This is a genomic window from Allomuricauda sp. CAU 1633 (assembly GCF_017313225.1).
Lineage (GTDB): Bacteria > Bacteroidota > Bacteroidia > Flavobacteriales > Flavobacteriaceae > Flagellimonas.
Genome location: NZ_JAFLNE010000003.1, coordinates 57,672 through 114,396, shown reverse-complemented (window position 1 = coordinate 114,396; position 56,725 = coordinate 57,672). Strand labels below are relative to the sequence as shown.

Sequence of the window (56,725 nt, the reverse complement as noted above, 5' to 3'; positions counted from 1 at the left end):
CTGATAAAACCCAAAAGTATACCCAAAGCAAGGTTCCAGACCTTGATACGGCGGATGCGGCTACCATTAAGACCTTCTTGTTGCAGAATGGAGGCTGGCCTTTCATCAAGCAAAGACCCTATGATGTGATTGCGGATCCAGATGTGACTCCCAAGGCCATATTTGTATCAGCATATACCACTGCGCCTTTGGCAGCAAATGCAGACTATGTCCTCAGGGATAAGGAACAGGAATTGGGAGCTGCCGTGTTGGCATTGCAAAAATTGACTCCGGGTAAAATCCATGTAACCGTTGGTAAATCTGGAAGGTCACCTTTTATAGATGTAAAAGGGATTGAATTGCACCAAATATCGGGCCCACACCCAGCGGGATTGGTGGGAACCCAAATCAATAAAATTGACCCTGTCAACAAGGGGGAAACGGTTTGGACCATTTCCCCACAAGATATGGTACTCATTGGTGAATTGCTATTGACTGGAAAGTTCAATGCAGAACGTATTGTTGCATTGGCAGGTTCCATCATTAAAAGCCCACAATATTATACCACCAAAATTGGAGCTGAAATCTCAACGTTTCTATATGCCAGTGGCGTAAATGAAGATAGGTATCGGTTGATCAATGGTGATGTGCTTACGGGTGCCAGAACCAATACCGAAGGCCATTTGGGATACTATAACAATACCGTTACGGCAATTCCTGAAGGAGATGATTACGATTTCTTTGGGTGGAACAGACCCATTTTCAATAAAATTTCAACCACTAGGGCACTTACCTTTTCTTGGCTGCAACCGAAGAAAAAGTACAATTTGGATACCAATACCAATGGTGAACACCGAGCTTTTGTGGTTACAGGTCAGTATGAGCAAGTCTTTCCCATGGACATCTATCCACTTCAATTGTTGAAAGCCTGTATGGTTGGGGATTTGGATGAAATGGAACAATTGGGGCTTTACGAAGTGGCACCAGAAGACTTTTCACTCACAGAATTTATATGCATCTCAAAGCAACCGCACCAACAAATAATCAGGGAGGGGTTGGATTTGTTGCAAAAAGAACTAGGATAATATGGGAATGAAAGAAAAATTACATCAGCTGAAGTTAAAGTATCAGGGCAAAAAAATGGCTCCGGCCTTCAATGCGCTGCATACATTTCTATATACGCCCAATGAAACAACACATTCTGGTGGGCACATCCGTGGCGCGGATGATCTAAAACGAACTATGAACACGGTAATCATGGCCTTGGTGCCCTGTTTGCTGTTCGGAATGTTCAACGCAGGGTATCAACACTATTCCGCCATCAACGGTTTTCCAGCGAATTTTGACTTGTTCGAGCACTTTTTGACTTGGGAAAATTTCTTGGTGGGAATCACTACGGTATTGCCTTTGGTGATTGTTTCCTACGGGGTAGGTTTGGCCATCGAATTCTTGTTCGCGGTAATCAAAGGCCATGAAGTAGAAGAAGGCTACTTGGTAACCGGAATGTTGGTGCCATTGATTGTCCCTGTGGACACACCGCTTTGGATGTTGGCCGTGGCCGTTGTCTTTGGTGTTGTTATTGGCAAAGAAGTTTTTGGGGGAACTGGAATGAACATTTTGAATCCAGCGCTTACCATTCGTGCTTTCTTGTTCTTTGCCTATCCAACTTGGATGAGTGGGGACAAGGTTTGGGTACATGGCGCAAAAGACGGAATTACTCAAGCAGGTTCCACCGATGCTATTTCCGGTGAAACCGTTCTTGGATACTTGGCACAGGGCAATACAGATACTGGGTACTCCTTGGCGGATATGTTCTATGGGTTTATCCCCGGTTCTGTGGGAGAAACATCTACCTTACTGATTATATTGGGAGGTCTGTTCTTGATTTTCTCCAAAATTGCCTCATGGCGTATCATGTTGAGTGCCGTATTGGGCTCTTTGGCCATGGGATTGATTTTCAACGGCATTGTAGATGCAGGTTGGTTACCCGAATACAGTAAATTCTATACCCTAATGAGCTTCCCATACTGGCAGCATTTGTTGGTGGGTGGTCTCATTTTTGGTGTTGTTTTTATGGCCACAGATCCTGTAACAGGTTCCCAAACCAACAAAGGAAAATGGATTTATGGTTTCTTGATCGGATTTATGTCCGTTATGATTCGTGTATTCAACCCAGGGTACCCAGAGGGGGTGTTCTTGGCGATTTTGCTGATGAACGTATTTGCTCCTACCATTGATCACTATGTGGTTAAGGGCAACATTAAAAAGAGATTGAAACGATTGAAGACAGCAACCATTTATCCCAAAGTTTCGGATGAAGAAGTTGATGCATTAAAAACGGAAACAGCTTAATTATGGCAATTAATACAGAAAAGAATAGCTATACGGTAGTTTTTGCGGTCGTGATGGTAATCGTTGTAGGTTCCCTACTTGCCTTTTTGGCATCGGGACTAAAACCAAAGGTCGATGAAAACCAACGGTTTGAAAAGCAGCAGAACATCCTCTATGCCATGGGGGTCAATGACAATGAAGGAGAGAGCAGCGTGAGCTTTGTTCCTACCTCGGAAGTGGAAAGTGAGTTTTCCAAATACATCAAAGAACAATTGGTCATAGAAGGAACAGAAGCTAAAGAAAAGCAAGATGCCTATCTAATTGACATGAAGAAGCAACTCAGCACCATCAAAAGTGGGGGTAGTGCAGAACTACCGTTACTGATCGGTGAAAAGGATGGCAAGGAATTCTACATTATTCCTTTATATGGAAAAGGATTGTGGGATGCCATCTGGGGCTTTATGTCTGTGGATGAAAACATGGTGGTGCAAGGCGTTTTCTTTGATCATAAGGGAGAGACACCCGGACTTGGGGCTAACATCAATCAGCGCTTCTTTATGGATGATTTCGTGGGTGAGTCCATTATGGACGGTAACAGCTACGCTGGTATTGCTGTGGCCAAGGGCAACGGTGACCCGTTAAATGAGAACAAGGACGATAACGAAGTGGATGCGTTGGCAGGGGCTACCATCACAGGAAATGGTATTACAGCCATGATCAAAGATGCCCTTAAGCTTTACAAACCCTATTTAGAAACTATTAGAAAAAAATAATATGGCGCTACTATCAAAAAAAGATGCAAATCTGATATTAGATCCTTTGGCGGACAATAACCCCATTACCATTCAGGTATTGGGAATCTGTTCGGCCTTGGCAATTACCGCAGAATTGAAAGCTTCAGTGGTAATGGCAATCTCAGTGTTGTTTGTACTGGGTGTGGGTAACGTGGTCATTTCGCTGCTGCGTAATGTCATTCCGGCAAAAATTAGGATTATCGTACAATTGGTCGTTGTGGCCGCTTTGGTAATTATTGTAGATCAAGTGCTAAAAGCTTTTGCGTATGAATTGAGTAAAACATTGTCCGTATTTGTGGGGTTGATTATTACCAACTGTATCATCATGGGACGTTTTGAAGCCTTTGCTTTAGGTAACGGACCTTGGAAATCCTTTTTGGATGGTATAGGAAATGCCTTGGGATACGGAGTTATTTTGGTCATCGTTGGATTTTTTAGGGAGCTTTTGGGTTCAGGAACCTTATTTGGAATGAAGGTCTTGGGCGATCCTGTGGCCAAAACCGGATTGTATGCCTTGGGTTACGAGAACAACGGCTTTATGATTATCCCTCCAGCAGCATTGATTGTTGTGGGAATCATTATCTGGGTGCAACGTTCCAGAAATAGAGCATTGATAGAAGAAGCATAAACTAGGAAGACATGGAGCATTTAGAATTATTTTTTAAGTCGATTTTTATAGACAACATGGTGTTTTCGGTCTTTTTGGGGATGTGTTCCTATTTGGCCGTATCCAAAAAAGTATCCACCGCCGTTGGTTTGGGAGCTGCCGTAATTTTCGTTTTGGGGGTTACCGTTCCTTTGAACTGGTTGTTAGATCAATATTTATTGAAAGATGGGGCGTTGGCCTGGTTAGGTCCAGAATATGCCGATTATGATCTGGGATTCCTTTCCTTCATCCTATTTATTGCCACCATTGCCACCATGGTACAATTGGTAGAGATTGTGGTAGAGAAGTTTTCACCAGCACTTTATAATTCCTTGGGTATCTTTTTGCCGTTGATTGCGGTAAACTGTGCCATTTTGGGAGGTTCCCTGTTTATGCAGACCCGTGAGATTCCAAATATCGGATTGGCTTTCAATTATGGAATAAGTTCCGGAATTGGTTGGTTCTTGGCCATTTTGGCGATTGCGGCCATCCGTGAAAAAATAAGATACTCCAACGTTCCTGCTCCATTGCGTGGTTTGGGCATCACCTTCATCATCACAGGTTTGATGGGAATTGGATTTCAAAGTTTTGGCGGAATGTTGACCGGTGACAATGAACCACCAGAGGGGACAGAAACTACCACGGTCAAAGCAGAGAGCAAAGAGGAAAAAGAAATTAAAAAGGAGATTGAGGACAAGGAAAAAGCAGTCTCTTATAACGAAGTTATAAACAAATAAAGATGATATTAGCTGCAAGTACCGGAGGTACCATTTTAATTACCGTAGTAGCATTTCTTGTATTGTTGTTGTTATTGGTGGCCCTTTTGCTGTTCACCAAGGAAAAACTGTCTCCATCCGGTCCTGTGACCATTACCATCAATGGTGAGAAGCAGGTGGAAGTAGGTTCAGGAAGTTCCCTGCTATCCACATTGGGGAACCAAAAGATTTTCTTGCCTTCGGCCTGTGGTGGCGGTGGAACCTGTATTCAATGCGAATGCCATGTGCTTTCTGGTGGTGGAGAGGCACTTCCCACCGAAACCCCTCACTTTTCCAAAAAGGAATTGAGCGAAGGAGCCCGTTTGGCCTGTCAGGTAAAGGTGAAGCAAGACATGGAAATCACTATTCCTGAAGAAGTATTCGGTATCAAAAAATGGAACGCAACGGTGGTGCGTAACTATAATGTGGCGTCCTTCATCAAGGAATTTGTGGTTGAGATTCCAGAGGAAATGAACTACAAGGCGGGTGGATATATTCAAATTGAGATACCACCTTGTGAAGTAAAATATTCCGACATCGACATTACCGCCCACCCAGAAGAGCATGAAACGCCAGATAAGTTTCAGGCAGAGTGGGATAAATTCAACCTTTGGCCTTTGGTGATGAAGAATCCCGAGACAGTGGAGCGTGCCTATTCCATGGCTTCGTATCCTGCAGAAGGAAGAGAGATTATGTTGAATGTTCGTATTGCAACACCACCATGGGATCGTTCAAAGAACGGTTGGATGGACGTAAACCCGGGGATAGCTTCATCCTATATTTTTAATTTGAAAAAAGGTGACCCAGTAACCATTTCCGGGCCCTTCGGAGAATTCTTCATCAATGAATCTGATGCAGAAATGTTGTATGTAGGTGGTGGGGCTGGAATGGCACCAATGCGCTCGCACTTGTACCATCTGTTCAAAACGTTGAAAACGAATAGAAAAGTGACCTATTGGTATGGAGGTCGTTCTAAGCGCGAGCTATTCTACCTAGAGCACTTTAAGGAATTGGAGCGAAATTTTCCCAACTTTAAGTTCTATTTGGCACTTTCCGAACCTTTGGAAGAAGATAATTGGAAGGTTAAAAAAGACATCAATGACGAAGAAGGTGATGGTTTCGTTGGGTTTATCCATAACTGTGTTATTGATAACTATTTGAATCATCACGATGCTCCAGAAGACATTGAACTGTATTTCTGTGGTCCACCATTGATGAACAAGGCAGTTCAGAAGATGGGCGAAGACTTCGGTATTCCTGATGAGAATATCAGGTTCGATGACTTTGGAGGATAAATCAAAGTAAAAGCCACCTCGAGCACTACAGGTTGTCGAGAGGTAATCATAAAACCAACCGATGCCAACGCATCGGTTTTTTTATATGGGAAGAGAATTAACGGAACAGGAACTGCATAATCTGGCCATGAATATTGTGGGTCACGAGCTGGAAGCCGATGGTTTTGAGTTTATGGCCATCAATAGCAAGCTGAAGAAAAACCCACAGTATGTTTGTCTTAAGGAAAAGGTGCTTCATTTTATTGTGGTTCGGAATGTAGAATTTCCCCTGAATCCCAGAGAGTATGACGAGGAATTGATGGATACGGTGAAGGACCATGCCGATAAATTTGAGGCCAAAACCTTTTTTGCTGGGGTTGGACTATCCAATGCCACCAATCAAGAGTTACCGTTGTGTTTGGATGAAGAGTATATTGTGGATTATCAAGGATTGATTGAAATATAGATGTTGAAAAAAGTACTTCTTTTTACTGTTGTTGTGTTGCTATTGGGATGCAACTCCCGTGAATGGATCAAAAACCAAAATCAAGGGGGCGCTTTGGGCACTTCCTATTCCATTATTTATATTGCTGATGAATCCTTGGACTACCAGCGGGAAATTGACTCCGTTTTTCAGGTAATGAACCAGTCCATGTCCACTTATGTGCCCACTTCGGATATTTCTAAAATTAACGAGGGGGATTCTACCATAGTGGTGGATGAGATGTTCCGGGAAGTTTTTGATATCTCTACGCAAGTACACCAAGCGTCAAACGGCTATTTTGACCCTACAATTGGTGTTTTGGCCAATGCTTGGGGATTTGGTCCGGGAGAACAGATTCAGTTGGATAGCCTTAAAGTGGATAGTTTATTGAGCTATGTAGGATGGGATAAGGTACAGCTGAACAGCGATAATACCATTACGAAATCAAATCCTGCTATCCGCTTTGACTTTAACGCCGTCGCCAAAGGTTACGCTATAGACCGATTGGGAGCTTTATTGGATGCCAAGGGGATTAAAAATTATTTGGTGGAAGTTGGAGGAGAGGTTTTGGCCAAGGGAACCAACCTTGTTTCAGGAAAACAATGGACTGTGGGTATTGATGACCCGCAAGTGGAGACAGGTCGTCAGCTTAAATTAATTGTTGCCTTGGAGGATAGGGCCATGGCCTCCTCTGGGAACTACCGTAAGTTCAGAATTGACCCGGAAACTGGTGAAAAGTTTGTCCATACTATAAATCCTAAGACGGGCTACACTAAAAATTCCTATGTTTTGGCAAGCAGCGTAGTGGCAAATACTTGTGCAGTGGCTGACGCTTATGCCACCAGTTTTATGGCGATGGATTTGGAGGAATCCAAGAAAGTTTTGGAAGACCATGAAGAATTGGAGGCCTATATCATCTATTTGGATGAAAACGGTGAGACTAAAGAGTTCATGACAACTGGATTTCAAGCTTTTGTAAAACAATAATAGTTGAATACGTAAAAGCCGTCAATTCGAGTGGTTCAGCCTTGGCTGAAGTGTATCGAGAATTAGGTTTTGACATGTAAAGGTTCTCGACTGCGCTCGAACTGACACTTTACTTAAGGACAAGAGGTATGATCTCACCTTTGGCCAAGCGGTATTTTTCCACCTCTTCCTTTGGGAGTGTTTTAGTGTAGTCAACTTCATGCACCTTAAAGCCAATGCTGCGGAGTTTGTCAAAATAATCCCTGCCGTAAATACGCACATGGTCATATTGACCAAAGATTCGGGCACGTTCCTTCTTATCGGTAATGGAGTCATCTTCAAAGGTCTTTTCCCGCTTTAAATCTTGCGGAATTTGAAAGATGCCCCATCCGCCCGGCTTCATGACCCGAAAGAGTTCTTGCATGGCCTTGGTGTCATCTGGAATATGTTCCAATACGTGGTTGCAGAGGATTACGTCAAAACTGTTGTCTCCAAACGGAAGGTTACAGATATCAGCTTTCACCTCGGCCAAGGGTGAATTCAAATCGGTAGTGGTGTACTCAATGTTGCTTAACTTTTTGAATCGCTTATGAAAGGCCTGTTCGGGTGCAAAGTGAAGTACTTTGAGCGGTTTAGTGAAGAAATCCGTTTCATTCACAAGATAAAGCCAAAGCAATCGGTGTCTTTCCAAAGACAGCGTGGAAGGGGAGAGCACATTCTCCCGCGGATTTTCATATCCGTAGGGAAGAAACTTCCTGAAACTTTTCCCGTCAATAGGATCAGTGAAATTCTTTCCTTTTAAGGAAAAGGCAATCAAAGGACGTACCCAATAACTTAATCGTATGAGTAAAGGTCTTGGAATTAGGTTTAGGAAAAACTTAAATATATCTGACACGAATCACACTGATTGATGCTTAAAGTACTAACTTTTTGCTTCGGAATTCATCCTCCTCATCACTGTTGATGCCCAAAGCATCATATATATATTGATAGGTTGAAAGCAACTCTGGTTTACCATCCACTAAAGCCACATCATGCTCAAAATGGGCACTGGGTTTACCATCTGCGGTTAAAATGGTCCATCCGTCATTGAGTTGTTTAATACGTCGAGTTCCCATATTAATCATGGGTTCAATGGCCACAACCATACCATTGACAAATTTTTTCCCACGACCGCGCTTTCCATAATTGGGCATTTGGGGATCTTCGTGAAGTTCTCTCCCCAAACCGTGCCCCACCAACTCACGGACCACACCATACCCATGGTCTTCTGTGTATTTTTGGATGGCATAGCCTACATCACCCACACGATTTCCTTCTTTAAATTCCTTGATTCCTATATAAAGCGATTCTTTGGTGACCTTGAGTAATTTTTTGGTCTCTTCGGCAACTTCACCAACCTCAAAAGTATAGGCGTGGTCTCCGTAAAAACCATTTTTTAGCGCACCACAATCCACAGAAATAACATCACCTTCTTTAAGGGGTTCGTTGTTGGGAATGCCATGGACCACTTGTGCGTTGGGACTCCAATTAAGGGTGTTGGGGAAATCGTACATACCCAAAAAGCCCGGTTCTGCACCTTGTTCACGGATAAATTCCTCGGCCATTTTATCCAATTTCAAGGGAATGGCCCCTGGCCTGATTTCCTTGGCCAACATTCCCAAGGTACGTGAAACCACCAATGCACTCTCGCGCATCAATTCAATTTCCTCTGCTGTCTTTATGTGAATCATAGCTGCAAAGATAAATTGAATCTATGGATTTGACGAATCTTGCCTTAAACCAATGGTTTTTGGGTCATGAGTTTGGGTTGGGGTATGCCTATCATTTTTAGAATAGTAGGGGCAATATCACCCAAAACCCCGCCTTTGATTTCCTTGATATCCTTATCCACTAGAATCAGCGGAACTGGATTGGTGGTATGGGCGGTATTGGGACTTCCATCTGGATTGATCATGGTATCGCAATTACCATGGTCGGCAATAACAATGGTGGAGTAGCCATTTTCCAATCCTGCTGTGATGACATCTTTGGCGCATTCATCCACAGTTTCGCAGGCCTTGATGGCAGCTTCCATAACCCCGGTATGTCCTACCATATCCGGATTGGCAAAGTTGAGGCATACAAAATCAGCTTCTCCTTTTTTTAACTCAGGAATAATGGCATCCCGAATATCATAAGCACTCATTTCGGGTTGTAGATCGTAGGTGGCCACTTTTGGCGATGGGCATAGGATGCGTTTTTCACCTTCAAAAGGTTCTTCCCGTCCTCCGTTGAAGAAAAAGGTAACGTGCGGATATTTTTCGGTTTCCGCAATACGAATCTGTTTTTTTCCATTTTTAGCCAACACTTCGCCCAAGGTGTCCTTGATGTTTTCCTTGTCATAGACCACTTTTATGCCTTTAAACGAATCGTCATAATTGGTCATGGTAACGTAGTACAGATCCATTTTGTGCATGTTCTGCTCATGAAAATCCTGCTGACTCAGCGCTTGTGTCAGTTCTCGACCGCGATCGGTCCTAAAGTTGAAGAAGATAATCACATCACCTTCTGTTATTTTTGTCAGCGGTAGACCGTCGGCACCGGTTAAAACCAAAGGCTTTATAAATTCATCGGTGACACCCTCATCATAACTTTTTTGCATGGCATCACTAATGTCTTGAACGTTTTCTCCATCGGCATTTACCATGACATCATAGGCCAATTTTACGCGTTCCCAACGTTTATCCCGGTCCATGGCATAATATCTTCCCACCACAGTGGCCAATTTGGTGTTCTTGTCCGAACAGAAATGGGTAAGATCAATAAGAAAACCTTTCCCACTTTTGGGATCTACGTCACGTCCATCGGTAAAGGCATGGATAAAGGAATTTTTCACACCACTGTCATCCGCAGCTTTGATTAATGCCTTCAAATGATCAATATGACTGTGTACACCGCCATCACTGACCAAGCCCAAAAAATGTACAGCCTTGTTGTTGGTTTTGGCATATTCAAAGGCTTCTTTCAAGACTTTTTCTTCTTTTAGGGTATCTTCTTTGACCGCTTTGTTGATTTTGGCCAAATCTTGATAGACAATCCTGCCGGCACCCAAATTCATGTGTCCCACCTCACTGTTTCCCATTTGACCTTCCGGAAGACCAACATTCATTCCATCGGTGAGAAGATTGGCGTTGGGATATTGGGTATATAGTGAATCAACGAAGGGTGTGTTGGCCTGTGCAATGGCCGAAACTTTTGGGTCCGGGGATTTTCCCCAGCCATCCAAAATCATTAGGATTGTCTTTTTGTTCATAACGTAGAATTGTATGTCAAAAATAAAGTGATCTGATTGGATGCCCTAGCTTTTGGATGTTTTTATGGTTACGGATTTAATAATTATCAGGCACTTAAAATGAAGTCTTGTTAAAATTTAGTTATTTAACTGTTAATGCCGTAACATTTGCCCTGATGAGAAGTCTATTTTTGTAACAGTTTAATCTATAAACAAAAACAATTCATCATGAAAAAAACAATCCTAACAGTAGCTGCATTTTGCATGCTAGTAGCAACTGGCGTTTCTGCCAATGAACCTATCTCAGATGTAAATCTGAATGTATCCGCTCTGCCCGTAGAGGTCAATTCCTTTTGCAAGGCCATTATGCAAGGCGATGTAGAGACTGTTAAAAAGCTTATTGAGTTGGGTGAGGATGTCAATGAAAAATCCCTTGGGATGGCACCTGTACATTTTGCCGCTCGTTATAACCAAGCTGAAATCTTGAGTCTGCTCATTGAAAACGGTGCGAACTTTAAAAGACGTTCCGATCAAGGATATACTGCTAAGAAATATGCCGAAATGTCCAATGCAACTGAAGCACTGGCTGTTTTGGAAGATGCTATGAAAAAATAAGGAGTTTATTCATTCAAAGCAAAAAGCCCATCCAAAGGATGGGCTTTTTTTTCTCATTTACTTGTAGTGTCCTGTAAAAGAGTATATCATTGGCTTAGAACTCAAAGCCTGTAAAAGCTCTATATATAAACGCATAAAACGCCATCATCAACATGATGCCACAAAATACGGAATACCCTTTTAAAAAAAGTACAATAAAGCTCGGTTTGCAATCGTCAAATGCCTCTACGTAGAGGTTTTTAAAATGTACTAGTGTTCCCATGTGTTCTCGTTTTTGGATAGCACAAACGGGATAAGAAAACAATTGTAGGATTTGGGGGTACATCAAAGATAAGCAAATCTAAGCAAAGCTCTTTTTTTCTCGATAAACGTGCCGAATCTATCGACCTGAATATTTTTTGATGGCTTCTCTTATCTTTTCAATCCGGTTTTCGGGGTCTGGATGGGTACTTTGAAATTCGGGTACGCGGTCCGGTCCGGCAGCTGCCTTTAAAATCTCCATAACCTTAATCATCTCATAGGGGTCATACCCAGATTGAATCATAAACAAGACACCCAACTCATCACTTTCCAGTTCATCGCCCCTGCCATTTTTCAACAAGGTGTTCTGACCTATTCCTGCCACCACACTTCCCATATCACCACCCACAGATGCTCCCGTGGCCAAGGTCTGCCAAAAATTGCTTTCAGCAATACGTTCCGCAGAATGCCTGCCGATTACATGACCTATTTCGTGTCCCAATACTCCGGCCAGTTGGGCTTCATTGAGTTGGGAAAACAGTGCATAGGTGATAAAACACTGTCCTCCGGGTAGGGCAAAGGCATTAATGGTGCGGTCATCGGCCAAGAGGTGAAAGTCGTATTCATAGGGTGTTTCACGAGCAATGCTACTATTGACTAGCTTTTTGCCTACAGCATCCACCAAGGCCTGCATACGCTCATCAGGGTAGAGGCCACCATGCTGTTGTGCCATTTCCGTGGCACTTTGCAGCCCAATGGCAATCTCCTGCTCCGCGGTCATGTTTATATTTTGAACCCTTCCGGTATAGGGATTCTCTTCTTGGTTATTGCAGCGGCGGACAAAGGCAAATGCCACAATGGCCAGCCCGATTAGGATGCGGATTCTCCAACTTCCTCTTCTCATGGTGTTCGTGTTCTAGACCATTGAAGATACGAAAAAAAACACTACAGCAACGCTGGATTTATGTCCAGAATATTGTCTTGAATATAGGTTTTGATAAAGCCTGTGGTAAAGTGTTCAAAGCCATAAAACTCCTCTTTTTCCAGCAAGCGCAAAATGTTGAGTCTTCTGTAGGCCGTCAACATGGGAATGGAAATGGGGGCGTAGCTATAATGCCATGGCTCGTATTTGAATCCCCTTCGTTTGGGTTCGTTGGTATAGACGAGATGGTACCCAAATTTTTCTGAGTTTTCGTCCAACCACAATTTAAAGTTTTCAAAGGGGCCGCCCTTTTCAAATTTTTCTGGGACCAAAACATCGCCCGAAACTTTAGGATACCCATCAATAATGTCAATATCGGTGCCCCAATGATGCCTGCTGGTACCGGGAATGGTGGAATATTCAATGATCTTGTCTATGGCTTCAAGCGGTTCCAAACCTTCATCTTCGGTAAAAGCTAAATATTTTCGTTCCCAAATGCTTGCTTGATGGTAAAAATCCCTATAACTGGACACCATTTTAATATCAAAACCATCAGAATAGGCGGCTTTTTTCATTTCCAAGAAAGACTCATAGGCTTCTTTTCTGAGGTTGATGCCCTCACCAAAAAGATCTATAACAGCCTTGCCCATCAATTCGTCAGTAGAATATTCATCGGAAATAAAATGGGGAAAAACAGGTGGTAAGGAACAGGCCAAACCAGAAATGGATGCTGTTTTAACAAAAGTCCTTCTTTTCATGGAATTGATTTTTGTGCCAAGGTAAGAAGTATTTTTTTGTCAAGGAAGCTACACTATTTGCTTGTGATGGGTTGCGGCTATCGATCTAAAAACAGAAAACCAGTGTATTCCAGCCCTAGGTCATCCAGGGTCACCAGATAAAAATAGACACCTTCGGGCAGACCCATTTCGCGGTTGGTGTAAAGACTTCCCGCATTGGACATCCCATAGAACTCATTGACATAGTTGATTTTTTCATAGACTTTTTGCCCAAGTCGATTGTAGATGATCAAACTGTTGTTGGGCGATTCCTCCATACCATCAATCACCAGAAAGTCGTTGGTGCCATCCCCGTTGGGGCTTAAAAAATAGTTGCCCAATGTTGGGTTGTCCACCGCAAAAGTATCCGTGGGCAGTGGAATGGTGCCAAACGTAATGGCCGCAAAATCATTGGGAACAAAAGCATTGGAGGTTAAAAAACCTTCGGTAATATCACCGCTAACGGCCGCATTGCCAATAATGGTCCATTGGCTGGAAGCTTTGTTCCATCCTACTAACCGAACTGATTCCAAAGTCGCATTGGGAATAAGCCCCAGACCACTTCGCGCGTTCCAACTAATGGTGACCTGTGCCGATACATCACTTTGGACAATCCAAAACTCCTGATCGCTCACCGTACCAATGTCCCGTATCTTTTCATTGACATCAAAGCTTTGGGGAATGGATATGGGTGAGGAGGGATTCTCAAAAAAATAGGCACAAATGGCCAAAGGAGTCACGCCTTGCGAATCCAAGGTCAAGGACCGGAGTTGGTTTTCATCTCCAACGGGAAAACGAAAAACATCCCGATTGGTAATGGCGGCAAACCCGGTTACTTTTCTGGGGTTGGCCTCTTCGGTATAGGTACCTTGGTCCATAAAATTAAGATAGACCGATGGATCATTGAGGGTGGTAAGGATGTTGCCCTCAATAAAATTGAGGTTGTTCCGCACATTGACCGAATTCCGTAAAAAAATATTGTTGGGGACCATCACCTCCATATCCCAAAGGGTGGGGGGAATGTTCCCTGCTACCTGAATTACGTTGCTCTCATAAAAACCTACCAAGCCATCAGTTTGATCAAAGGCAGAATCGTTGATAAAACTGGTATGAAACCCCAAGTTGCCATGCACCTGCATATTGCCGGCATGGTACAGACCGGTTTGGGCTTGAACAATACAGCCCAATAACAAAATGGATATGTGGAGGAGGGGTTTCAAGGGTTAGAAGTCTGTTACGGTGAAATACCACTGAGCATCAACGGGAGTTGCAATCAATGCTCCAGCAAGATCTTGTTCGGAAAGTTGCGAAATTTGAACTGTAAAAGTGGTGGCTGTTGGGGTTCCTGATACTTCAATAGTGACATCTGGCCCTGCATTAAGTAATGTTAGTTGTACAATGTAGTCTGCATCTATCGTCACTCCAGCACCAAAGGTAACTGTGTAATTTCCAGCACTGTTTCGAACAACACCAGCACCATTAGAGTTGACAGTTAATGCATCTGCACTAACCTTCCCCATGGCGACAACGGCTGGAGCTTGCCAGACAACTGCTCCACCTACGGTGGTAAGCACATCACCATCTGTAGGGGAAGCTGAAGGTTCAATTTTAATTGGCGTAACATCACCGTTAGCGATTTTGTCGGTGGTTACGTTTGCATCCAATATCTTGTCTGTTGTGACGGCATCGTCCACGATTTCATCAGTGTCAATCGCATCGTTTGCCATTTTAACATTGGTAATGGCATCGTTTGCTATGGTGAGTTCCCCTAGGTTATTTATGGTTGCATCACCTCCCATGGTCACACCAACAGCATTGTTTGTGGCATCACCAACAAAAATGTCACCATCGTTCAGTGCAGAAGAGGTGAAATTTGTTCTGTTTTCCCATTGGGGGTCGCCGATTCCGTTTGTGGTTAGCACACTATTAGCATCGGCTGCCCCCAATGTTCCTATTTTATCAATATTGATGGCATTATCAGCAACTTTTGCATTGGTGATATTTCCATCAAGAATCTTTGGTGTTGTAATGGCATTGTCTACAATTTCATCAGTATTGACCGCATCATCGGCCATCATTGCATTGGTTACGGCATCATTTTGTATTGTCAAGAGCCCTGTGTTATCAATAGTGGCATCACCACTCATTGGCACACCTGTTGCGCTGTTCGCGACATTACCGACAAAGATGTTGCCGTCGTTGAGCGCTGAGGAGGCGAAGTTTGTTCTGTCTTCCCATTGGGGGTCGCCAGCCCCGTTTGTGGTTAGCACATTGTTGGCATCAGCTGCCCCCAATGTTCCTATTTTATCAATGTTAATGGCATTATCAGCAACTTTTGCATTGGTGATGTTTCCATCAAGAATCTTTGGTGTTGTAATGGCATTGTCTACAATTTCATTGGTGTTGACTGCATCATCCGCCATCTTTGCATTTGTGATGGCATCGTTTGCAATCTTTGCATTGGTAACATTTCCATCCAATATTTTTTGGGTTGTGACTGCATTGTCTGCCAAATCAAGTGGGCTGCCCACAAGTCCATCCCCGTTAATGGCCGCAGTGGTTTCTACGGCAGTTGGGCTGGTATCCTGCCAAGATGCGTTCCCGGCACCATCGGTGGTGAGCACCTGTCCGTTTGTTCCATCAGCATTGGTAATGGTATTTGCTCCAATGGTAACCAATCCGGAGGTTGTGAGGGTTCCTGTAATAGTGGCGTTACCTGAGGCAAGGGCTCCAGTGGTCACCACATCTTGATCTCCAAAGTCAGAATTGATTTTGGTCCCCAGAATGGCGGCGGTGTGTGATATATCTTCATTGACAATGGCGCCATTGGCAATTTTAGCTGAGGTTACCGCATCTGTGTTTAATTCTTCAGTGTCAATCCCATAAAGCGCTACGTCTAGGGTAAAGGGTAGGGCCTCAGTCCCATTTCCATTTAAAACTAAGGTTGTATCCGTGGGACCTACCACCTCATTTCCCACAACACCATCAAGTTCCGTAACGGTAATATCGGCTTCGGAAATCAAGGTCCAATTAATCCCATCCCATTGCATGAGTTGCCCGGTCAAAGTACCATCTTCCAGTTTTTCAAGTCCAACCGACCCATTTTGTATTTCACGTACCCCCACAGTTTGAGGGGCCAAATCGCTACCAAATAAGGTGCCGTTGTATACATTGTCGCCCGTAATCTGGTTCACCTCAAAGTTGTAGTTAATGCCGTCCGGAGTTTCGGTTTGAGTCACTACCACGGTACTGTCCCTGGCATCTGGGGCGGTGTTGAAAACTGCTTGGGTACTTACGGTAAACGAGTTGTCCAACGCCTCACAGATATTGATCCATTCCACCCCGTTGTAGTAGTGGATACAGTCTTCATCGGTATTATAGATTAAGGCACCGGGCAAAGGGTTTATAGCGCTCATTTGGGCCGTGGTGACCCGGGTGATGACCAGCACACGGTTACTGCTTTCCAATTCCAGAACAGAGGCAGGGTCCAAATTTTGTGGATTATCGCCAATTTTTACCTGGGCTTTCAGAGAAGTGAACAGGAGTAGGCCAACAATCAAAAAGGCAATTTGCGTTTTCACAGTGTTTGTTATTTGAGGTTTCCAAACGGAATCCACAAAACTAACCTTATGATTTGATTATGCTAATAAATCCCGTTCAAAAGGTAAAGTTCACGGGTGAACGGATACCCTTTTTTCAAAAGTATGCCTCGGAGAATTAACAAAAGTTTAGAACAGCTTTATTTTTTTATATGGGCTTCAAGAGTTTTCTTTAACTTGGGCTAAATGCTTTCTTATGAAAAATATAGTTTTGATTCTGTTTTCGTTGTTTTTTTCTGCTCTGTCCATGGCACAGGAAGACCGCCATTTATTGCGCGGGAAAGTGCTGTACCGGAGCACCAATGTACCCAACGAGAATGTAATTAATTCTACTTCCGGAAATGCCACAATTACCAATGATGATGGGGAATTTGCCATAATGGTAAAGGCAGGGGACCAACTGGTGTTTACAGCGGTGAACTACCAACTGGAAGTACTTACCGTTACCGAGGAAATTCTTGCGAATAACCGCTTGGTAGTGGAAGTGACCGAAAAGATACGGGAGTTGGACGAGGTAGTGGTGACCCCGGAAAACCAAGAACGATTTTTGGAGGTGAAGAATGAGGATTTTAAACAATTTGACTACGAAATTGATAGAAGTACGGAGGTTGAAAATGTGGCGGAGTCCAGAACGGTTCGCGGCATGCGGGACGGGCTCAACTTTGTAAATATTTTCAAAGCGCTTTTTAAATCCCATGAAGAAGAGGGTGCGCAAAGGGCCCCACTTAAGGTAAGCGAGGTGCTTCGTCATGTGTATGACGATGAGTTTTTTGTGGCGGATTTAAAACTTCCGCAAGACAAAATAGATGCTTTTTTATTGTATTGTGATGATAAAATTCCTTCCCAGACCTTGTTGCGCAAAGAAAATGAGTTTCAATTGATTGATTTTTTGGTGACTCAGAGCAAAGCCTTTTTGACCGAGTTGAATGAGGAATGAAGCAACTTCTTTTTCCATTAGTATGTTTATTCACCTTTGGTGCCACGGCCCAAGACAGTGCTCGTAAAATTTTACGGGGAGTGGTTACCAGTGCCACTGAGGATGTGGTGGGCGTTGTGGTCCAGAATATTTCTTCGGATGAAGCCGTTATCACAGATATTGATGGAAATTTTACCATTAGGGTACAGGTGAACGACACCTTGGTCTTCTCGGCGGTGCATTTTCAGAGAAAGTTGCTTCCCGTGACCGAGGCAGTGTACAATTCAAATTTTGTGACAGTTCCTTTGGAGGAATTTGTCAACGAGCTACGGGAAGTGGTGGTGAGTCCGTACAACCTATCTGGGGTTTTGGATAAAGATCTTGAAAAGCTTCCCCCTCCAAGAATTGTGGATGCCGAGGCCTTGGGCCTTCCCAATGCCAATGCCAAAGATTTTACCCAAAGTGAACGAAAGCTCAATGAAGCTGTTTCTGGAAGCGGGATTGTGCCACTAAATCCTATTATCAATGCCATAACAGGTCGCACCAAAATGTTAAAGAACCGCCTCGAAGTGGACAACACCTATGCTCGGACACAACGGGTACAAGACTTTTATGTGGATTCTCTTTTTGTGACCACCTTAAAGATTCCAATGGAAAAAATAGAGGATTTTATGTATTTCTGTGAAGTGGATGAAGCATTTCAAACCACTGTTGATTCGCAGGACAAGTTGAAAATATGGGATTTTATGGTGCAAAAGAGCAGGGTGTATCGGGAGAACAATAATTTGGATTGAAGTCAGGAGTCAGGAGTCAGGAGTCAGGAGTCAGGAGTCAGGAGTCGGAAGTCAGAGGTCAGGAGTCAGAGATCAAGAGTCAAGTTCAAGTTCAAAATTCCAAATTCCAACAACCATCAAGTAACAATCCCAAATAGTAAATTCCAATATCCAATACCCGTTTTTTATCTTTTTTCTAATATCATGGGTCCAATGTCCAAAAAGCATATTTTGGCAAGTCTTTTGCATAAAAATCCCATGAAATCCTGTAACATTGCCCCAGCATTGGAGTACTAAAATCTATATGATGAAAAAGAGAACTGTAAGGAATCTACTATTGCCATTGGCCGTGGTACTTTTTTTATCATTCACATCAGCCCATAAATTCTATGTAAGCGTCACCAATGTGGTGTATGCTGAGGAAGATGATGCTTTTCAGATTACGAGTCGCATTTTTATTGATGATTTGAATGCCCTCTTGGAAGAGCGCTATGGCATTAAAGCTAAGTTGGCCACCCCCAATGAGGCTAAAGTGGCTGATGAATACATAGAAAAATACTTTAGGGCCAAATTTGCCATGGAACTCAATGGCAAAACGGCTGAATATACCTTCTTGGGAAAACGCTATGACAATGATGTGGTCATCTGCTATCTTGAAATTCCCAAAGTTAATTTTTCGGGGCTAAAATCCGTAGCCATTCAAAATGAGATTCTCACCGATTTATTTGAAGAACAACAGAACGTGGTCCACCTAAAATGGAAAGACCAAAAGAAGAGTTTTGTGCTCATCAAGGAAAATAATAAAGGAATGTTAAACTTGTAACGAATTGTTAACGGTTGGTTAAAAAAGAGCTATTTTTCAACGTTTTAAAATCAAATAAAAAATGAACAGAGTTAAGTATTATTTTGCTTCCGTACTATTTCTTTTTGGTACTGTTTTGATGGCGCAGGAAGAAGAGGAAACCAAACCGGCACGGGAGCCAGGTCATTACAATCAAAGTAAGTTTAAACAGTTGTACGAGGAATTTTCCACCCCCAACAACTATCGGTCCGCATCTGGAGCCCCAGGTCCGGATTACTACCAACAACAAGCCGATTATGTGATCAATGTGCAGTTGGATGACAAAAATGCAAGAATTCATGGTGAGGAAACCATTACCTACCATAACAACTCCCCTGATGTTTTGGAGTTTCTTTGGGTACAGTTGGACCAAAATGTCCGTGCCAAGGATTCCAAATCCCCACTACGTGATGGAAATGGGGTGAACATTGCCTACACCGCAGGTAATTTTGCCGAAACCTACATGAGCGAGCCTTTTGACGGTGGTTTCAATATTGAATCGGTGACGGATGCCAGTGGAAAACCATTATCGCATACCATCAACCAAACCATGATGCGAGTAAACATTCCGCAACCGCTAAAGAGTGGGGAAAAAGTTTCTTTCTCGGTTAAATGGTGGTACAATGTTCCTGACCATACGGTAAATAGGGCCCGTTCCGGATTTGAATATTTTGCAGCGGACGGTAACCGTGCCTATGTGATTGCCCAATTCTTTCCAAGAATGGCGGTATACAGCGATGTGGAAGGATGGCAAAACCATCAGTTCTGGGGCAGTGGAGAGTTTGCACTTCCCTTTGGAAACTACGATGTAAGCATTACCGTTCCAGCGGACCATGTTTTGGATGCAACGGGAGAGCTTCAGAACAGAGATGAAGTTTTCACCAAAGACATGATGAAGCGGTACAAGGATGCCAAAAAATCTTATGACAAGCCTGTCATCATTGTAACCCAAGAAGAGGCTGAGGCCGCTGAAAAGGGATTCTCAACAGATACTAAGACATGGAAGTTCAAGGCGACCAATGTGAGGGACTATGCCTTTGCTTCATCCCGTAAGTTTATTTGGGATATGCAGGCCGTAAAAATTGGTGGCAAAGATGTAATGGCGGTTTCCCTGTATCCAAAAGAAGGAAATCCGCTATGGGAAGATATGTCCACAAAAGCTGTGGTACAGACGCTGCAGACCTATTCCAAACATACATTTGATTACCCATACCATAAGGCCATTTCTGTACACGCGAAAAATCAAGGGATGGAATACCCCATGATTTGCTGGAACTATGGTCGACCCAATGAGGATGGAACCTATTCAGATCGAGTGAAATTCGGAATGATCAGTGTAATTATCCACGAAGTGGGCCATAATTTCTTCCCAATGATTGTCAACTCAGATGAGCGTCAGTGGGGATGGATGGATGAAGGTCTCGATACCTTTATGCAGTACTTGGCCGAGCAGGAATTTGGAAGGAACTATCCAGATGTCATTGCTCCTGGTGAAAATTATCCATCGCGTAGAGGAAATCCAGCAGACATTGTACCGTACATGGGCGGAGATCAGAGTTACATCTCCCCAATCATGTCAAACCCAGAAAATGTCTACCAATTGGGACCAAATGCCTACGGAAAACCTGCTACGGCATTGAATATTCTTAGAGAAACCGTAATGGGTAGGGAATTGTTCGATCATGCCTTTAAGACCTATGCACAGCGTTGGATGTTTAAGCACCCAACCCCAGAGGATTTCTTCCGTACCATGGAAGATGCTTCTGCCGTGGATTTGGATTGGTTCTGGAGAAGCTGGTTCTACACCACCGATTATGTGGATATAGGTGTAAAAGGGGTCAAAAAATATTACGTGACCAACAAGCCTACCAAGGAAATGGAAAAATATATGGCCGATAGAAATCTCACGGAAGCTGATTTACCTCCTTTGGTCTATTTGGCAGATGAAGACAGTGAGGATTACATGCCTGAGCTTAAAGGCAAATCTCCAACGGAAACTTCCCAAAACCTGAAGGAATTTATGATGGACAACATGACCGAGGCAGAGCGGTCTCAGGTTGAAGAGCCCAAATATTTCTACGAAGTCACTTTTGACAAGCCAGGAGGAATTCCAATGCCATTGATTGTGGAGTATACCTATGCCGATGGCACCAAGGAAAATGTTACTTACCCACCTGAGATTTGGAGAAAGAACGATGCTGAGGTAAAAAGGGTGATTTCATCCCAAAAAGAATTGGTAGGGATTGTGGTAGATCCAAAGTTGGAAACGGCGGATATTGATACTACCAACAATGCTTGGCCCAAAAAAGAAGAGAAATCGGACTTTGATCAGTTCAAGGACAACATCAAAGGATAGATTTAGTTACAAAATAGCTGTTAAAAGCCCTGTGATTTCACGGGGCTTTTTTTATTTTCCTACTAACTTCTGATTATATTTGTTGCATGTATTTTCTATTCATAAGTGGCGCAGAGATTTTTTTCATCCTATTTATAGTGGTGATGGTCTTTGGTGCCGATAAAATTCCCGGGATTGCCAAAGGACTGGGTAAGGGAATGCGTCAACTTCGGGATGCAACCGATGATATTAAGCGCGAAATCCAAAAAAGTGCCGATAAACAAGGCATCGATACCGACTTTACCAAAGACATTCGAAAAGAAATCGATGAGGTAAAGAAAAATGTTGATGAGGTTACAGGATCGGTAAAAAGAAATCTCAAGTAATCCATGCTTAAAAAAGTGCTCGAATGGGATAGGGACACGTTTATCTATCTCAATAGTTTGGGCATTGAAGAATATGATGGGTTCTGGTCTACCATTACCAACATTGCCACATGGACCCCTCTTTTTATCTTTTTTATTGTATTGTTTTTCCTGAAGTTTCCAAAACGGGAGGCTTGGTTTAAGGTTTTGACCTTAATTGGCTTGATTATTTTTATTACCACCATAACCCATTGGACCAAAATATCGGTAGCCCGACTGAGACCCAACAACACTGAAGAGATCAATACACTGATTCGTATTCTAAAAAGTCCAACGGATTATAGCTTTTTCTCAGGGCATGCCTCAAGTTCCTTTTCCATCACAACTTTAGTGTTTCTTTTTTTGAGGAAAAAAATAAAGTGGGCGCTCTTATTTTTTATTTGGCCTATTCTGTTTGCCATGAGCCGCATCTATGTTGGGGTGCATTTTCCCATCGATATCATGGTTGGTGCGGTGGTTGGAATACTATCCGGGCTATTGTTTTACAAACTCCATAACCGTTTTATTTTACCCTACTCAGGGTCAACCCATCCCTAATGGGCAGCAAAACAGTTTCCACCCTGGGGTCATTTTGCAGTTTCTTATTGTAGGCCTTCAAAGCAAGGGTGGCCTTATCCGATTTGGGAACCGGTTCCACCACTTTTCCGGACCACAGCACATTATCCGATAAAATAACACTACCCGATTTCGTTTTTTGAATCGCTGCTTCAAAATAGGCATCGTAGTTCACTTTTTGGGCATCAATAAAGATGAGGTCAAAAGAAAGGTCAAGTGTTGGGATAATGTCCATGGCATCTCCCGTATGTTGAATGATTTGTGAACCATAGCCGCTTCGATCAAAATACTTGCGTTGAAAATCGTGTAGCTCCTCATTGATTTCAATGGTGTGCAATTCTCCGTTGTTGCGAAGTCCTTCCACCAAACAAAGAGCCGAATACCCTGTGTAGGTTCCAATTTCCAAGATGTTTTTGGGAGCGATGATTTTGGATAGTAAACTCAGTACACGACCTTGAAAATGCCCCGTGATCATACGGGGGTGCACCACCTTTAGGTGGGTTTCCCGTGACAACTCCGCCAATAATTCAGGTTCTGTTTGGGAGTGTTCTTCGATATAATCTTCCAGGATGTTGGAGAGAAAATGCATGGTTTATTTTTTTCAAAAATAGATAAAAGAACTACATTCGGAGATAACTTGTACCCTCAATTAAAATGACTTCAGACCAAATCACAATTCGGAATGCCACTTTGGAGGATTTGTCCATCCTGCTCCATTTTGAACAAGGCATCATCACCGCAGAACGCCCTTTTGATGTGACCATTAAGGAAGATCCAATAAGTTATTATGACCTTAAACAGATGATTTTGGATGATAACAGCTGTGTTATAGTCGCAGAAGTGGATGGTAAGGTGGTATCATCGGGTTATGCCATTTCCAAGCGGGCCAGACATTATCTGGACCACGAATATTATGCCTATTTGGGATTTATGTACACTGACCCGGCCTATAGAGGAAAGGGTATCAATGCTTTGATTGTAGATGAATTAAAGAAATGGTCCCATGAAAATGGCTTTCAGGAAATCCGCTTAACGGTTTACAGTGATAACCTTCCCGCTATAAAGGCCTATGAAAAAGTAGGATTTAAAAAGCATATCATTGAAATGCGCTTGGAGTGAATTACTGGGCAAAATAGGTTCACAAATCGTATTTTTGAAGCAAATCAAGTAAAGCATGACATTCCAAAATACCCTTGAGTTTGCCCAACAATTGGATGCCAAGGACAAACTTTTTAAATACCGTCAAGAATTCCATTATCCAAAGGTAAACGGAAAGGAAGTCATTTATTTTACAGGAAATTCCTTGGGATTACAACCCAAACGCACCCAAAAATTTGTAGATGACGTCATGACGGATTGGAAGGAATTGGCTGTGGAAGGTCATTTTTATGCAGACAAACCTTGGTGGGATTACCACGAGCGATTGGCATCTGGTTTAGGTAAGGTGGTTGGGGCGAGTCCAAAAGAGGTTTCCGTAATGAACACCCTTACGGTGAACCTGCACCTTTTAATGGTTTCCTTTTACCGCCCTACCGCAAAACGATTCAAGATTCTTTGTGAAGAAAAAGCATTTCCCTCCGATCAGTATATGCTGCAGAGCCAATTGCGATTTCATGGTTTGGATCCAAAAGATGCGTTGGTTGAGGTAAAAAAACGGGAAGGAGAGCATTTTTGGCGGACAGAGGACATTATACAAAAAATCAATGAAGTAGGAGAGGAGCTGGCCTTGGTATTGATGGGTGGCGTAAACTATTACAACGGTCAGGTGTTGGATATGGAGACCATCACCAAAGTTGGAAAATCAGTTGGAGCTTTTGTAGGATGGGATTTGGCCCATGCTGTTGGCAATGTAAAATTGAACTTGCACGATTGGGATGCTGATTTTGCTGCCTGGTGCAGTTATAAATACATGAACAGTGGTCCTGGAAATGCTTCGGGTATTTTTGTGCATGAAAAGCATTTGGGCAAAAAGGACATCCCCCGATTTGAAGGATGGTGGGGCACCAAAAAAGAGACCCGCTTTTTAATGCAACCCGAATTTGACCCTATTGAAACGGCAGATGCATGGCAATTGAGTAATCCTCCTATATTGTCACTAGCTCCGTATTTGGCTTCATTGGAACTGTTTGATGAGGTGGGCATGGATACCCTCATTGAAAAACAAAAAACCATTGTGGCCTATTTGGAGTTTGTTCTGCATGAAATTGACAAGCAAGTGGAGAGCTCGTTTGAAATTATCACCCCAAAAGAGCGCGGTTGCCAGCTTTCTGTTTTTTTGCACGGTGAAGGCCGCCCTCTTTTCGATTATCTCATGAAAAACGGTGTCATTACCGATTGGCGAGAACCCAACGTCATCCGATTGGCACCAGCCCCATTGTATTGTTCCTATGAAGATATGTACCATTTTGGGCAGATATTGAAAGCGGGAATACAGGAAAAATAAGCACAAAACAATAAAATGAACCGACCAAACCTATCGATCATATGAAATCCCTGTGGCTTATTTTGTCTAACCCCAAATACTTTGGCGCTTCTTGGGTTTTCACCAGTATTAATATTTGGTTCGGTACATGGGCCATATATATCCCCACGGTAAAAGAAAAACTGGACATAAACAAAGCCGATTTGGGAATTGCCCTTTTCTGTTTGTCGCTTGGGGTTTTTACCATTTTTCCCATCGCCTCCAAAATCATCAACAAACTTGGTGTGGGCAGGGCCTCATGGTATGGGGTCGTTTTTGTCTCCATAACGGCCATGTTACCGCTTATGGCGACCAATTATTATTTGTTGATGGCTGCCTTGTACCTTTTTGGCGCCAGCAACGGTTTTATTGATATTGCCATAAACACCTTGGTCACAGAGATTGAAAAGGAGGACAAACAAAACTTTATGTCCGCAGCACATGGTTTTTTTAGTTTGGGTGGTATTTTGGTAGGGTTAGGTAGTTTTTTAATTCCTGTTATTGGAAACCCTGTCCTTCACATGGGCATGACCGTGATTTTGGTATTTGTCATCAATTTTTTTCTAAAAAAACATTATATCCACATTGTTGCCGCTCCGGTAGAAAAGGAACCCTTTAGCCTAAAATTGTTTAAACCTCTGTTGTTGTTGGGCATTATTGGATTTGTTTCTTTTGGTAGTGAGGGGGCCATAATTGATTGGAGTGCGCTTTACCTCAAGGAAATGACCATGGCCCCAGAACTGCTCATTGGGGCGGGATTTTTGGCATTTTCCACCACCATGACCTTGGGACGATTTCTTGGGGACGGAATCAGTGCCAAAATTGGTCCAATAAAAATTGTGGGACTGGGAGCTTTTGTTGCAGCCATCGGTTTTGTTTTGGTCCTAACGCAGAACACCTTATGGTCCATTATTGGTTTTGCCTTTAATGGTCTTGGTTTTTCGGTGATTGTTCCAGAATTGTTCCGAATAGGGGGCAATGTAAAGGGGGTGGATTCCTCCCAAGGTGTTGCCTTCATTGCAGGAGCAGGCTATATGGGTTTTTTGTTGGGCCCAGTAATTCTAGGATTTATTGCCGAAAGCTCTTCCTTGAACTATAGTTTTATCCTGTTACTGGGCTTGGCCTTATTAGTTTTGGGGATTACTTTTTTCTTGAACGGGAGGAGGAAGTAAAGTAGGCAATTGTATTATTCGATTGTTAGATATGTTCAACAAAATTCATTCGTTTGCCCAATACCCGGAGTACATGAATTTCTTCTGGGCCGTCCTGTAGATAAAATATAACATAGGCTTTAAAATTGTAAAATTTTAAACTCGTGGAAATTTTAGAAGCATCTCTTGATAATTCTTGTCTTGAGGACAGTTCCAACATAAACTCTTCCATTTCCAATAAATAGGTAGTAGCTTGTTCCTGGCCAAAGTACTTTATACCATATTTGTAGATGCCTGCTAAATCGTTTTGAGCCTGGGAGGATAGGCTATAATTCGCCATTATCTACTTTTTGTATGATGTCTTTGATTTTCAATGGACTTTTGCCGCTCTGCAACCCTTGGTCAATGGCGTTTTTAAGTTCTGCCAATTTCATATTTTCCTGCTGGTCCTTTCTGACCAAATCCCGGATGTATTCACTGTCATTGGTAAAATCCCCATTTTGGACCCTAAGCTTTATCCAACTATCTTGCTGATTTGTAAAGGTTATTGATTTTCTAACGGTATCCATACGGATCTATTTGTTGGTGCAATATAACACTTTTTTGCACCAGTGGAGCTGTTTTGCTTTTTTTTGATTTTAAGCATGGACTTTCTTGTTTATAGAAACGTAAAACACAACACTATACCCAAAATGGGAGTGTCATCGATGTAAACTATCGATCTTTTAATATCAGGGAGAATTTAACTGTCTTTTTTGAGCCTAGTAATTTACTCTTTGTTTACAGAAAGCCCTGTAAAGTAGAGATGGAAGCTGCCATCTCCTTTTTTGTGGTCCTGTGCTATTTCCAAACCGCCCATGTCTTTATAATTTTCCCACGTAGTGGCCAAGGATGGTTCCTCTTGGTTGGATTTTCGGTACACCCATTCCCGAAGGATAAAATCATCCTTAAAATAAAAATCATAGGCATCACCTGGGGTGTAACCTCCCTCATTTTTGTAAACAATGGTCAATTTTTGCATATCCTCCCCACTAATAGGTGCTTTTTCAGCCTCGGTGTGCTCATGGGTATAACTGTTGGAATCCCACATCAAGTTAAAAGGGGCCGCAAGCCAATAACGGTCATTGATAAAACCACTGTTTCTTTTGTAAGCGATGCTGTCCATGGATTTTGGATTATACGTCAACGTATCTTCGCCAGAAATGGCGGTCACCTCATTCATCTTGGGTTTCCAGACCCAGCTTCGCTCAAAATGGGTACTATCCCGATCTACATTAAAGGTGAAGGTGATTTCAGAAACGGATTTCCAATTTTCATAACCATGGGCCTCTGCAATTTTTTCAGGAATGCTCTTTTCAACTTCGGGTTGCGCCTCGGTTTTTGAAGCTTTGGGCTCGGTTTTACAACCGATGCATAAAACAAATGAGAAAATGGTAAGGATGTATAAAGCCTTCATGTCTGATTTTTAATCAAATATACCACGATTTTGGTATCTTGCGCGCCATTTTTTTAAGAGATCAAATTAAATCAACCCAACAAGTGACTTTTCTAAAAAGGCTGTTTCTAATAATTATAAGTAACCCCGACAAAGCATCTTTGGAAACGGAAGACCTGTATGCCCATCTTTCAGATGAGGAATTAGTAGAACAGATAGTTGCAAACAATGACCCTTTGCTGTTTGGTCGATTGTACGATCGTTATGCCAAAATGGTGTACAATAAGTGCTATGGCTTTGCCAAGTCGGATGGCGAAGCTGAGGATTTGACCCAGGATGTTTTTTTACAGTTGTTCATTAAATTGAAGATGTTCAAGGGGAAGTCCAAATTCTCAACCTGGCTGTATTCCTTCACCTATAATTTTTGCGTCAATTATGTAAACCGGAACAAACAACGTAAGATGCGGGATCAATCGGTTCCAGTAGAAGCAACTGAATATAAGTTGAACGCCGAAATTCCCGATGAAAGCCTATATGAAATGAAAGCCGAAAAATTAAAAAAGGCCTTGGAGCTGATTTCGGCGGAAGATAAGTCCCTTTTACTACTGAAATATCAAGATGGAGCCAGTATCAAAGAACTGGTCAGTCTTATGGATATTGGAGAAAGTGCCGTAAAAATGCGATTAAAGCGCGGAAAGGAAAAACTAATGGAAATCTATAACACCCTACCATAGATGGCAACGCAACACAGAAACCCGTTCAAACAATTGGAAGCTTCACTCAAAGAGGCCCCTCCGGGAATGAAGCAAAAAGTAATGAACGACATTGCAGCGGCAAAATTGATCATGGATATAGCAGCACTCTTCTCCCTTAATGTGGGCAGTGCTTTGCGAAAACTTTTCAGAACCTTGGGAGAAAACTAACTACAACATAAATAAACAACAACTATGGAGACACTAAACAATTGGAAAAATCTCACAATTGATTCATTATCGGCGATGGGAAAAGAGATAGCCGTGGTACTTCCAAAAATCATAGGAGCAATTACCGTTCTAGTCCTGGGATGGTTGCTCATTAAGATAGTACTGTTCCTTTTGAAAAAAATCTTAAAGCTTACCAAAGTAAATGCAATCAGTGAGCGAATCAACGATATGGATATTTTTGGAAAGGGTGATATTAAGGTGGACATTGTAAAAATAATCCTGGGATTTGTAAAGTGGGGATTGCTTTTGGTTATTCTTATTGTAACCGCCGATATACTCAACTGGAAGATCATTTCTACCGAAATAGGGAATCTTCTGCGCTATTTGCCCAGATTCTTCAGTGCGTTGGTTTTGCTGATGATAGGATTCTATATTGGAAACTTGGTAAAGAATACGGTAAAACGGTTGTTTGATTCCTTGGAATTGGGAGGCTCCAACTTGGTGAGTAACCTTTTGTTCTACATCATTGTTATTTTTATGTCGATTACCGCTCTGAACCAAGCTGGGGTGGACACGACCATCATTACCAACAATATCACCTTGATATTGGGTTCCTTCCTCTTGGCCTTTGGTTTGGGGCTGGGACTGGGTTCCAAAGATGTTATTGCAGATATTCTTAGGTCATACTATACCCGAAAAACCTACGCCGTGGGTGACAAAATTACCATTGGAGATGATTCAGGAACCATTGAGGCCATTGAAAACAACAGTCTGACATTGGTGACCAAGGCCGGAAAATTTGTGATTCCCATTAAGGATGTGGTTGCGCAAAAGGTCGAAATAAAGCCATAAGTACGGTATTTGGACAAAAGCGGATAATGCACCATAATTTCCTTGGAATTTGATTATTTTTGAAACTTTCAACACATAAAAAATGAGTCAAAAAAAAGGAAAGGTTCAAGAATTGATCCAAGAAAAATTATTGGAAGACCGCAAAGTGTTTTTGTGGGGCATGGTTGATGATGATTCTGCAAAGCACGTTATAGACCGTCTTCTTTACTTGGACATGATAAATAACAAGGAAATTCAATTGATCATCAATAGCCCCGGAGGGTATGTAACTTCTGGTTTTGCCATTTATGACACCATAAAACAGCTAAAAAGCCCCGTTTCAACGGTTTGTTCCGGTTTGGCGGCATCCATGGGATCTATTCTTTTGTCCGTAGGGAAAAAGGGGAGGCGATTTATACAGCCCCATGCCCGTGTTATGATTCACCAGCCCAGTGGTGGTGCCCGTGGCCAAGCTTCCAATATAGAGATTCAGGCCAAGGAAATTATTAAGACCAAAGAACTGGGTGCGCAAATTTTGGCAGAGAATTGTGGCCAATCTTTTGAAAAGGTCATGAAAGATTTTGACCGTGATTATTGGATGGGTGCCGAGGAATCTGTGGAGTACGGCATTGTGGATGAAATCTTGAAATAAGAAATAAACACCTCTAAAAAGGGAAAAAGTCCTTCGTAATTTTTACGAAGGACTTTTTGCATATATATGGACGCCGAAGCGGAATATTTCAGAATATATACGGCAATATGGATGCCAGAAGACTTTAAAGAAGTGTTAAAAACAGGAATAGGTCAGGTATTCTTGGAGTTTGGTTTTGTAACACTTTGATTGTCAAATCAAAAGCATAAAACAAGTAAAGACACCCAATTTCCGTATTTTTACAAGGTAATTGGAATTCGCCATTCGGCATTTATGACACAGACTCCTAAAAACATAGCCATCATCGGTTCCGGATTGGTGGGTTCGCTCTTAGCCATTTATCTACGCAAAAAAGGACATTCGGTTACGGTATTTGACCGTAGACCAGATATTCGAACCATCAAATTCTCTGGTCGTTCTATTAATCTGGCCATGAGCAATAGAGGGTGGCGTTCATTGCAAAAAGTGGGGCTGGAAGATTGTATTAAGGAAATCGCCATTCCATTGGATAAAAGGGCAATGCACGTTAATGAAAAGCCGGTCTATTTTCAAAAATATGGGAAAGAAGGAGAGGCCATTTGGTCCATTTCCCGAGGGATTCTCAATAAAAAAATGATTGATTTGGCGGAAGAGGCTGGAACAGTTTTCCGTTTCAATGAAAAAGTATGGGATGTAAACCTTCCTGAAGCCAAAATCTACACTGGTGAAACGGAAAAGAGCGAATGGAAGGAATATCAATACGACCTTATTTTTGGGTGTGATGGAGCTTTTTCGCGAGTACGGCACAAAATGCAACGCCGTAGTCGATTTGATTATTCCCAAAATTTCATAGATGTAGGGTATAAGGAACTGACCATTCCCGCCAACGAAGATGGAACCCATAAATTGGATAAGAATTCGTTCCATATTTGGCCACGGGGCCAATTTATGCTCATAGCCATGCCCAATATTGATGGGAGTTTTACCTGTACACTGTTTTTGCCTTTTGAGGGGGAGGTTTCCTTTGAAAGTATCACTACGGAAGATGAAGCTAGAAGTTTTTTTAGAACCTATTTCCCAAATGTGAAAAAGAATATTGAAAATCTATCCCAAGATTTTTTCAAGAACCCAACAAGTGCCATGGTCACCATGAAATGCTATCCATGGACGTATTGGGATAAAGTGGCCTTGGTTGGGGATTCTGCCCATGCCATAGTTCCGTTTTATGGGCAGGGTATGAACGCTGGCTTTGAGGATATTTATGTGTTGAATGAGCTCATGGAGACCTATGGAGACGATTGGGATGTCATTTTTAAACAATATCAGGAAGACCGCAAACCTAATGCTGATGCTATTGCGGAATTGAGTTACCGCAATTTTGTGGAGATGAGCAGCAAAACGGCCAACCCTAAATTCCTCTTGCAGAAAAAGATTGAAAAGTGGTTTTCAGCCAAACATCCAGACAAATGGATTCCCGTTTATTCTAGAGTTACCTTTTCAGAAAGACCCTATGCAGAAGCTTTGGCGATAGGGGACCAACAGGAAAAAATTATGAAAGAGGTTTTGAAAATGCCAAATATTTCAGAAGAATGGGAGACCAAGGAAGTGGAAGATAAGATTCTAGAGCTGTTGGAAGATAATAGCTAGGAACTTTTTTAGGTTCCTGTTGTCATTTTGAGCAAAGCGAAAAATCTCATTTATAATTCGACACGAATTACACCAATTTTCTCGAAGATTTATAGAATAAGGTACTTTGACTCCGCTCAGCACCCATTTTAGGAGGTGTTTTTGTCATTTCGACCGAATGGGAGAAATCTAAAAAGATTTCTCAATCGCTTTGCTCATTTCGAAATGACATAGAGGCGCAATAAAAAAGCCACCAAAAACGGTGGCTTCTATTTTTTTAGAAAATGGGAATGCTTACAGTTTTGCAAACAAATCTTGCATTCTTTCCTGCTCTTCTTCAGCCAAAAGGGGGTCTACTAAAATTCTTCCACTGTGCTCATCTGTAATAATTTTTTTACGGGAAGCAATTTCCACCTGTACTTGCGGTGGAATAGTGAAGAAAGAACCTCCAGAAGCTCCTCGCTCCACAGGAACCACGGCCAAACCGTTTTTTACATTGGTGCGAATTCTTTTATACGCCTGAACCAAACGGTCTTCAATTTTTTCTTCGTATTCCTCTGATTTTTTCAGAAGCGCTTTTTCTTCTTTTTCTGTTTCTGCAAGGATGGCATCCAATTCGCCTTTTTTGTGCTTCAAGTGACCTTCACGCTCTGAAAGTTTATCTTTAGTTTCAGCAATCACTTCTTTTTTCTGCTCAATCTGTGCCTTGAATTCCTTAATGTTCTTTTCGGCCAACTGAATTTCCAGTTCTTGGAACTCAACTTCCTTACTCAAGGAGTTGAACTCTCGGCTATTTCGTACATTTTTCTGTTGCTCGGCGTATTTCTTAATAAGCGTTTTGGACTCCTCAATAAGATTTTTCTTGGCCGTAATCTCAAAATTGATGGTCTCAACGTCCGTTTTCAATTTGTCCATACGGGTTTTTAGACCAAGTACCTCATCTTCCAAGTCCTGTACTTCCAATGGGAGTTCTCCTCGTACATTGCGTATTTCATCAACCCTGGAATCAATGAGCTGTAAATCGTACAATGCTCTCAATTTTTCTTCCACGGTGCTTTCTTTTTTGTTCGCCATATTATTTATAAATACTTGATGGGATTTGTTTTACTCTCCGATAAAGAGACTGCAAAATTAGGAATTTTTTTCGTAAGATAATCAACCAATAAATCTTTTGTAAACTGCTCAGTTTCAAAGTGCCCAATATCGGCTAGAACAAGTTGGTCTTCAGCCTCAAAAAACTGGTGGTATTTTAGATCTGAAGTAACAAAAATATCGGCTTGGGCTCTCTTGGCTGCTGATATGGCATAAGCACCACTTCCTCCCAAAACAGCCACTTTTTTCACCTTTTTACCCAATAATTTGGAATGACGGACCATGGATGCGTTCATTTTTTTCTTGACGAATTGCAAAAAGCCCGTTTCATCCATTTCATTTTCCAATGTTCCAACCATGCCCATACCAATATCTTGATTCACATTTTGAAGTACGAAAATTTCATAGGCCACTTCTTCATAGGAATGGGCATTAAAAAGTGCTTCAAGTATCTTTTGTTCTTTCTCAAAGGAGTAGATTACATTGATTTGGGTTTCCTTTTCAACATGGACCTCTCCAATTGTTCCAACTGTGGGATTAGCTTCATCACCAGCTATAAAACTTCCCTTCCCTTCCAAACTAAAACTGCAATTGCTGTATTTTCCAATTTCTCCTGCTCCCGCACCGAAAAGAGCCGATTTTACGACTTCTGATTCTCCATTGGGTACATAGGTCGTCAGTTTTTTAATGGTTCCCGCCTTGGGAATTAGGATTTTTGGGTTTTGGATGCCCAATACCTCACAAATTTTGGCATTGACCCCATTTTTACTGTTGTCCAAGGCCGTGTGCATACTATAAATGGCAATATTGTTGGCAATGGCCTTCATGACCACACGTTCCACATAGGTGCTACCTGTAAGTTTTTTGAGTCCAGAGAAGATAATAGGATGAAAACTGACAACAAGATTACATTTTTTTGAAATGGCCTCATCCACAACATTTTCTAGGGTGTCCAGCGTAACCAAGACACCACTTACGGTCATGTTATGGTCTCCCACCAACAATCCAACGTTGTCAAAATCCTCGGCATGGGCCAAGGGAGCCAGTTCTTCCAGTATTTTTGTAATATCCTTTACGGTCATTTGTAATTCTTAAGTAGGCTAAAGATAAAATATTATATTTTCGTCCCATGCTGCAATTGTTTCGCAAAATAGCCTTTCCATTTTCTTTGGTCTATGCCTTGGTGGTGCATCTACGGAACTTGTTGTACAATGTAGGCATATTCAAGTCCATATCTTATAAAACGCCAACCCTTTGTGTGGGCAACTTGAGCGTTGGAGGCACTGGGAAAACCCCAATGATCGAATTTCTGATAAGGTTGCTCGATAACCATAAAGTTGCAGTGCTTAGTCGCGGGTATAAACGTAAATCTGAAGGATTTTTATTGGCAGATGAGAATAGTTCTGTCTTGGATTTGGGCGATGAGCCCTACCAATTACATCAAAAGTTTCCGGAAACCACTGTAGCGGTGGATGCAGACCGAAGGAATGGCATCACGCAACTGGAGAGTAGGGTACAACCAGAAATCATCCTATTGGATGATGCATTCCAGCATAGACGGGTTAAGCCCAATTTTTCCATTTTGTTGACTGCTTACGGTCAGTTGTATGTTGATGATTGGTATTTGCCCACCGGTAATCTCAGGGATAGTAAAAGAGAAGCTAAACGAGCCAATATCATTGTGGTCACCAAATGCCCCGAAGGATTATCTGAAGCGGAAAAAGCAGCAATTACCCAAAAATTACAACCGTTGCCACACCAAAAAGTAGTGTTCTCCAAGTTGGAGTATAATCATGTGCTCAAAGGTGAAGGGAGTGCAAGTTTAAGCCTTACAGCAATTCAGGATAAAAAAATAGCATTGGTAACGGGGATTGCTTCACCGGGGCCGTTGGTGCAGTACTTGAAGTCGTTAGGACTGGAATTTGATTATTTTGAGTTTAGGGATCACCACCATTTTTCGGACAGGGATGTCCAACAGTTTAAGAACCATGAGGTTATCTTGACCACTGAAAAAGACTATGTGCGGTTAAAAGGTAAAGCGGAAAACCTTTTTTATCTTGAAGTTGCTCACAGTTTCACTACAGAAGATCGAGCTTTTTTGAAAAAAACCATAGAAAGTCTGAGCTAAACCAAACCTTCCAATTTTCGCCTGAAGATATTTTCACCTATTTTTTGATAGAACACCTCGGGTTTAAAGGGTTTAGTGACCACATCATTACAACCGGCTTTGTAGAAACTATCCAAACTGTCATCCAAAGAAATAGCGGTCAGGGCAATAATTGGGATGTCTGGGTCAAATTTTCTAATTTGACGTGTGGCCTCTTCACCACTGATACCGGGCATATGAATGTCCATTAGAATGCAGTCATAGGTGTTGGCTTTGGCCAAATCAATGGCTTCGTTACCGTTATTGGCAATATCGCAGGTAATCTCCTTTTTGGTGAGCATTTTTTTGGTGATGACCTGGTTGATTTTGTTGTCTTCCACAATGAGTACGTGAAGCCCCTTAAAGTCAAACTCTTCAGCATTGAGTTCAAAGGTGACCTCATCAGTGACTTTGTCATCACATTTTAGGTCCATTTCAAAGAAGAAGGAACTTCCGTGGCCCAGCTCACTTTCCAGTTGAATGGTACTTCCAAAGAGACCAAGCAAACTTTTCACAATGGTAAGACCAAGTCCTGTACCTCCATATTCCCTATTGATTTGGATGGAGCCCTGTTCAAAACTGTCAAAGATGTTTTTCTGCTTGTCTTCGGAAATTCCAATTCCGTTATCCCTTACCTCAAAATAAAGTTTTACCTGTTCTTCTTCTTTTTGCAATAGCTTGGCAATGACCTCAACCTTACCATTTTTGGTGAATTTTAGTGCATTCCCTACCAAGTTCATGAAGACTTGCGACAATTTGATAGGGTCGCCAAGTAGTTGTTGGGGAATGTTTCGGTCATAATCCAAAACAAGTTTTGTTTTGTTCTCACTTGCATTTTGCTGCAAGGAATCCACCACATCGGTAAGCACTTTTTCCAGTTTGAACTCAATGCTCAGTGGTTCCAGTTTATCCGCATCTATTTTATTGATTTGAAGAATGTCATTGATAAAGTTCAACAAATATTCCCCTGAAAACTTCAATGATTTTAGGTGCTCTTTTTGGTGCTCCGCCGGATTTTCCTCCAATAATAAGTGGGTGAGCCCAGTCACGGCATAAAGCGGTGTTCTAAGCTCATGGGTAACCGTTGAAAGGAAATTGGTCTTGGCCTCCATGGCGGAAACCGCAGAATCCCTGGCCAACTCCAACTCCTTGTTCTTGGTGTACAACAGATCGTTGGTCTTGAGCTTGATCTGGTTGTTCCTGAAAAGCGATACGGCCAACAAAGAAATAATGGTCAAAAATGCGGAGGTTAATATGGCTGTGATCTCTGAACGGTTTTTGGATTCGCTCAATTCCTCATTTTTGGCCGTGAGTTTGTTGATTTCATTCATCTGATGCTCAAACCGTATTTTGTCTGCGGTACTGGCATCCAACTTGGCCTTTTCAATGCTGAAAATGGAATCTTTTATGGTTTCAAGAGCTCTATTGTACCGTAAGGCTTCGTCATACTCGCCCTTAACCTCGAATATTGCTGACAATTCTTCATTGGCGGTCCGTATTTCCTTGGAAAATCCATGTTTTTCTGCCAACTCCAGCGCTGCTTTTGAATGAACAATACCCTCTTCCGTATCTTTCATTTGCATACTTATCCTAGCCAATTGGAGGTTGGCCTTTGTTGCCAGATATGCTCTCTCTTTGTCGTCTGAGTTTACGATAAGGGCATGCAGATTTTTTATGGCGTCATCATATTTTTCAATGTTGGTAAAAATATAGGCTTCCAGTAGGAGAATATTGTTGCTGAGGTTCCTATTGTTACTCAACATTCTGGATTCTTCCAACGATTTAAGGGATTGAAAGTTATTGCCTTCCTCAAATCGAAGTGCGGCATCCAAATACAAATGAAATGCCTGGCCGTAGGAATAGCTAATATCCTTTAGTAGAATGCTAGCGCGATCCCAATAAAAAATTGCGGTTTCCCGGTCACCTTCTTCCAAAAATAAACGGGCATATTGATGATAGGTGTCGAGCAAAAGCTTTGCATCCTCATTGTTTTCTGCAATATTGGCGGCTTCATCCAGGGTCTCCAAGGCCTTGTCCAACTTGTTTTGATGTCTATATTCCGTGAATTCATCAAAGATGGCCTGTACTTTGGCCGTGGAACTAATATCTTTTTGATTTTGACCAAAAGAAACTTGTGTGCATATTAACATGCACAGTAGAAACAGCGTCTTTACGCCAATCCATTTGTGTAGTAAGTTCGAGGTCAAATGTAATTTCTCTTTATAAGCAAAGCTATTAAATCAATAATTCTGGAGCAATATCCAGTCTCATTGTCATACCATCCAATAATTTTCACCATTCTTCCAATAACGGATGTCATCAAAGAATCAAACGTACAAGAATGATAACTATTGTTTATGTCAATGGAAACAATGGGATCTTCCGTATAATGGAGAATATTTTTCAGTCCATTCTCGGCAAATCTCTTAAAGGTACTATTTATTTCGTCAATGGAGGTCTCCTTCTTAACATTAAAGGTGATGTCTGTAAGGGAGCCATTGGGCACGGGAACCCGAATACCACATCCCCCAATAACGTCAGAAAGCTCTGGAAATATTTTTGTCAAAGCCTTGGCAGCCCCTGTTGTTGTTGGAATAATGGACTGTGCTGCCGCTCGGGACCTTCTTAGGTCGCGATGCGGGCCATCATGTAATCTTTGATCCGAAGTATACGAATGAATTGTGGTAATATAGGCTTGCTCAATTCCACAAAGTTCGTGCACTACTTTAATCATGGGAGCCGCATTATTGGTAGTACAGGAGGCATTGGAGATGATATCATCCGTTGCGCTGATAAGCCCTTCATTTACGCCTAAAACCACCATTCTTATGGATTCATCCTCTGGCGGCACAGATAGGATCACTTTTTTGGCGCCGTTTTTTAGATGAAACTCTAAATCTTCCCTTTTTTTGAATCTTCCTGTGGATTCAACCACAAGGTCAACCCCATAAGCTTTCCAATCGATTTCTTTGGGATGCTGATGATTGAGCACACTGATTTTTTCCCCATTTACGATGATGTGATTGCTATCGGAACTGACATCGGCGTTAAATGGACCATGAATACTGTCATATTTTAGGAGATGGGCCAAGGTTTTGGCATCGGCCACGTCGTTAATAGCCGCTACGGTGATATGGGGATGGTTTTGTAGCAGTCTAAAAAGTGTCCTTCCAATTCGGCCAAAGCCATTAATGCCGATTACAATATTTTTCATGATAAGGGGGAAGTCAAGAAACTTAGTGTATATGTTTGTGGGCCTTGTAGGATGAACGTACCAACGCACCACTTTCTACATGCCTGAAACCCATTTCCAAGCCAATCTCCTCATATTTTTTAAACTGTTCGGGCAAGATAAACTGCTTTACGGGGAGGTGCTTTTTGGAAGGTTGCAAATATTGTCCAATGGTAACCACGTCAACATCTACCTTTCTAAGGTCTTCCATAGTGGCAATTACCTCTTCCTCCTCTTCCCCCAAGCCCAACATGATGCCGGATTTGGTTCGGTTGGCTCCATTTTTCTTCAAATAGTTTAATACTTCCAAACTCCTGTCATATTTAGCCTGAATCCGAACCTCGCGGGTAAGCCTTTTTACGGTTTCCATATTATGGGAAATCACTTCTGGAGCTACCTCCAAAATTCGGTCTAAATGAGATTCAATTCCTTGAAAATCAGGAATAAGGGTTTCCATGGTGGTTTCTGGGTTCATTCTACGAACGGCTTTTACAGTCTCGGCCCAGATAATGGAGCCCATGTCTTTTAAATCGTCACGATCCACAGAGGTGAGCACGGCGTGTTTAATATTCATGATTTTTATGGAGCGTGCCACTTTTTCGGGCTCTGCCCAATCCACGCTCTCTGGTCTTCCGGTCTTTACACCACAAAATCCACAGGAACGGGTACAAATGTTTCCCAATATCATAAAGGTAGCGGTGCCTTCACCCCAACATTCGCCCATATTGGGACAACTTCCAGAAGTGCAGATGGTATGTAGGTCGTACTTATCTACCAAGCCCCGTAATTGGGTATATTTCTTCCCTGTGGGAAGCTTTACCCTGAGCCATTTTGGTTTTCCTTTTGGCGGATGTACGTTTTCTGCTACGCTTGTGCTCATACAACAAAATTAGGTTTACAAAGATACGAAACTGGGAAGGAAACTTACGCCGTTGGAACGACTCACTTTTTTTTGATGATCTCGGCCAAAAGTTTTTTGGCACGCAGGAGTTTTACCTTGATATTGTTGACAGGTTCATTCAGCTCTTTGGCAATGTCGGCATAGCTCAATTCGTTGAAATACCTAAGGTTGATAACTTTTTGATAATGGGGTTTTAATTTTTTGATGTCTTGCAGTAAGTTGGCGAGGTTCTGTTCTGTGATGAGCCTATCCTCAACGGTTGGGGTTTCATCGAGCACCTTTTTTACCTCGTCTCCTTTGGACTCCATTTCATCCAAAAGACTTCGTTTTCTTTTACGGATGAGGTCTACATGAAGATTTTTGGAAATAGTGATGAGCCATGTTTTGAACTCATAGGTGTCATCAAAGGTGTCTATTTTATCAAAAGCTCTGGAAAAGGTTCGGATGGTAATGTCCTCGGCATCGTTTTCATTTTTGGTCCGCAGTAACTGAAACCCGTACACATCGTTCCAAAAAGTGTCCAAAAGTGTGCTAAAGGCAATTTGATTGCCCTGCTTGGCCTTTTGAATGTTTTCCTTAATGGATTGCTCAGTTTTCTCCAAAAATGTGATTTTGCGATACGGATTGCAAAAGGAGGATTACTGAAGTTCCGGCATGCTGTCTCTTTTACATTCTTGTTCGTCTGGCTGCTTTCCGCAGAAACCACAAGCTTCTCCTTCTTTGTTCAAGAAAGGACTTTGGCTTGCGCATGTTCCAGCAAACTTTCCGTCTTTTTTACCCCAGATTTTAATGGCTATTCCGGCAAATGCCAAAGCCAAGAGACCTATGGTCAACAATGCTAACTTCATAATCCAACTTTTGCACAAAGGTACAAAATACCCAACGAAAGCTGGGGTAGTTTAGGAATACTTTAGAAAGGGATTTCTAATAGTTGATGTTGGCCACAATATTGTCCACTGATGGAGAAGTGTTGCCACCTTGAGGTTCTATGGTGATGTAGCCCACGGCCTTATCCGCATAGGGTAGGGCAAGGAGTTTGTCCTTATCGTCCAATTGTTTGATGACGCCCAAATTTACCAACTCCCCGTTGACTTCAGCCCACATTTGGAAACATTTGTTCTCTGGTAATTGGGGAACATTGCTCACATTGATGTAGGACAGTTTTTTTACAGGGTTGATATAGGCAATGGCTTTGAGTTCCTTTCCTTCCCGTTGCCCTTTTAACTGATATTTTCGTGTATCAGGATTATTAAGGACGATGAACTGGTTTCGCATATCTTCCAGTTGGTCCTTCATGTTATCTTCCAAATACTTGATTTTGTTGGTGACCAAGGTATTTTCTTCCTGAAGGCTTTGGTTTTGGCTCCAGAAGAAATAGGACGACCCGGCAAAAATCATGATGGCCACACTTGCAGCAATGGCATATTTATAGAATCTCTTGAAGACGGCCTTTTCCTGTTTGGCACTGGCAATGATGATTTCCTTGAGCCCTTCTGGGGTTTTCTTGGCGTACATCTTGGCGAAAGTCTCCAAATTATCTTGAAGTTCATTATAGGTGTCCCTTACCTCAGGATACATAGCAATGTAGCGCTCAGCTTGTAGTGCTTCCTCTTTTGTGGTGTCTCCCACAAGGTATTTTTCGAGTATGTCCGAATCTAAAAATTGTTTAACTTTTTCCTTCATGGCAATATATTTAGCAATAGAAGTAATGTCATGGTTGTACCGTAAATCTTTCCTAATTCCCGGAGACCAATCTTTAATCTAGATTTTATGGTCCCCAAGGGAATGTCCAGTTCGTCACTTGCCTCTTGCTGCGTCATTCCTTCAAAAAATAGGGCTTCAAGAACAATTCTGTACTTTTCCTCTATTTTGTGCAAGTTCTCCTGAACATCCAGATGTTCGGGACTAATCCCACTCACTCCTAGGTTATATACGTCTGAAACGTCGATTTGGACTTCCTTGTCCGATTTATTATTTACACTTCGTAATTTATCGATAGCGGTGTTCCGGGTAATTCGGAACAACCAGGTAAAAAGTTTGGCCTTGGAAGCATCGTAGGTATCGGCCTTTTTCCAGATTTTTATAAAGCTTTCCTGAAGGACATCCTGTGCCAAATCTTCGTCCTTTACCACCTTATAGGCCACGCCAAAGAGCGTATCTCCGTAGTTTTCATACAGTAAGGATATGGCTTTATCGTCCTTTTCCGCCAGCAGCGAAACAATATGTCTCTCGATCAGTGTGCTCATTCAGGCTATACTAAGATAAAATTTTAAGGGGCAAAAATCTAAAATAGGATTTATCTCGTATATACAACAAAGCTAAGGTAGAAAAAGCATTATTTGCCAGCTTGGAAAATGAAAAGAAAGAGCATTTGAGCTCATACGACATATAATAATTTTGGTTAGTTTGGTTTGGTATAACCCCCGTTATTGTTTCAATGCGGGGGTTATTTTATGATATTCACTTCAGGTTGAATCTTAATTTTAAACTTTTCCGCCACTTCTTTTTGGATTTGCTGAGCCAATTTCCATATTTCACTTCCGGTGGCATTTCCATAATTTACTAGGACCAGGGCTTGTTTTTCATGAACACCGGCATCTCCGAAGCGTTTTCCTTTAAATCCACATTGCTCAATAAGCCAACCAGCAGGAATCTTATACCGATCATCATCCACCTCGTAATAGGGTGCTTCAGGGTTTTTCTTTATGAATTTGGTGTATGCCTTTTGTGAAATAACGGGATTTTTAAAAAAGCTTCCACTGTTGCCCAACTCTTTTGGGTCAGGCAGTTTGCTCTGACGAATGGTAATTACTGCGTTGGAAACATCCCGAATGGTTGGATGAACGATTCCATTTTTCTTCAGTTCCGCCTCAATGGCACCATAACCTGTATGCAAAGTATGGTTCCGTTTGGTCAATTTTAGGTTTACCGAGGTGATGATGTACTTCCCCTTCGCTTCATTTTTAAAAATGGAATCCCGATACCCAAACGCACAGGCTTCATGATCGAAAGCTACTAGTTCACCAGTCTCCATTTCCATGGCAGAACAACTCACAAAAATATCTTTCAGTTCCACACCGTAAGCCCCAATATTCTGAATGGGTGCGGTACCTGTATTTCCTGGAATTAGCGAAAGGTTTTCCAGTCCGCCAAAACCTTTGTCCAAGCTCCAAAGCACCAGTTCATGCCAATTTTCACCGGCCATCACCTTGATCTCCACATCATCCTCATTTTCATCAACAATGCTGATGCCTTTCAGGTTGATGTATAGTACAAGGGCATCAATATCTTTGGTAAGCAACATATTGCTTCCCCCGCTTATGATAAATTTCTTTGGATAGGCCTCCAATTCCAAGATTTTCTGTAATTGTGCCAATCCAGTGATTTCCACAAAATACCGGGCTTTTACATCAATACCAAAGGTATTATAGTGTTTTAAGGATATGTTTTCCTGTATGTTCACCTATTGGAATTATACTGTTTTAGGGCTTCACCCAAAATATGTACCGCCTTTACAAGTTGGTTTTTTTCCAACACATAGGCAATTCTGATTTGGTTTTTTCCTAAACCGGGTGTGGCATAGAACCCCGCTGCTGGGGCCACCATTACTGTACTGCCATCAATTTCAAAACTTTCCAGAAGCCATTGGGCAAAATCATCGGCATCTTCAATGGGTAATTCCGTCACACAGTAAAAAGCACCTTGGGGAACGGCAACTTTTACGCCATCCAGTTTTTGCAGTTCCGAAATCAGTATATCTCTTCTGGCCACGTATTCCTCAATAACATTGTCAAAGTAAGATTGAGGGGTCTCCAAGGCGGCTTCACTGGCTATTTGGGCAAAGGTTGGGGGCGACAATCGCGCTTGTGCGAATTTGAGTGCCGTTTGAATCACATCCTTATTTTTGGATACCAAACATCCAATTCGTGCACCGCACATGCTATATCTTTTGGAAACCGAATCCACCACTATAGCATAGTCTTCAAGGCCACTTTCCTGAAGAATGGAATAGTGTTCCTTGTTATCATAAGTGAATTCTCGATACACTTCATCGGCAATCAGGAATAGGTCGTGTTTTTTAACCAAGGCAGCCAATTGCTGAATTTCTTCCTTGCTGTACAGGTATCCCGTAGGATTTCCCGGGTTACAGATAAGGATGGCCTTCGTTTTTGGACCGATCAACTTCTCAAAATCTGCAATGGGAGGTAAGGCAAAATTAGTATCAATGGATGAAGCAATGGGAACAACGTTAATCCCAGCTGCCGTGGCAAATCCATTATAATTGGCATAAAAGGGCTCGGGAATGATGATTTCATCGTCAGCGTCCATAATGGTACCCATGGCGAAGGAGAGCGCTTCGGACCCGCCTGTGGTCACAATAATGTCCTTTGCGGTTACATGGATATCCTTTTGGGCATAATACTGGGCAATTTTCTCCCGATATACCTCAGAACCTTCCGTCATGCTATACGCCAACACCTCAATGTTATGGTTTCTAACCGCATCCAAAGCAACTTTTGGAGTCTTTATATCGGGTTGACCAATGTTAAGATGAATAACATGGATTCCCCTCTTTTTGGCATCTTCGGCATAAGGAACCAATTTACGGATGGGAGAGGCCGGCATTTGCCTTCCCTTGTTGGAAATACGTGGCATGTACAAATTTTTAGGCAAAAATGGGAAAACCAACAGTTGAAAACAACACATTGCCCCATTATTTGCATCCTTTCAGGAATGTTAAATTACGGGGTACGTCTATTATTAATTTGTATATTTAGTAGACATAACCGCTTAGAAGTAAGTAAATTGAAAAAAAATTGGCCTTTTTTTGTACTTCTTTTAATGTTGGCGCCCCTAATGGCATCGGCGCAGGGATTCAAATTGCCCGAAGACCAGAAGTTCCAAAAAATAAAGTTTGAGCTGATCAACAACATCATCATCATTCCTATCAACATAAACGGAACGGAACTCAAGTTTGTGTTGGATTCGGGGGTGAGCAAGCCCATACTTTTTAATCTTTCCGATCAAGATTCAATTCCCATCAACAATGTTTCCGAAGTCACCGTTAGGGGATTGGGAGGCGGAGAGCCCATGAAAGCTTTGAGTTCTTCTGGAAATGCATTTAAGTTGGGCAAGGCAAAAAACTATTCACAGGAGTTGTATGTGGTCTTGGACAAGGGAATCAATTTTTCCACCTCGCTGGGTGTGCCCGTACATGGTATTTTGGGATATGAGATTTTTAGGGATTTTGTGGTGGAAATCAACTATAATTCCCAAAACTTAAAACTTCATAATCCAAGGCTGTATGAGGCCAAACGAAGCAAGAAATCACAAACGCTTCCCATATCCATAGAAAAAAGAAAAGCCTATGTAGAAGGAACGGTGTTGATGACGGATTCCGAAAACATTCCAGTAAAATTGTTGGTAGATACTGGCAGTAGCGATGCTTTATGGCTTTTCCACCAACCGGAAAAAGGGTTGGAAATCCCGGAAAAGCATTATGAGGATTATTTAGGACGAGGTCTCAGTGGGGACATTTTTGGTAAGCGCACCAAAGTAAACGGAGTTAAGATTGGAGATTTTGAACTCAAGGACGCCAAAGCTGCTTTTCCCTATCGCGAATCTTTTGGATTTATAGAAAATTTGGGAGATCGAAATGGAAGTGTAGGTGGCGAAATCTTAAAACGGTTCAATATTATTCTCGATTATCGGAAAGGTCTGGTCACCCTACAAAAGAATGGGAATTTTAGGACCCCGTTCCAGTACAATTTAGCGGGAATTGACCTTCAACACAACGGATTACGGTATATCGCTGAAAGTATAGCTGGTTTGGATGGGGTAGTACGGGAAGATAATAACTCATCCTTTGGTAATGTGCAGATTCTCTTGGAAAATAAAACTCGCTTGAGTCTGGTTCCAGAGATTATTGTTTCGGGTATCAGGGCAGGAAGTCCAGCCGCTGAGGCGGGGTTGCGGGAAGGTGACGTAATATTGGCTGTGAACGGCAAAAGCATTCACCGCTATAAACTTCAAGAAGTCCTTAAAATGTTGAATGAAAAAGAAGGAAAACGAATCAAAGTGCTCATAGAGAGGTACAACAAAGACCTTTTGTTCACTTTCGTACTGAAAAAAGTATTCGACGACGATTAAAAAGAAAAAGCCCTGAAATTTCAGGGCTTCTCCATTCAAAATAATTTTCTTTCCACTTATTTGGCTCCTTCCGCCTTAACCGTTCCTTTTATTTTAAGAACCTTGGTGGGTGTATCGGCATTGGAAGTTACAGTGATGGCTTTTCTAATAGGGCCAACTCTGTTGGTATCATATTTTACCTCAATTTGACCTGTTTTTCCAGGTAAAATGGGCTCTTCGGGTTTTTTGGGGATAGTGCATCCGCAACTCGATCTAACATTGCTGATCACCAAAGGGGCTGTTCCGGTGTTGGTAAATTCAAATATACGAACCCCATCACTACCTTTGGCAATTTCACCATAGTCTATGGTCTCACTCTTAAACTCAATCTTAGCAGCTGTATCTTGGGCGTAGATTCCTAGGGAAAGCAACCCAACAAACAGCATAAGTACAGTTTTTTTCATTTTTTTGGTTTTTGGGTGAACCTCAAATGTAGATGTTTTATCACCTGCATCCAAAATTCTTTTGTTATGTAATAACGTTACTTATTTTTGTTTCGTATTTCTGGATTGGCCTACAACCGAAGAATAGCATTAATTTAACATTACGCTTTCCTTTATATAAACCAATCCGTAGCCTTAAAACAAAAACTATACCGAAATAATGGAAATTCCATCAAAATACGAGCCCAATAGGGTGGAGGGGCATTGGTATGCCTATTGGATGAAGCACGATTTTTTCAGCTCCAAACCCGATGATAGGGAACCTTATACCATAGTAATTCCTCCGCCCAACGTAACCGGAGTGCTCCATATGGGGCATATGCTCAACAATACTTTGCAAGATGTTCTTATCCGTAGGGCCAGGCTTTTGGGCAAAAACGCATGTTGGGTGCCTGGCATGGACCATGCTTCCATTGCCACAGAGGCCAAAGTGGTGGCCAAACTGAAGGAGGAAGGTATCAATAAAGCCAATCTTTCCCGGGAAGATTTTTTAAAACATGCTTGGGATTGGACCAATGAATATGGAGGAGTTATTCTCCAACAGTTGAAAAAATTGGGATGCTCCTGTGATTGGGACCGAACAAAATTCACCATGGATGACGATATGTCAGCCTCGGTAATCAAAGTTTTTGTCGATTTGTACAATGAAGGATTGATTTACAGAGGGTACCGAATGGTGAATTGGGACCCCGAGGCCAAAACAACGCTTTCGGATGAAGAAGTAATTTATGAAGAACGGCAAGGAAACCTGTACTATTTGGCCTATGCGATTGAGGATTCCGACGAAAAAGTGATTATTGCCACTACGCGTCCCGAGACCATTTTGGGTGATACCGCCATCTGTATCAACCCGAATGATGAAAGATACCGTCATTTGCGAGGTAAAAAGGCCATTGTTCCGCTTTGCAATAGGGTAATCCCCATCATTGAAGATGAATATGTGGATATTGAATTTGGTACGGGCTGTTTAAAAGTGACCCCGGCCCACGATGAGAATGATAAAAATTTGGGGGATAAGCACAATTTGGAGGTAGTCGATATCTTTAATGAAGATGCAACCTTAAATTCCTATGGTCTCCACTATGAAGGCAAAGACCGTTTTGTGGTGCGCAAAGAGATTTCCAAAGAGTTGGAGGAAAAAGGCTTTTTGGTAAAGACCGAACAGCACTTGAACAAAGTGGGTACATCTGAACGGACCAAAGCGGTGATTGAGCCCAGGTTATCTGATCAATGGTTCCTTAAAATGGAAGAATTGGCCAAACCTGCTCTTCAGGGGGTTCTCAAGACCGGCGACATCAAATTATACCCTTCAAAATTCGATAATACCTACCGTCACTGGATGGAAAACATTAGGGATTGGAACATTTCACGTCAATTGTGGTGGGGTCAGCAGATACCCGCCTATTATTACGGAGACGGGCAGGACGATTTTGTGGTTGCGGAAACTCCGGAAGAAGCCTTGAAGTTGGCGCAATCCAAAAAACCAAATATCCAAGAATCTGATTTGCGTCAAGACCCCGATGTTCTGGATACGTGGTTCTCGTCTTGGTTATGGCCCATTAGTGTTTTTGGCGGAATCTTGGAGCCAGACAATAAAGAAGTAAGCTATTATTATCCAACCAATGATTTGGTTACCGGACCTGATATTTTGTTTTTCTGGGTAGCTCGAATGATTATCGCAGGATATGAGTATCGTGGTGAACGCCCTTTTGAAAATGTATACTTGACAGGTCTAGTGCGGGACAAACAACGGCGTAAAATGTCAAAACAGTTGGGCAATTCCCCAGATGCCCTGAAACTTATTGAAGACTTTGGGGCCGATGGGGTTCGTGTGGGACTTTTGTTGAGTGCAAGCGCTGGGAACGATATCATGTTTGATGAAGCTCTCTGCCAGCAAGGCGCCAACTTTGCGAATAAAATTTGGAATGCCTTCCGCTTGATTAAGGGGTGGGAGGTTGCCGATATAGCTCAACCCGAAGCTTCAAAAACAGGGATAGAATGGTATACTGCCAAATTGAATCAGACTTTGGCTGAGATTGATGACCACTTTTCAAAATATCGAATTTCAGATGCGTTGATGGCCATTTACAAATTGGTTTGGGACGATTTCTGTTCTTGGTTGTTGGAAATTGTAAAACCGGCCTATCAACAGCCCATTGATCAGACCACGTTTAACGAAGTCATCCGACTTTTTGAGGAAAACTTAAAATTATTGCACCCTTTTATGCCGTTTTTAACGGAGGAGGTTTGGCAACATATCGCGGAAAGAACTCCAGAAAATGCCCTGATTGTTGCCAATTGGCCCAAAGCGGATCAGGCAAATGAATCATTGATTTCAGATTTTGATTTTGCTGCTGAGGTAATCTCAGGGGTGCGGACCATCCGAAAGGAAAAGAACATTCCACAGAAAGAAACTTTGGAACTTTTTATGCTGAATGCTGAAAAAGTAGGTAGTAAAATGGATGCCATCATCATGAAGTTGGCCAATATATCCAAGCTCGAAACAGTGGAGTCAAGTTTGGATGGAGCTTTGAGTTTTAGGGTAAAAAGCAACGAATACTTTATTCCCATAAGCGGAGCCATAGATGTGGAGGCGGAGATCCAAAAGATTACCGAAGAACTTAAATACACCAAAGGCTTTTTACAATCGGTTCAGAAAAAATTGAGCAACGAACGTTTTGTAAACAATGCACCCGAACAAGTGGTGGCGACAGAGCGTAAAAAAGCGGCAGATGCTGAAGCCAAGATTGAAACCTTGGAAAAAAGTTTGGCGAGTTTACAATAGATTTTACCGATCTTTTGGTTGTTTAACCCTTGGGTTTTGTCAATTGGTGTAGTTGGTATATTCTTCTTTTTCATATATTTAGGAATATGGAAACCTACGCCACCGCTTTGTTGTACGCTACGCCCTTTTTTTTGGGGTTGGTGCTTTTTGAAATTGGCTATGGGCATTTCGTCAAGAACCAGAAGCACAATGTTATGGATACCATAAGCAGCCTTAGCTCTGGGCTCACCAATGTGGTTAAAGACTCCTTGGGGCTTGTGGTCATTTTGGTATCCTACCCATTTTTGTTGGAACATTTGGCGCTGATGGAAATCAAGGCCACTTGGTTGGTGTGGGTGGTTGCCTTTATTGTTTTGGATTTTGCAGGGTATTGGAATCATCGGTTGAGTCACCATGTCAACTTTTTTTGGAACCAACACGTAATCCATCACAGCAGTGAGGAATTTAATTTGGCCTGTGCCTTGCGGCAGCCCATTTCCAATCTCTTGGGATATTTTGCCCTTTTGCTCATTCCAGCTGCCCTTTTGGGGGTTCCCCATCAGGTTATTGCGGTTTTGGCGCCCATCCATTTATTTGCCCAGTTCTGGTACCACACACAGCATATCGGAAAAATGGGTTGGTTGGAATATGTCATCGTGACGCCCTCGCAGCACAGAGTGCACCATGCCATCAATGCGGAATATATAGATAAGAACTTAGGGCAGATTTTTTGTGTATGGGACCGAATGTTCGGTACGTTTCAAGAAGAATTGGATGAAGTTCCTCCCCAGTACGGTGTATTAAAACCGGCACAGACCTGGAATCCCGTCGTCATCAATTTTCAACATATATGGCGATTGATTAAGGATGCTTGGCGGACCAAAAGTTATTGGGACAAGATAAGGATTTGGTTTATGCCCACAGGTTGGCGTCCCTCTGACGTAAAAGAAAAATATCCAGTAGAAATCATTGAAGACGTTTACAATTTTAAAAAGTATAAACCCGAAGCTTCCAAAGCTTTGAAAGGGTATTCCATTTTTCAACTGGTCATTACCACAGCCATGATGTTGTTCATGTTCTATAAGTATTCAGACATTGGGTTTGATGGACTTCTTCTGTTTGGTGCTTTTGTCTTTTGGGGTGTTTATGGCTATACCACATTGATGGATAGGGCCAAGTATGCAGCGTGGATAGAAGTTTTAAGGGGATTGGCGGGATTGCTCTTGATTTTTATGACCAATGACTGGTTTGGATTGAATGCCTATGGGTCAATAGGGGTTTATTTTGTAGCGCTTTACTTCGCAATCACCATTTTTGGAGGAATCTATTTTACCTACTATGAAAAGTCATTTGCTGCACCTAAATTGGTTTCCTAAAGGTTCCGCAGCTCGGTATTCACCAGTTCAATATATTTTTTCATGGCCTGTTTCACACTAATGTTTTTGGCTTGAAACAAGGCATTGGCCTTAAAGGCATTAATTAAGGGAGTTCTGCTGCCGGGATTGTCATAGTTTCTATTGGCAATCTTAAAATAGGCGTATAGCTTCAACAGGAGGTCTGCAGGAAGCGGCTCGGTGTAGGCATTTACAAAGGCCACCGCATCATTAAATTCATTATTTAATTCCTCATCAATCATCATCATCTTTTCTAAAAGAAGCGATACAGGTTTTGGCACCGGTCACTTTTTGGCCAAGTTTTACTGTAATATTACAGTTTAAGGGCAACAGCAAATCCACGCGGGAACCAAATTTAATGAACCCGGCGTCTTGGCCTTGGGTGACTTGCTCTCCTTCTTCGGCATAATTTACAATTCGTCTGGCCATGGCCCCGGCAATCTGCCGATATCCAATTTCACCAAATTTTGGAGTGTGGAGCACCACAGTGGTCCGTTCATTTTCAGTACTGGACTTTGGGTGCCAGGCCACCAAATATTTTCCGGGATGGTATTCGGAATAGGTTACCGTGCCGCTGGCCGGGTAGCGGGTAACGTGCACGTTTATGGGGGACATAAAAATAGACACTTGCCGGCGTCTATCCTTAAAATATTCGGGTTCGTCCACCTCTTCAATGACCACCACTTTTCCATCCACAGGAGCCAAAATTTCATCAAAATTGGGCGTAACCGGCCTTTTGGGATTCCTGAAAAACTGCAATATGGCAATGAGAAGGACAAAGGCGGTTATCTGTACCGTAAATCGAATCCATTCCACCTCAATATAAAACTGTGCAGCAATAATGGCCGCCACTACAAGAAAAAAAGTGAAGATGATTATTTTTTGCCCCTCTTTATGAAACATACGAAAATATATTAAGTACTAAATAGGCGAACGGAGCAGCAAAGACCAAACTGTCCAATCGATCCCAAATTCCACCATGTCCCGGTAAAATTGCACCGCTGTCCTTTACACCTGCCATTCGTTTAAACTTGGATTCCAGCAAATCCCCCAAACTGCCCGCTATTACTATCACTGTGGCCAAAATCATCCATTCGGTCAAGGATAATCTGGATTCATAGCAGGACATAAAGTATGCTGACGCCAATGCAAAAATAAGACCTCCCAAAGAACCTTCAATGGTTTTTTTTGGAGAAACTGTAGGATACAGTTTTGTTCGACCTAAAGTGCGGCCTACCAAATAGGCAAAGGTGTCGTTGACCCAAATAAGGATAAATATGCCCATGATAAGAAATTGGGCAAAATTATTTTCCTCGTATGGAATCATCGTTAGAAAAATACATCCTCCACCAATGTAAAAGACCGCTATCACAAACTTTTGAAGGTCAGTAAATTTCTTGGGTTTTTTGGAAAAGAGGAACACAAGTAAGGCCAAATCTACGGCAATGGTCAGCAACATTAGAATGTTGACCGCCGTGCTGTCTTGTACCAAATAGATAAAGGCCCACCAAAGGGTTAAGTAAGCGGCAAAAATGTAATACCCTTTAAGGCGGACAATCCTTTTAAATTCATAAAGGCAGGCCAAACCAAATGCCATGAATAGAAAGTCGAAGGCATCTGAGCTTAAAAAAACAGCCCCCAAAAGAAGCACCACGTAGATGACCCCTGTAATGGAGCGCCTTAAAATTTCTCTCATGTAATCAATAGTCTTCTAAAAGTAAAAGATAGACATTTTTTGAAGCACTTCCGTAGGAAAGGAAATCATCTTTGTTTTCCGGTGTAGGTTGAAAGTGTTTTAAAGTGGTAATATTATTGGGAATATTTTTTTGATAGCGCTCCTTTATGATCTTTAATGCCTCACTGATGGAGTCCACCAACTGACTGGTGGTGGCAAATACAATCAGGTTTGAAGGGAGTTCGTTCAACTTTTTTTCCTTGATTTGGTTGGAGCACACCAAAATGGAGCCATTGTGGGCAACCAAATGCTCACAAGTGGTAAAGAAAATATCACTTTCTTGTCTGTTGTTGGTGAATTCTATTTTTTCTGAAGCAAACCGTGTTTCCAACTGTGGATTCATGGAATAGAAAAGGTGGTTCTGCCAGTTGTTTTCGGAGATGATACTTTTTAAGGCCTCGGAGATTTCAGAAAAATCTTCACAGTAAATAAACTTGCCCCCATTTTTCTTAAAATAGATGGTAAATTTTTCATCTACGGGAATTTTTAAATCTGGCATATGCTCTCCACGGGTTTCCAAAGTTTCCTTGGAAACCTTTTTTCCTCCTCCAAAAAGCTTATTAAAAACTCCCATTTATGGTATCAAGTGCGTTTTGTCAATATCAATTTATACTTCTAATTGAACTTGAATCTTATTTTGCTGCTTCTTCTTCCAATTCTTCTTTTTCGAATGGTCTCTTGCCAAAAATCTTTTCCAAATCGTCTTTAAAGATAACTTCTTTTTCCAAGAGTCTATCGGCTAGTTCTTTCAGTTTATCTTTGTTGTCGGCCAACAACTTTATGGCGCGCTGGTATTGTGCCTCTATCATCTTGGATATTTCCAAATCAATTTTTTGGGCGGTTTCCTCGCTATACGGCTTGGTGAAACCATATTCGTTTTGACCGGAGGAATCGTAATATGTGATGTTCCCCAATTCATCGTTGAGGCCATATATGGTGACCATGGCGCGGGCTTGTTTGGTCACTTTTTCCAAGTCGCTCAATGCCCCGGTTGAAATTTTATCGAACATGACCTTCTCAGCAGCACGGCCACCCATAGTGGCGCACATTTCATCAAACATTTGCTCGGGGCGCACAATCAATCGCTCTTCTGGAAGGTACCAAGCTGCTCCCAAGGATTGTCCACGAGGAACAATGGTCACCTTTACCAAAGGTGCGGCATGTTCCAGCATCCAGCTTACGGTAGCATGCCCCGCCTCATGGTAGGCGATGGTCTTTTTCTCCTCTGGGGTAATGATTTTGTTTTTCTTTTCGAGTCCACCCACAATTCTATCAACGGCATCCAAGAAATCCTGCTTCGTAACCGCTTTCTTCTCTTTTCGAGCGGCAATCAGGGCAGCTTCGTTACAGACGTTGGCAATATCCGCTCCAGAGAATCCAGGCGTTTGTTTGGCCAAAAAGTCCAAATCCAAGGTTTCAGCCGTTTTAATGGGACGCAGGTGAACCTCAAAAATTTCTTTTCGCTCCCTGATATCAGGAAGGTCCACATAGATCTGGCGGTCAAAACGTCCAGCACGCATCAAGGCTTTGTCCAAGACATCGGCGCGGTTGGTAGCGGCCAACACAATAACGTTGGTATTGGTGCCAAAACCGTCCATCTCGGTCAATAATTGGTTCAATGTATTTTCACGCTCGTCATTGGAGCCTGTAAAGTTGTTTTTTCCTCTGGCACGACCAATGGCATCAATCTCATCAATAAAAATGATGGCGGGTGATTTATCCTTGGCTTGCTTGAACAAGTCACGTACCCGTGATGCACCCACACCTACAAACATTTCCACAAAGTCAGAACCGGACAATGAGAAAAAAGGCACTTTGGCTTCGCCGGCAACGGCTTTGGCCAAAAGGGTCTTACCTGTCCCGGGAGGGCCTACCAATAAGGCGCCCTTTGGAATTTTACCACCCAGTGAGGTATACTTGTCGGGGTTTTTGAGGAATTCCACAATTTCTTGAACTTCCTCTTTGGCACCTTCCAATCCAGCTACATCCTTAAAGGAGGTTCTGGTGTCTGTTTTTTCGTCAAAAAGCTTAGCTTTTGATTTTCCAATGTTGAAAATCTGGCCTCCGGCACCACCACCTGCACCGCCGGACATCCTTCGCATCAAATAAATCCAAATCCCTATAATCAAGGCAAATGGGAGTAAAGAGAGCAGCAGGTCACCCAGTACATTGGATTCAGTGTCAAATTCAATGATGGTGTCCAGATTATTCTCCTTTTTTATCTCGGTGATTTCATTTTGAAATATCTGTAGGTCGCCATAGTCCAAAACATATTGGGGTACCAAACCTGTGGATGGGAGCAATGGCTTTTCGGCCACGCCTTTATGCACATCCTTTTTAAGGGCTTCTTCTGTTAGGAAGACTTTGGCTTGACGTGTATTGGTAATGATGACTATTTTTTCAATATCACCATTACGTAAAAACTCCTGAAGCTCTGAAGTGGTTGTTTTTTCGGTATTTGTAAACGTACTGCCTCCAAAAAATTGGAAGCCAATAATTAATGCAATTACCACGCCGTATATCCACCACGAACTAAAACGAGGTTTCTTAGGAGCGTTATTTGGGTTGTTCTCTTTTGCCATTTTTTTTTAAGAATTGTAGCTGCTCTCCACAAGCGTTACTTTGGCATCTCCCCAAAGTCCCTCAATGTCGTAGAATTCCCTAATGTGTTTTTGAAATACATGTACAACAACATTAACATAATCCATTAAGACCCATTCTGCGTTCTCAGAACCCTCAATGTGCCAAGGCTTATCATGTATGGCCTTGCTCACGGTCTTTTGAATGGAGGAGACAATTGCGTTTACATGTGTATTGGAAGTACCATTGCAGATTATAAAGTAGTCGCAAACAGTATTTTCGATTTCCCTAAGATCAAGTAGATTTATGTCAACTCCTTTAACGTCTTCAATCCCATGTAAAATTAAGGCAATCAGTTCATCTGCGCTTGCTTTCGTTTTCTGCATTCAAAAATTTTAGTTTTTACAAAGTTATATTTTTTTTGCTTTCTTAGCCCTAGATTTTAACATATCATAAAGGCATACCACATTGGGAGAGCTACCTCAAATTATCAAACTTGATGCCACGGACTCCACAAATCTGTATTTAAAGGATCTTTTACGGTCTAAAAATGTAGTGGACAGCACTGTGGTTGTGACCAAAAATCAGTTGAAGGGAAGGGGGCAAATGGGGTCTTCTTGGCAATCTGAATCCGGTAAAAATTTGACATTCAGTATTTTAAAAAAGTTTGATGCATTACATGCAATCCATCAGTTTAACTTGAACATCTGCGTTTCCTTGGCCATTTGTGATGTACTTACGGAACTTTCCATACCCAATGTCAGTGTAAAATGGCCCAACGACATAATGTCAGGTTCACTGAAAATTTGTGGCATATTGATTGAAAATACCATGAAAGGGCAGTGGGTGCAACATTCTATTATTGGGATTGGATTGAATGTGAATCAAATTTCCTTTGAAAATTTAGATAAGGCTGGCTCGTTGAGCTCTATAAGTGGGCAATATTTTGACTTGGATGAGCTTTTACGGCTAATTTTAGAAAGATTGGCTCATTATTTTCAGGGAATTGAGGAGAAAACGGTGACCCAGCTGTTACCTTCCTACGAACGCTTTTTGTTCCGAAAGGACAAACCATCCACCTTTACAGATGCCCATGGTGAACTATTCATGGGATTTATTCGGAAAATATCCAGTTCGGGTAAACTGGTTCTGGAATTGGAAGATCATGTTTTTAAGGAATTCGACCTCAAAGAAGTTTCCCTGCTTTACTGACCTATCTTTTCCATATTTGTAGATAGGGTCTCCATAAAATTGGTGATCGGGGATTTGATCATCATCGCCATCATGGCATTGAACTCACCCTCAAAACTCAATGCAACCTCACTTTCGTTATCACCCAAGGCGGTAATGTCACCGGTCAAGGTAAACGGAAGTTTATCACTTGCAGCTCCCAAAATCACTTTTTCATGGGGAATCTGCTCTTTGAGCCGTAGTATGATTTCGGGCATGCCCTTTAGGGCAAATTTGAAGGTCTTTTCGTCTAATACCTCAAATTTGTCAATATTGGCGGGCATAAGAGTCTCAAAATTTTTGATGTCGGTCAGAAAATCAAAAACTTCTTTATCGCTCTTGGCTACTTTCTTTTTAGGGACTTCAATGTGCATATTTGAAGATTTATTTCCATTGCTGTGGATTGGATTTCCACTGCAAAAGGGTATTCAACTGTGATTCTTTGATGTAATGGGTTTCAGAAGCTTGCTCGATCAAATGCTCATAATCTGAAAGGGTGTGCAATTCCACTTCTTCTTTTTCAAAATTAGTGGTTGCCACTGGAAAACCATAGGTGAAAATGGCTAACATGCCTTTTACATTGGCACCACTATCTTTTAAGGCTCTAACGGCATTGAGACTGCTTTTTCCGGTACTGATGAGGTCTTCAATGACCACAACGGTCTGGCCCGATTCCAAACTGCCTTCAATCTGATTTTGTCTGCCGTGGGATTTGGGCTCTGGTCTCACATAAATAAACGGTAATCCCAAGGCTTCCGCTACCAAAATGCCAATTCCGATGGCCCCTGTGGCCACTCCGGCGATGATATCGGGTTTCCCATACAGGTTCTCCACCTGTTTGGCCATCTCTTCCCTAACAAAATTTCGGATTTCCGGATACGAGAGCATTATCCTGTTATCACAATAAATTGGAGATTTCCACCCAGAAGCCCACGTAAATGGATTTTCGGGTTCCAACTTAATTGCATTAATTTGTAAAAGCAGCTCTGCTGTTTTTTTAGCAATTCCCTTATCTAAAACCATTGCGCAAATGTATGAAGTTTTTGTTAATGAGTCCCCACTGATTTTAACAAACAAGCGCCCAAAAGATTCCAATGGGAACCTCTTTTCCTTGGAAGATGACTCGGTTACAAAAGCTATCGAATTATTGGCCGAAGGAAAGTTGGACAAGGCCTATTTCTATCATCCAGATATCCTTAAATTGATGAAGATGTTCCGCCACAAGATTCCTGTTGTTGTGGCTGGGGGTGGTTTTGTGACCAACAAAAAAGGGAAGGTGCTTTTCATTTACAGAAATAAAAAATGGGATTTGCCCAAGGGCAAAGTTGACAAAGGAGAGTCCATAGAGGATGCCGCCATCCGCGAAGTTGAAGAGGAAACTGGAGTAGAGGGCTTGGTTATTGAAAAATTCTTGCGGACCACCTACCATATTTTTAAAAGAGGTGGGGAGTATCGATTAAA

Annotated in this window: 61 protein-coding genes (2 of these 61 only partly in view); 29 read left to right on the top strand and 32 right to left on the bottom strand. The window is 42.1% G+C overall.

What is annotated here, in order from left to right; all coding sequences use genetic code 11:
- The 8 genes from J0X14_RS10005 to J0X14_RS09970 form a co-directional block, all read left to right on the top strand.
- Positions 1-1,064 carry the 3' portion of a Na(+)-translocating NADH-quinone reductase subunit A gene (locus J0X14_RS10005; RefSeq protein WP_207097642.1) on the top strand. It extends 289 nt beyond the left edge of the window, so the window shows 1,064 of its 1,353 coding nt (coding positions 290-1,353); its start codon lies off the left edge, out of view; its stop codon occupies positions 1,062-1,064.
- Position 1,065: 1 nt separating this feature from the next.
- Positions 1,066-2,331 carry an NADH:ubiquinone reductase (Na(+)-transporting) subunit B gene (locus J0X14_RS10000; protein ID WP_207097641.1) on the top strand — a complete coding sequence of 422 codons (1,266 nt, stop codon included), beginning with the start codon at positions 1,066-1,068 and terminating at the stop codon, positions 2,329-2,331.
- Positions 2,332-2,333: 2 nt separating this feature from the next.
- Positions 2,334-3,083: a Na(+)-translocating NADH-quinone reductase subunit C gene (locus J0X14_RS09995; protein ID WP_207097640.1), complete on the top strand. Its 750-nt coding sequence runs from the start codon at positions 2,334-2,336 to the stop codon at positions 3,081-3,083.
- Position 3,084: 1 nt separating this feature from the next.
- Entirely contained in the window at positions 3,085-3,732 is a 648-nt protein-coding gene (locus J0X14_RS09990) for an NADH:ubiquinone reductase (Na(+)-transporting) subunit D (RefSeq protein WP_207097639.1), read from the top strand.
- Positions 3,733-3,743: 11 nt separating this feature from the next.
- Positions 3,744-4,487 (top strand): NADH:ubiquinone reductase (Na(+)-transporting) subunit E, encoded by a 744-nt coding sequence (gene nqrE / locus J0X14_RS09985; protein WP_207097638.1) that lies wholly within the window; start codon positions 3,744-3,746, stop codon positions 4,485-4,487.
- 2 nt (positions 4,488-4,489) lie between these two features.
- Positions 4,490-5,800 carry an NADH:ubiquinone reductase (Na(+)-transporting) subunit F gene (gene nqrF, locus J0X14_RS09980; RefSeq protein ID WP_207097637.1) on the top strand — a complete coding sequence of 437 codons (1,311 nt, stop codon included), beginning with the start codon at positions 4,490-4,492 and terminating at the stop codon, positions 5,798-5,800.
- An 85-nt stretch (positions 5,801-5,885) separates the two neighbouring features.
- Positions 5,886-6,245, top strand: coding sequence for a Na(+)-translocating NADH-quinone reductase subunit F (locus J0X14_RS09975; protein ID WP_207097636.1), 360 nt, complete (start codon positions 5,886-5,888; stop codon positions 6,243-6,245).
- A complete protein-coding gene (locus J0X14_RS09970) occupies positions 6,246-7,250 on the top strand; it encodes an FAD:protein FMN transferase (protein ID WP_207097635.1) in 1,005 nt (334 codons plus the stop codon).
- 109 nt (positions 7,251-7,359) lie between these two features.
- Here J0X14_RS09970 and J0X14_RS09965 read toward each other — a convergent pair whose 3' ends face one another.
- Genes J0X14_RS09965 through gpmI form a run of 3 tightly spaced genes read right to left on the bottom strand, consistent with a single transcriptional unit; the run spans position 7,360 to position 10,524 of the window.
- Positions 7,360-8,124, bottom strand: coding sequence for a class I SAM-dependent methyltransferase (locus tag J0X14_RS09965; protein ID WP_207097634.1), 765 nt, complete (start codon positions 8,122-8,124; stop codon positions 7,360-7,362).
- A gap of 19 nt (positions 8,125-8,143) precedes the next feature.
- On the bottom strand, positions 8,144-8,962 hold the full coding sequence (gene map, locus J0X14_RS09960) for a type I methionyl aminopeptidase (RefSeq protein WP_207097633.1): 819 nt from the start codon (positions 8,960-8,962) through the stop codon (positions 8,144-8,146).
- Positions 8,963-9,006: 44 nt separating this feature from the next.
- The gene (gene gpmI, locus J0X14_RS09955) at positions 9,007-10,524 is read right to left on the bottom strand and encodes a 2,3-bisphosphoglycerate-independent phosphoglycerate mutase (protein WP_207097632.1); all 1,518 of its coding nucleotides are present in this window, start codon (positions 10,522-10,524) and stop codon (positions 9,007-9,009) included.
- A gap of 207 nt (positions 10,525-10,731) precedes the next feature.
- Between gpmI and J0X14_RS09950 the strand changes: the two genes are divergently transcribed.
- Complete coding sequence (locus J0X14_RS09950; protein ID WP_207097631.1) at positions 10,732-11,118, top strand: ankyrin repeat domain-containing protein; 387 nt, start codon at positions 10,732-10,734, stop codon at positions 11,116-11,118.
- A 94-nt stretch (positions 11,119-11,212) separates the two neighbouring features.
- Here J0X14_RS09950 and J0X14_RS09945 read toward each other — a convergent pair whose 3' ends face one another.
- From J0X14_RS09945 to J0X14_RS09925, 5 genes are all read right to left on the bottom strand, one after another.
- The gene (locus tag J0X14_RS09945; RefSeq protein WP_207097630.1) at positions 11,213-11,380 is read right to left on the bottom strand and encodes a DUF6747 family protein; all 168 of its coding nucleotides are present in this window, start codon (positions 11,378-11,380) and stop codon (positions 11,213-11,215) included.
- A gap of 117 nt (positions 11,381-11,497) precedes the next feature.
- Entirely contained in the window at positions 11,498-12,262 is a 765-nt protein-coding gene (locus J0X14_RS09940; RefSeq protein WP_207097629.1) for a M48 family metalloprotease, read from the bottom strand.
- Between the two features lie 41 nt (positions 12,263-12,303).
- Positions 12,304-13,038 carry a M15 family metallopeptidase gene (locus J0X14_RS09935; RefSeq protein ID WP_207097628.1) on the bottom strand — a complete coding sequence of 245 codons (735 nt, stop codon included), beginning with the start codon at positions 13,036-13,038 and terminating at the stop codon, positions 12,304-12,306.
- 77 nt (positions 13,039-13,115) lie between these two features.
- Entirely contained in the window at positions 13,116-14,276 is a 1,161-nt protein-coding gene (locus tag J0X14_RS09930) for a gliding motility-associated C-terminal domain-containing protein (RefSeq protein ID WP_207097627.1), read from the bottom strand.
- Between the two features lie 3 nt (positions 14,277-14,279).
- On the bottom strand, positions 14,280-16,637 hold the full coding sequence (locus J0X14_RS09925; RefSeq protein WP_207097626.1) for a beta strand repeat-containing protein: 2,358 nt from the start codon (positions 16,635-16,637) through the stop codon (positions 14,280-14,282).
- 214 nt (positions 16,638-16,851) lie between these two features.
- Here J0X14_RS09925 and J0X14_RS09920 point away from each other — a divergent pair, with 214 nt between their 5' ends.
- From J0X14_RS09920 to J0X14_RS09895, 6 genes are all read left to right on the top strand, one after another.
- Positions 16,852-17,592, top strand: coding sequence for a carboxypeptidase-like regulatory domain-containing protein (locus J0X14_RS09920; protein WP_207097625.1), 741 nt, complete (start codon positions 16,852-16,854; stop codon positions 17,590-17,592).
- Positions 17,589-18,365 carry a carboxypeptidase-like regulatory domain-containing protein gene (locus J0X14_RS09915; RefSeq protein ID WP_207097624.1) on the top strand — a complete coding sequence of 259 codons (777 nt, stop codon included), beginning with the start codon at positions 17,589-17,591 and terminating at the stop codon, positions 18,363-18,365. The genes J0X14_RS09920 and J0X14_RS09915 overlap by 4 nt, the downstream gene beginning before the upstream one ends.
- Positions 18,366-18,651: 286 nt before the next feature.
- Positions 18,652-19,167, top strand: coding sequence for a DUF6702 family protein (locus J0X14_RS09910; protein WP_317194441.1), 516 nt, complete (start codon positions 18,652-18,654; stop codon positions 19,165-19,167).
- A 61-nt stretch (positions 19,168-19,228) separates the two neighbouring features.
- Positions 19,229-21,541 (top strand): M1 family metallopeptidase, encoded by a 2,313-nt coding sequence (locus J0X14_RS09905; protein ID WP_207097622.1) that lies wholly within the window; start codon positions 19,229-19,231, stop codon positions 21,539-21,541.
- Positions 21,542-21,627: 86 nt separating this feature from the next.
- Positions 21,628-21,906 (top strand): twin-arginine translocase TatA/TatE family subunit, encoded by a 279-nt coding sequence (locus J0X14_RS09900; protein ID WP_207097621.1) that lies wholly within the window; start codon positions 21,628-21,630, stop codon positions 21,904-21,906.
- Positions 21,907-21,909: 3 nt separating this feature from the next.
- Positions 21,910-22,482: a phosphatase PAP2 family protein gene (locus J0X14_RS09895; protein ID WP_207097620.1), complete on the top strand. Its 573-nt coding sequence runs from the start codon at positions 21,910-21,912 to the stop codon at positions 22,480-22,482.
- Here the strand turns inward: J0X14_RS09895 and J0X14_RS09890 are convergent.
- Entirely contained in the window at positions 22,448-23,089 is a 642-nt protein-coding gene (locus J0X14_RS09890) for an O-methyltransferase (RefSeq protein WP_207097619.1), read from the bottom strand. The genes J0X14_RS09895 and J0X14_RS09890 overlap by 35 nt on opposite strands.
- Positions 23,090-23,154: 65 nt before the next feature.
- Between J0X14_RS09890 and J0X14_RS09885 the strand changes: the two genes are divergently transcribed.
- Genes J0X14_RS09885 through J0X14_RS09875 form a run of 3 tightly spaced genes read left to right on the top strand, consistent with a single transcriptional unit; the run spans position 23,155 to position 26,133 of the window.
- Positions 23,155-23,619 (top strand): GNAT family N-acetyltransferase, encoded by a 465-nt coding sequence (locus J0X14_RS09885; RefSeq protein ID WP_207097618.1) that lies wholly within the window; start codon positions 23,155-23,157, stop codon positions 23,617-23,619.
- A 55-nt stretch (positions 23,620-23,674) separates the two neighbouring features.
- Positions 23,675-24,943, top strand: a complete 1,269-nt coding sequence (gene kynU / locus J0X14_RS09880; RefSeq protein WP_207097617.1) for a kynureninase — start codon at positions 23,675-23,677, stop codon at positions 24,941-24,943.
- A gap of 41 nt (positions 24,944-24,984) precedes the next feature.
- Entirely contained in the window at positions 24,985-26,133 is a 1,149-nt protein-coding gene (locus tag J0X14_RS09875) for an MFS transporter (RefSeq protein WP_207097616.1), read from the top strand.
- 25 nt (positions 26,134-26,158) lie between these two features.
- Here the strand turns inward: J0X14_RS09875 and J0X14_RS09870 are convergent, their stop codons facing one another.
- The 3 genes from J0X14_RS09870 to J0X14_RS09860 form a co-directional block, all read right to left on the bottom strand.
- Positions 26,159-26,452, bottom strand: coding sequence for a type II toxin-antitoxin system RelE/ParE family toxin (locus J0X14_RS09870; protein WP_207097615.1), 294 nt, complete (start codon positions 26,450-26,452; stop codon positions 26,159-26,161).
- Positions 26,439-26,681 carry a type II toxin-antitoxin system ParD family antitoxin gene (locus J0X14_RS09865; protein WP_207097614.1) on the bottom strand — a complete coding sequence of 81 codons (243 nt, stop codon included), beginning with the start codon at positions 26,679-26,681 and terminating at the stop codon, positions 26,439-26,441. The genes J0X14_RS09870 and J0X14_RS09865 overlap by 14 nt, the downstream gene beginning before the upstream one ends.
- A gap of 200 nt (positions 26,682-26,881) precedes the next feature.
- Positions 26,882-27,568, bottom strand: a complete 687-nt coding sequence (locus tag J0X14_RS09860; RefSeq protein WP_207097613.1) for a hypothetical protein — start codon at positions 27,566-27,568, stop codon at positions 26,882-26,884.
- A gap of 140 nt (positions 27,569-27,708) precedes the next feature.
- Here J0X14_RS09860 and J0X14_RS09855 point away from each other — a divergent pair, with 140 nt between their 5' ends.
- From J0X14_RS09855 to J0X14_RS09835, 5 genes are all read left to right on the top strand, one after another.
- Complete coding sequence (locus J0X14_RS09855; protein ID WP_242527989.1) at positions 27,709-28,281, top strand: RNA polymerase sigma factor; 573 nt, start codon at positions 27,709-27,711, stop codon at positions 28,279-28,281.
- On the top strand, positions 28,282-28,470 hold the full coding sequence (locus J0X14_RS09850; RefSeq protein WP_207097611.1) for a hypothetical protein: 189 nt from the start codon (positions 28,282-28,284) through the stop codon (positions 28,468-28,470).
- Positions 28,471-28,494: 24 nt separating this feature from the next.
- The gene (locus J0X14_RS09845) at positions 28,495-29,322 is read left to right on the top strand and encodes a mechanosensitive ion channel family protein (RefSeq protein ID WP_207097610.1); all 828 of its coding nucleotides are present in this window, start codon (positions 28,495-28,497) and stop codon (positions 29,320-29,322) included.
- A gap of 82 nt (positions 29,323-29,404) precedes the next feature.
- Complete coding sequence (locus J0X14_RS09840) at positions 29,405-29,953, top strand: ClpP family protease (RefSeq protein ID WP_207097609.1); 549 nt, start codon at positions 29,405-29,407, stop codon at positions 29,951-29,953.
- 273 nt (positions 29,954-30,226) lie between these two features.
- Positions 30,227-31,579 (top strand): FAD-dependent oxidoreductase, encoded by a 1,353-nt coding sequence (locus J0X14_RS09835; RefSeq protein ID WP_207097608.1) that lies wholly within the window; start codon positions 30,227-30,229, stop codon positions 31,577-31,579.
- A 273-nt stretch (positions 31,580-31,852) separates the two neighbouring features.
- Here the strand turns inward: J0X14_RS09835 and J0X14_RS09830 are convergent, their stop codons facing one another.
- On the bottom strand, positions 31,853-32,632 hold the full coding sequence (locus J0X14_RS09830; protein WP_207097607.1) for a zinc ribbon domain-containing protein: 780 nt from the start codon (positions 32,630-32,632) through the stop codon (positions 31,853-31,855).
- A gap of 5 nt (positions 32,633-32,637) precedes the next feature.
- Positions 32,638-33,732, bottom strand: coding sequence for a Nif3-like dinuclear metal center hexameric protein (locus J0X14_RS09825; RefSeq protein WP_207097606.1), 1,095 nt, complete (start codon positions 33,730-33,732; stop codon positions 32,638-32,640).
- 47 nt (positions 33,733-33,779) lie between these two features.
- On the opposite strand from J0X14_RS09825, the gene lpxK reads away from it, so the two are divergent.
- Complete coding sequence (gene lpxK, locus J0X14_RS09820; protein ID WP_207097605.1) at positions 33,780-34,778, top strand: tetraacyldisaccharide 4'-kinase; 999 nt, start codon at positions 33,780-33,782, stop codon at positions 34,776-34,778.
- On the opposite strand, the gene J0X14_RS09815 is transcribed toward lpxK, so the two are convergent.
- The 9 genes from J0X14_RS09815 to J0X14_RS09775 all read right to left on the bottom strand — a co-directional run bounded on the left by J0X14_RS09815 (position 34,775) and on the right by J0X14_RS09775 (position 43,585).
- The gene (locus J0X14_RS09815) at positions 34,775-36,946 is read right to left on the bottom strand and encodes a response regulator (RefSeq protein WP_207097604.1); all 2,172 of its coding nucleotides are present in this window, start codon (positions 36,944-36,946) and stop codon (positions 34,775-34,777) included. The two genes, lpxK and J0X14_RS09815, sit on opposite strands and share 4 nt — an antisense overlap.
- 53 nt (positions 36,947-36,999) lie before the next feature.
- A complete protein-coding gene (gene gap / locus J0X14_RS09810; RefSeq protein ID WP_207097603.1) occupies positions 37,000-38,010 on the bottom strand; it encodes a type I glyceraldehyde-3-phosphate dehydrogenase in 1,011 nt (336 codons plus the stop codon).
- A gap of 22 nt (positions 38,011-38,032) precedes the next feature.
- Complete coding sequence (lipA, locus tag J0X14_RS09805; protein ID WP_207097602.1) at positions 38,033-38,908, bottom strand: lipoyl synthase; 876 nt, start codon at positions 38,906-38,908, stop codon at positions 38,033-38,035.
- A gap of 62 nt (positions 38,909-38,970) precedes the next feature.
- The gene (locus tag J0X14_RS09800; RefSeq protein ID WP_207097601.1) at positions 38,971-39,531 is read right to left on the bottom strand and encodes an RNA polymerase sigma factor; all 561 of its coding nucleotides are present in this window, start codon (positions 39,529-39,531) and stop codon (positions 38,971-38,973) included.
- 36 nt (positions 39,532-39,567) lie between these two features.
- Positions 39,568-39,777, bottom strand: coding sequence for a membrane or secreted protein (locus tag J0X14_RS09795; protein WP_207097600.1), 210 nt, complete (start codon positions 39,775-39,777; stop codon positions 39,568-39,570).
- A 76-nt stretch (positions 39,778-39,853) separates the two neighbouring features.
- Positions 39,854-40,612, bottom strand: coding sequence for an anti-sigma factor (locus J0X14_RS09790; RefSeq protein ID WP_207097599.1), 759 nt, complete (start codon positions 40,610-40,612; stop codon positions 39,854-39,856).
- The gene (locus J0X14_RS09785; RefSeq protein ID WP_207097598.1) at positions 40,609-41,175 is read right to left on the bottom strand and encodes an RNA polymerase sigma factor; all 567 of its coding nucleotides are present in this window, start codon (positions 41,173-41,175) and stop codon (positions 40,609-40,611) included. Before J0X14_RS09785 ends, J0X14_RS09790 begins: the two co-directional genes overlap by 4 nt.
- Before the next feature lie 200 nt (positions 41,176-41,375).
- The gene (gene murB, locus J0X14_RS09780; RefSeq protein ID WP_207097597.1) at positions 41,376-42,392 is read right to left on the bottom strand and encodes a UDP-N-acetylmuramate dehydrogenase; all 1,017 of its coding nucleotides are present in this window, start codon (positions 42,390-42,392) and stop codon (positions 41,376-41,378) included.
- Positions 42,389-43,585: a pyridoxal phosphate-dependent aminotransferase gene (locus J0X14_RS09775; RefSeq protein ID WP_207097596.1), complete on the bottom strand. Its 1,197-nt coding sequence runs from the start codon at positions 43,583-43,585 to the stop codon at positions 42,389-42,391. Before J0X14_RS09775 ends, murB begins: the two co-directional genes overlap by 4 nt.
- A gap of 150 nt (positions 43,586-43,735) precedes the next feature.
- Here J0X14_RS09775 and J0X14_RS09770 point away from each other — a divergent pair, with 150 nt between their 5' ends.
- Entirely contained in the window at positions 43,736-45,079 is a 1,344-nt protein-coding gene (locus J0X14_RS09770; protein ID WP_317194440.1) for an aspartyl protease family protein, read from the top strand.
- A gap of 56 nt (positions 45,080-45,135) precedes the next feature.
- On the opposite strand, the gene J0X14_RS09765 is transcribed toward J0X14_RS09770, so the two are convergent.
- Positions 45,136-45,522, bottom strand: a complete 387-nt coding sequence (locus tag J0X14_RS09765) for a DUF1573 domain-containing protein (RefSeq protein ID WP_207097595.1) — start codon at positions 45,520-45,522, stop codon at positions 45,136-45,138.
- A gap of 199 nt (positions 45,523-45,721) precedes the next feature.
- Here J0X14_RS09765 and J0X14_RS09760 point away from each other — a divergent pair, with 199 nt between their 5' ends.
- On the top strand, positions 45,722-48,346 hold the full coding sequence (locus J0X14_RS09760) for a valine--tRNA ligase (protein ID WP_207097594.1): 2,625 nt from the start codon (positions 45,722-45,724) through the stop codon (positions 48,344-48,346).
- A gap of 86 nt (positions 48,347-48,432) precedes the next feature.
- Positions 48,433-49,701, top strand: a complete 1,269-nt coding sequence (locus tag J0X14_RS09755; protein ID WP_207097593.1) for a sterol desaturase family protein — start codon at positions 48,433-48,435, stop codon at positions 49,699-49,701.
- On the opposite strand, the gene J0X14_RS09750 is transcribed toward J0X14_RS09755, so the two are convergent.
- The 6 genes from J0X14_RS09750 to rsfS are packed head-to-tail and all read right to left on the bottom strand — an operon-like array spanning position 49,698 to position 54,420.
- Positions 49,698-49,961 carry an acyl-CoA-binding protein gene (locus J0X14_RS09750; protein WP_207098046.1) on the bottom strand — a complete coding sequence of 88 codons (264 nt, stop codon included), beginning with the start codon at positions 49,959-49,961 and terminating at the stop codon, positions 49,698-49,700. The genes J0X14_RS09755 and J0X14_RS09750 overlap by 4 nt on opposite strands.
- Entirely contained in the window at positions 49,954-50,622 is a 669-nt protein-coding gene (locus J0X14_RS09745; RefSeq protein ID WP_207097592.1) for a phosphatidylserine decarboxylase family protein, read from the bottom strand. The genes J0X14_RS09750 and J0X14_RS09745 overlap by 8 nt, the downstream gene beginning before the upstream one ends.
- A complete protein-coding gene (locus J0X14_RS09740) occupies positions 50,612-51,415 on the bottom strand; it encodes a phosphatidate cytidylyltransferase (RefSeq protein ID WP_207097591.1) in 804 nt (267 codons plus the stop codon). The genes J0X14_RS09745 and J0X14_RS09740 overlap by 11 nt, the downstream gene beginning before the upstream one ends.
- Before the next feature lie 4 nt (positions 51,416-51,419).
- Positions 51,420-52,028 (bottom strand): LUD domain-containing protein, encoded by a 609-nt coding sequence (locus tag J0X14_RS09735; protein WP_207097590.1) that lies wholly within the window; start codon positions 52,026-52,028, stop codon positions 51,420-51,422.
- A gap of 58 nt (positions 52,029-52,086) precedes the next feature.
- The gene (gene ftsH / locus J0X14_RS09730) at positions 52,087-54,036 is read right to left on the bottom strand and encodes an ATP-dependent zinc metalloprotease FtsH (RefSeq protein ID WP_207097589.1); all 1,950 of its coding nucleotides are present in this window, start codon (positions 54,034-54,036) and stop codon (positions 52,087-52,089) included.
- A gap of 6 nt (positions 54,037-54,042) precedes the next feature.
- The gene (gene rsfS, locus J0X14_RS09725; RefSeq protein ID WP_207097588.1) at positions 54,043-54,420 is read right to left on the bottom strand and encodes a ribosome silencing factor; all 378 of its coding nucleotides are present in this window, start codon (positions 54,418-54,420) and stop codon (positions 54,043-54,045) included.
- An 82-nt stretch (positions 54,421-54,502) separates the two neighbouring features.
- On the opposite strand from rsfS, the gene J0X14_RS09720 reads away from it, so the two are divergent.
- Complete coding sequence (locus J0X14_RS09720) at positions 54,503-55,246, top strand: biotin--[acetyl-CoA-carboxylase] ligase (protein WP_207097587.1); 744 nt, start codon at positions 54,503-54,505, stop codon at positions 55,244-55,246.
- Here the strand turns inward: J0X14_RS09720 and J0X14_RS09715 are convergent.
- Positions 55,240-55,638, bottom strand: a complete 399-nt coding sequence (locus J0X14_RS09715) for an SRPBCC family protein (RefSeq protein ID WP_207097586.1) — start codon at positions 55,636-55,638, stop codon at positions 55,240-55,242. The genes J0X14_RS09720 and J0X14_RS09715 overlap by 7 nt on opposite strands.
- Positions 55,639-55,648: 10 nt before the next feature.
- A complete protein-coding gene (pyrE, locus tag J0X14_RS09710; protein WP_207097585.1) occupies positions 55,649-56,287 on the bottom strand; it encodes an orotate phosphoribosyltransferase in 639 nt (212 codons plus the stop codon).
- Positions 56,288-56,294: 7 nt separating this feature from the next.
- Here pyrE and J0X14_RS09705 point away from each other — a divergent pair, with 7 nt between their 5' ends.
- Positions 56,295-56,725, top strand: partial view of an NUDIX hydrolase gene (locus J0X14_RS09705; RefSeq protein WP_207097584.1) — the 5' portion only. It continues 175 nt past the right edge of the window; 431 of the gene's 606 nt are visible here — the first part of the coding sequence; it begins with the start codon at positions 56,295-56,297; its stop codon lies off the right edge, out of view.

Bases quoted from the DNA above. Each gene is read 5' to 3' on its own strand.
- J0X14_RS10000 (WP_207097641.1), top strand. From the start codon at position 1,066: ATGGGAATGAAAGAAAAATTACATCAGCTGAAGTTAAAGTATCAGGGC.
- J0X14_RS09995 (WP_207097640.1), top strand. From the start codon at position 2,334: ATGGCAATTAATACAGAAAAGAATAGCTATACGGTAGTTTTTGCGGTC.
- J0X14_RS09990 (WP_207097639.1), top strand. From the start codon at position 3,085: ATGGCGCTACTATCAAAAAAAGATGCAAATCTGATATTAGATCCTTTG.
- nqrE (WP_207097638.1), top strand. From the start codon at position 3,744: ATGGAGCATTTAGAATTATTTTTTAAGTCGATTTTTATAGACAACATG.
- nqrF (WP_207097637.1), top strand. From the start codon at position 4,490: ATGATATTAGCTGCAAGTACCGGAGGTACCATTTTAATTACCGTAGTA.
- J0X14_RS09975 (WP_207097636.1), top strand. From the start codon at position 5,886: ATGGGAAGAGAATTAACGGAACAGGAACTGCATAATCTGGCCATGAAT.
- J0X14_RS09970 (WP_207097635.1), top strand. From the start codon at position 6,246: ATGTTGAAAAAAGTACTTCTTTTTACTGTTGTTGTGTTGCTATTGGGA.
- map (WP_207097633.1), bottom strand. From the start codon at position 8,962: ATGATTCACATAAAGACAGCAGAGGAAATTGAATTGATGCGCGAGAGT.
- gpmI (WP_207097632.1), bottom strand. From the start codon at position 10,524: ATGAACAAAAAGACAATCCTAATGATTTTGGATGGCTGGGGAAAATCC.
- J0X14_RS09950 (WP_207097631.1), top strand. From the start codon at position 10,732: ATGAAAAAAACAATCCTAACAGTAGCTGCATTTTGCATGCTAGTAGCA.
- J0X14_RS09945 (WP_207097630.1), bottom strand. From the start codon at position 11,380: ATGGGAACACTAGTACATTTTAAAAACCTCTACGTAGAGGCATTTGAC.
- J0X14_RS09940 (WP_207097629.1), bottom strand. From the start codon at position 12,262: ATGAGAAGAGGAAGTTGGAGAATCCGCATCCTAATCGGGCTGGCCATT.
- J0X14_RS09935 (WP_207097628.1), bottom strand. From the start codon at position 13,038: ATGAAAAGAAGGACTTTTGTTAAAACAGCATCCATTTCTGGTTTGGCC.
- J0X14_RS09920 (WP_207097625.1), top strand. From the start codon at position 16,852: ATGAAAAATATAGTTTTGATTCTGTTTTCGTTGTTTTTTTCTGCTCTG.
- J0X14_RS09915 (WP_207097624.1), top strand. From the start codon at position 17,589: ATGAAGCAACTTCTTTTTCCATTAGTATGTTTATTCACCTTTGGTGCC.
- J0X14_RS09910 (WP_317194441.1), top strand. From the start codon at position 18,652: ATGAAAAAGAGAACTGTAAGGAATCTACTATTGCCATTGGCCGTGGTA.
- J0X14_RS09905 (WP_207097622.1), top strand. From the start codon at position 19,229: ATGAACAGAGTTAAGTATTATTTTGCTTCCGTACTATTTCTTTTTGGT.
- J0X14_RS09900 (WP_207097621.1), top strand. From the start codon at position 21,628: ATGTATTTTCTATTCATAAGTGGCGCAGAGATTTTTTTCATCCTATTT.
- J0X14_RS09895 (WP_207097620.1), top strand. From the start codon at position 21,910: ATGCTTAAAAAAGTGCTCGAATGGGATAGGGACACGTTTATCTATCTC.
- J0X14_RS09890 (WP_207097619.1), bottom strand. From the start codon at position 23,089: ATGCATTTTCTCTCCAACATCCTGGAAGATTATATCGAAGAACACTCC.
- J0X14_RS09885 (WP_207097618.1), top strand. From the start codon at position 23,155: ATGACTTCAGACCAAATCACAATTCGGAATGCCACTTTGGAGGATTTG.
- kynU (WP_207097617.1), top strand. From the start codon at position 23,675: ATGACATTCCAAAATACCCTTGAGTTTGCCCAACAATTGGATGCCAAG.
- J0X14_RS09875 (WP_207097616.1), top strand. From the start codon at position 24,985: ATGAAATCCCTGTGGCTTATTTTGTCTAACCCCAAATACTTTGGCGCT.
- J0X14_RS09870 (WP_207097615.1), bottom strand. From the start codon at position 26,452: ATGGCGAATTATAGCCTATCCTCCCAGGCTCAAAACGATTTAGCAGGC.
- J0X14_RS09865 (WP_207097614.1), bottom strand. From the start codon at position 26,681: ATGGATACCGTTAGAAAATCAATAACCTTTACAAATCAGCAAGATAGT.
- J0X14_RS09860 (WP_207097613.1), bottom strand. From the start codon at position 27,568: ATGAAGGCTTTATACATCCTTACCATTTTCTCATTTGTTTTATGCATC.
- J0X14_RS09850 (WP_207097611.1), top strand. From the start codon at position 28,282: ATGGCAACGCAACACAGAAACCCGTTCAAACAATTGGAAGCTTCACTC.
- J0X14_RS09845 (WP_207097610.1), top strand. From the start codon at position 28,495: ATGGAGACACTAAACAATTGGAAAAATCTCACAATTGATTCATTATCG.
- J0X14_RS09840 (WP_207097609.1), top strand. From the start codon at position 29,405: ATGAGTCAAAAAAAAGGAAAGGTTCAAGAATTGATCCAAGAAAAATTA.
- J0X14_RS09835 (WP_207097608.1), top strand. From the start codon at position 30,227: ATGACACAGACTCCTAAAAACATAGCCATCATCGGTTCCGGATTGGTG.
- J0X14_RS09830 (WP_207097607.1), bottom strand. From the start codon at position 32,632: ATGGCGAACAAAAAAGAAAGCACCGTGGAAGAAAAATTGAGAGCATTG.
- J0X14_RS09825 (WP_207097606.1), bottom strand. From the start codon at position 33,732: ATGACCGTAAAGGATATTACAAAAATACTGGAAGAACTGGCTCCCTTG.
- lpxK (WP_207097605.1), top strand. From the start codon at position 33,780: ATGCTGCAATTGTTTCGCAAAATAGCCTTTCCATTTTCTTTGGTCTAT.
- J0X14_RS09815 (WP_207097604.1), bottom strand. From the start codon at position 36,946: ATGTTAATATGCACACAAGTTTCTTTTGGTCAAAATCAAAAAGATATT.
- gap (WP_207097603.1), bottom strand. From the start codon at position 38,010: ATGAAAAATATTGTAATCGGCATTAATGGCTTTGGCCGAATTGGAAGG.
- lipA (WP_207097602.1), bottom strand. From the start codon at position 38,908: ATGAGCACAAGCGTAGCAGAAAACGTACATCCGCCAAAAGGAAAACCA.
- J0X14_RS09795 (WP_207097600.1), bottom strand. From the start codon at position 39,777: ATGAAGTTAGCATTGTTGACCATAGGTCTCTTGGCTTTGGCATTTGCC.
- J0X14_RS09790 (WP_207097599.1), bottom strand. From the start codon at position 40,612: ATGAAGGAAAAAGTTAAACAATTTTTAGATTCGGACATACTCGAAAAA.
- J0X14_RS09785 (WP_207097598.1), bottom strand. From the start codon at position 41,175: ATGAGCACACTGATCGAGAGACATATTGTTTCGCTGCTGGCGGAAAAG.
- J0X14_RS09775 (WP_207097596.1), bottom strand. From the start codon at position 43,585: ATGCCACGTATTTCCAACAAGGGAAGGCAAATGCCGGCCTCTCCCATC.
- J0X14_RS09765 (WP_207097595.1), bottom strand. From the start codon at position 45,522: ATGAAAAAAACTGTACTTATGCTGTTTGTTGGGTTGCTTTCCCTAGGA.
- J0X14_RS09760 (WP_207097594.1), top strand. From the start codon at position 45,722: ATGGAAATTCCATCAAAATACGAGCCCAATAGGGTGGAGGGGCATTGG.
- J0X14_RS09755 (WP_207097593.1), top strand. From the start codon at position 48,433: ATGGAAACCTACGCCACCGCTTTGTTGTACGCTACGCCCTTTTTTTTG.
- J0X14_RS09750 (WP_207098046.1), bottom strand. From the start codon at position 49,961: ATGATTGATGAGGAATTAAATAATGAATTTAATGATGCGGTGGCCTTT.
- J0X14_RS09745 (WP_207097592.1), bottom strand. From the start codon at position 50,622: ATGTTTCATAAAGAGGGGCAAAAAATAATCATCTTCACTTTTTTTCTT.
- J0X14_RS09740 (WP_207097591.1), bottom strand. From the start codon at position 51,415: ATGAGAGAAATTTTAAGGCGCTCCATTACAGGGGTCATCTACGTGGTG.
- J0X14_RS09735 (WP_207097590.1), bottom strand. From the start codon at position 52,028: ATGGGAGTTTTTAATAAGCTTTTTGGAGGAGGAAAAAAGGTTTCCAAG.
- ftsH (WP_207097589.1), bottom strand. From the start codon at position 54,036: ATGGCAAAAGAGAACAACCCAAATAACGCTCCTAAGAAACCTCGTTTT.
- rsfS (WP_207097588.1), bottom strand. From the start codon at position 54,420: ATGCAGAAAACGAAAGCAAGCGCAGATGAACTGATTGCCTTAATTTTA.
- J0X14_RS09715 (WP_207097586.1), bottom strand. From the start codon at position 55,638: ATGCACATTGAAGTCCCTAAAAAGAAAGTAGCCAAGAGCGATAAAGAA.
- pyrE (WP_207097585.1), bottom strand. From the start codon at position 56,287: ATGGTTTTAGATAAGGGAATTGCTAAAAAAACAGCAGAGCTGCTTTTA.